The following is a 57,158-nucleotide window of genomic DNA, read 5'->3' on the forward strand; positions in this document are numbered from 1 at the left end:
CAGCGCCGTCACGCCAGCACGCCGCTGGCCAGCGCGCAACGCATCGCGCAGTGGGAATCCATGCCGCTGCCCCTGCGCCGGGCGGGACAGGAAACCCCGGCGCGCTATGCCTTCATCGGCGGACGCGCCACGCCATCGCACTTCCCGCAGGATGAATGGCGCGCCTGCGTGCTGCACGCGCTGCGCCAGGATGGCCAGGCGCGCGGCCGCTACAGCTCCGTGGAAGGCTTGCCCGCCCTGCGCACGGCGATCGCCGGCCACGCCGCCTTCAGCCGCGGCATCCATTGCACGCCAGAACAGGTGCTGGTGACGAGCGGCGCGCAACAGGCGTTGGGCCTGCTGGCGCATGCCCTGCTGGAAGCGGGCGATACGGTTGCCGTGGAAGAACCCGGCTATCCCGTGGCGCGCGCCGTGTTCGCCAGCCATGGCGCGCGCGTGACGGGCGTGGCCGTGGACGAGGACGGCCTCGTCGTCGAGCAGATACCCGATGGCACGCGCTTGATCTATGTCACGCCGGCACACCAGTTTCCACTCGGCATGCCGATGAGCATGGCGCGCCGCCATGCCCTGCTGGAGCGTGCCAGGCAACTGGGCGCCATCATCATCGAGGACGATTACGACAGCGCCTTCCGCTACGAGGGCCGGCCCGAGGATTCTCTGCAAAGCATGGACCGCTACGGCATCGTGGCCCATGTGGGCAGCTTTTCCAAGATCATGCTGCCGGAATTGCGGCTCGGCTATGTTGTGCTGCCGCAAGCCATCGTGGCCGCCGTGCAAACGGTGAAATACCTGGACGATTGCCATACGGCCAGCCTGGGCCAGCACGCGCTGGCCAAGTTCATCCAGGATGGCCATTTGCTGCGCCACATACGCCGCTGCCACGACATCTATGCGGGACGGCGCGAACGGCTGCAGCACTGGTTCAACGGCCCGCTGGCGCCCTGGTTCCGCCTGGTGCCGGCCAGCGCCGGCTTCCACGTGGCGGCTGTGGCGCAGGCGCCGCTCGACATCGCCGAACTGCTGCGCCGGGCGCGCCTGGCCGACGTCAGCCTGTATGCGCTGTCGAGCTTTTACCATGGTCCGGCGCGCCATGAAGGCTTGTTCCTCGGCTATGGCGCCATCGACCGGCTCGATATCGACACGGCGCTGGCCATCGTGCTGGCCATCCTGCAGGAAATCGCTCCCCTCAGCGCGCCTGCCAGCGGTAATGCCCCGTGACCGGATAGCTGAACAGGATATTTTCCTCGCGCACCCCTTCGCCGATGTTGTGGATGATGAGCGGCACGCCATTCCACGACTGCCTGTCGCTGACGATGCCGATATGCGTGAGATTGCGCGGCAGACGCCACGTGACGATGTCGCCGGCGCGGTAAGCGCCCGCCTTCTCGCTGGGCCGCAGGCTGGTGCCGTGGCGCGCAAAGAAGGTGCCCAGGTTCGGCACGCGGCGATGGTCGATATTGCGGTCCGGCCCCTTCATCTGCCAGCGCCCCTGCTGCTGGTACACCTGCCACGCCTTGCGCATGTCCTCGTGCACGAGCACCTGCAAGTCCTGCCCCAGCTGGCGGTAGGCGCGCACCACCACATCCGTGCACACGCCCCGCTCGAGGGGCACGTCGCCGCCCGGATAGGCGAGGCGCTCGTAGCGCGGGTCGTACCGCACGGTCACGCCCACCTGGCTGCGGGCCGCGGCGACGAGGGCTTGCGGCGTGGCAACCGGGGCGGCGTGCGGCGCCAGCGGCAAGAATGTAAACAGCAGGATGGGGAGCAGTCTGGACGGCATGACAGTCAGGTAATTATGGCAATACGGCAAACTTTACCCGATGCGGGCGCAAAGCGCTGTTTACCTAGAGCGCTGCCAGCTGCGCCAGGTGGGCGGGGAAATCCACGGCCGGGCCGGCGGCATTGATGGTGCCGAAATAGTCATGCCAACCCGTGGCGGCGATCCCCGCCAGCAAGGCGTCGAGCGCCGCCTCGTCCGGGAAGCGCCAGACGGCATAAAATTGCTGGGTAGCCCCATGCAACTTGCCGCCATCGACGGCGCCCATGGCCAGCGCCTCGGCGCCGCTGCCCGACAGGGCCGCCATGCCGGCGCCCACCACGGCGAAATACGCCTGGCGCGCGGCGCCATCGAGGGCCAGCCAGGCCGGTTTCGGGCTATACAATTCCAGCAGATAGTGCATGTTTTCTCCTTGAGTGATCCATCGTCAGGCCAGCGAACGCCGGGCCCGCTTGCAGATGCGCTGCGTGGCGGCGTTGCTGCCGTCCGCCAGCCATTGCCCGCACAGGTCGCGTACCCATTCCGGCTGGCTCTTGGCCGCATCGTTGAGCCAGTTCGCCACGGAATCCTGCACATAGACGGCCGGGTCGGCCCGCAACGGCTGCAGCAGCGGCAAGGCCAGCTGCGGCTGCTGTTTTAACCGGGCGATATGCGCGCACCACACGCCGCGCGGACGCAGCGCTTCGCAGGCAAAGCGGCGCAGGCGTTCCGATGGCTCCGCCGTCCACGGCGCCAGCAGCGCGATGGCCTCGTCCAGGCTCGCTGCCAGCCGGGGCCGCAGCGCCAGCCAGGCCCATTCGCGCACGCCGAAGTGCCCATCGTCGGCCAGCGGACGCATGGCGGCCAGCTGTTGCGGCAAATCCAGGTCAGGCCGGGCGGCGATGGCGAAACAAACCCAGCCCCGCACCGTGTCGGACGCATGCGCCAGCAACGGCGCCAAGTCCACCCGGGTATCGAGCAGCAATTGCGCCGCCAGCGCCATGCGCCTGGTGATGCCTGCCCCCGCCTGCACCCGCATCAGAGCCAGCCTGTCCTCGCCGATGGTGGGCACGGCCGCCGCCAGCAGCATGCTGAAATCGACGGCCAGCCCTTCCGTCAAGGTGGCGCAGGCCACCGCGCCCCCGTTCAACAGGACCAGGCGCGCGGGCGCGATGTCGGCGATGCCTTTGCTCATGCCGCGCCCCGGTCTGTTTTGCGCCAGGCTTTTTCCAGCAGGGAACTCAACACGTGCATTTCTTCAGGCGTGAAATCGGCAAACAGGCTGGCGATCCACTGCGCGTGTTCATCGACGAGCGTCGCGGCCGCCGTTGTCCCCTTGGCGCTCAGACGCACCAGCAGCTTGCGCCGGTCGGCCTGGTCCGCGTGGCGCGCCAGGAAGCCATCGCGCTCGAGGCCGTCGAGCAAACCCGTGATGGTGCCGCGCGTCACGCCGGCCCGCTCGGCCAGCTCATGCGGCGAGAGCCCCTGTGGCACGTCACGCAGCAGGAACAGCAAGACAAACTTGCCTTCCGACAGGCCGTGCCGGCCCAGGCGCATGGCACAATCGCCATCGATGGCGGACGCCAGGCCCAGCACTTCAAAGCACAGGCGCAGGTGTCCGATGGCTTCCGGCATGGCCGCGCCGAGCGCGCGACGTTGCACGTCGTCCAGCAGGGCCGTGTATTTCTGTTCGAGTTTTATCATATGGCGCAATATAATATGGCGCCATACTTATTGTCAAATAAAAAAGCACGACGGTTGCCCGGCGTGCCTGCCTGCGTGCTGCGTGCTTAGCCGCGCGCCTTGTCGCGCGCCCAGGCGATGATGGCATTGGCGTCGATGGCGCCAGGCTGGCGCGCCACTTCCACGCCATTGCGGAACAGGGCCAGGGTGGGAATGCTGCGGATATTGAAACGGGCGCCCAGGTCTTGCGACGCTTCCGTATTGACTTTGACCACGCGGAACGCCGGCTCCAGCACTTTGGCGGCCTGGACATAGAACGGCGCCATGCTGCGGCAGGGACCGCACCAGGGCGCCCAGAAGTCCACCAGCACGGGAATGTCGCTGCGTCCGATATGCTTGAGGAAACGGGCGCTGGCCAGGTCCACGGGCTGGCCCGTGAATAAATCCTTCTGACACTTGCCGCACGTGGGCTGCTCGCTGAGGCGGGCTGGCGGCAGGCGGTTGACGGCGTCGCAATGGGGGCAAACGATGTGCAGGGAGTCTGGCGTGGTCGAGCTCATGGCTTTCCTGAATACATGCCGTGGAATCGGCAAACCTGCATTTTACGGCCAATTGCGCGCAAGCCTCGTGCATGCGCACGATTGACGATAGACAATAATTGCTGGATCCGCAATACTGCAAAATGCGTATCGTTGCCGGATTGCAGTACCCTGCCATGTCAACGACGCCAGCCTACGCGAGGAAACCCATGCACATGACCGATCCCCCGGCGCACGCCGTGCTCGACGCTACCCTGGCGCGCCAGCGTGCCGCCTATCTGGCGCACCCGGTGCCGTCGCTGGCCGAGCGCAGGCGCGATTTACTGACATTGCAACGGTTTATCCGCGAGCACAAGGCGGCACTGTGCGCGGCCATCAGCGCCGACTATGGCAACCGTTCCGAACACGAAACCTTGCTGGCGGAGATCTTTCCTGCCATCGACGGCATCGACCACGTGCTCAAGCAGCTGAAGAAATGGATGCGGCCGCAGCGGCGCGCCGTGGACTGGCGCAATTTTCCCGGTGCCCGCAACCGCGTGATCCCGCAGCCGCTGGGCGTGGTCGGCGTCATCGTGCCGTGGAACTTCCCCGTGAACCTGAGCCTGGTGCCCTTGACCTACATCTTCGCCGCCGGCAACCGCGCCATGGTCAAGATGAGCGAGAATTCGCGCCACCTGGCCCGGCTGCTGATCGAGACCATGCCCGCCTACTTTCCAGCGGAAAAACTGCAGTTTTTTGAAGAGACGGGCGGCGTGGGCATTGCTTTTTCTCGATTGCCATTCGACCACCTGCTGTTTACGGGCTCCGGCCAGACGGGCCGCGCCGTCATGGCGGCCGCGGCACAGAATCTGTGTCCCGTGACACTGGAGCTGGGCGGCAAGGCGCCGGCCATCGTCTGCCCCGACTTTAATCTGCGCACGGCGGCCGAGCGCATCCTGTTCGTCAAGTACCTGAACGCGGGGCAGATCTGCACCAGCGTCGACCACGCCTGGCTGCCGCAGGACAGCATCGCCGCCTTCGTGCAACATGCGCGCGACATCGTGCCCGCGCGCTATGCGCGGCTCGATACGCCCGATTACACCTCCATCATCGATGCGCCATCGTTCGAGCGCCTGCTGCAGGCGCTCGACGAGGCGCGCGCGCGGGGGGCGCAAGTCATTTCATTGCTGCCGGGACCGGCCTACGACCGCGCCACGCGCAAGATCGCGCCCCACATCGTGCTCGATGCGCCCGCCGACAGCCTGCTGCTGACGCGTGAAATCTTCGGTCCCATCCTGCCCCTGCGCGGCTACACGACGCTGGAAAGCGTGATCGACAGCATCAATGGGGGACCGCGCCCGCTGGCCATCTATCCTTTCAGCAACCAGGGCAAGACCGTGCACATGCTGATCGAACGCGTGATGTCGGGCGGCGTTTCCGTCAACGACGCCCTGTTCCATGTGGGCCAGCACGACTTGCCGTTCGGCGGCGTGGGCGAGTCCGGCATGGGCCACTACCACGGCGTCGAAGGCTTCCAGACGTTCAGCAAGCTGCGGCCCGTGTTCTACCAGGTACGCTACAGCCCTTTGACACTGCTGCGGCCGCCGTATGGCAAGCTGGCCAGCCGCGTGCTGGGCTTCCTGACGCGCTGAGGCGCATCCGGAAGCGTCCTGCTTACAGGAACAGCGAGGCGGCGATGGCCCACATGACGAGGGCGATGATGCCGTCGAGCACGCGCCAGGCCATGGGCTTGGCAAACACGGGCGCCAGGTAGCGGGCGCCAAAGCCCAGCAGGAAGAACCACAGGGCCGAGGCCATGATGGCGCCGCCGGCAAAATAGAAGCGTCCCATGCCTTCATGCTGGCCGCCGATCGAGCCCAGCAGGATGACCGTGTCGAGGAAGGCGTGCGGATTCAGCAGGCTGAACGCCAGCGCCGCGCCAATCACGGCCCAGTAGCCTTCCGGCGACTTGGCGGCCGATACCGTCATGGCCGTGGGGCGCCACGCGGATTTGGCGGCGCGCAAGCCATAGGCGATCAGGAAGGTGGCGCCGCCGGCCTTGGCCCACAGCAGGAAATTGGGGTTGTCGGCAATAAACGTGCCCATGCCGGCCACGCCGGCCGTGATCAGGATGGCGTCGCACACGAGGCACACCAGGATGCAGGTGAGCACGTAATGGCGCTTCAAGCCCTGCTTGAGCAAGAATGCGTTTTGCGTGCCGATGGCCACGATCAGGCTCGCTCCGAGCCCCATGCCTTTCAAGAAAATTGCGCTATCCATATCGATTCCTTTCCATTGCTTTCCATCACGCGCACGGCCGCCCACGCTCTGCCGGTAATGGCAAAGTCATCAGAGGTAGGTGGAGGGTGTAGCGGTACCTGTCAGGCCGCGCTGCGGAGTGGAGTTGTTACCCTATTTCAACAGTGTAAAGAAAAAGTAAATATAAGTATAATGAATGATTCTAAACATATATAAGAGAAACTTATGCGCGTCGTCGACTACCGTGGATTGGCCGCCCTCGACGCCGTGATCGGCCTGGGCAGCTTTGAAAAGGCCGCGCATGCACTGGCGATCAGCCAGCCGGCCGTGTCGCAGCGCATCCGCACGCTGGAAAACCTGGAAGGCACCTTGCTGATCATCCGCAGCCACCCGCCCGCGCCGACGGAAGCGGGCCAGCGCCTGATCGCCCATTACCGCCAAGTCAAGCTGCTGGAAGCGGCGCTCGACGCCCAGCCCGGCCCCACCACGCAGCTGCCGGCGCTGGCCATCGCCGTCAATGCCGACAGCGCCGCCACCTGGATACCGGAAGCGCTGGGGCCGCTGCTGACGCCGCCATCGTGCCTGCTCGACATCCGCCTCGACGACCAGGACCACACGTTGAGCCAGTTGCGCGAAGGCCGCGTCTTTGCCTGCGTCACCAGCGCCACCGACCTCGTGGCCGGCACCACGGCCACGCCGCTGGGCGGCATGCGCTACCTGTGCGTGGCTTCGCCCGCGTTTGCGCAGCAATGGTTTCCCCATGGATTTACGGTCGACGCCGTCAGCCAGGCGCCCGCCATCACGTTCGGCAGCAAGGATGCGCTGCACGAACGTTACCTGCAGCACCGGCTTGGCTACACGGGCCGCTATCCGCACCATGTGCTCGGCTCGGCCCGCGACTTCGTGCGCTTCATCGAAGCGGGTTATGCCTATGGCATGGTGCCCCTGCTGCAGGCGGAAACGGCGCTGGCCGCCGGCAGGCTGATCGACGTGGCGGCAGGCCAGGCGCTCGACGTGCCGCTGATCTGGCATGCGTGGGATATCCAGACGCCGCTCACGCGCACGCTGTCGGACGCCGTCATCGCCACGGCCCGCAAGTGGCTGTTGCAGGATTAAATGTTGCCTCCTGATTAATTATCTATGCCACTTTGCAACAATTGCGTGCATGCCACGCCCTGCTTGGCCTACACTGCAAGCATAATGCATAAAAACAAGGGGCAAGCATGACGATCCTGCGCACTACCCTGCTCGGCTTGCTGGCTGCAATTCCGCTGGCTGCCGGCCTGATTGCCTGCTCACCCTTGACAGCCATCAATGCCCTGTCGTCCGGCAGCGCCTCGCAAGTCACGCGCGGCCTGGCATACGGCCCCCTGCCGCGGCAAAAACTCGACGTGTATGCGCCCAAAAACGCTGCCGGCCCCGTGCCCGTGGTGGTCTTTTTTTATGGCGGCAACTGGACTTCGGGCGAGCGCGCCGACTATGCCTTTGTCGGCCATGCGCTGGCCTCGCGCGGCTACCTGGCCGTGATCGCCGACTACCGCCTGTATCCAGACGTACACTACCCTGACATCCTGCAGGACGCGGCCCGCGCCGTGGCCTGGGCCGCGATGGAATCGAGCCGCCATGGCGGCGACCCGACGCGGCTGTTCGTCATGGGGCATAGCGCTGGCGCCTACAATGCGGCCATGGTGGCGCTCGACGCCAGCCTGCTGGCCCGTCACGGCATGCGCCCGCAAGACTTGCGCGGCTGGATAGGCCTGGCCGGTCCCTACGACTTCCTGCCGATCGAAAACCCCACCGCCCGCCCCGTGTTCTTTTACCCGGACACGCCCGTGTCTTCGCAACCGATCCACCATGTAACAAGGGCGGCACCACCGGCCCTGCTGATCGCGCCGGCACCGGGCCACGACAAACTGGTCAATCCGCAGCGCAACACGGGCGGCCTGGCCGGCGCCTTGCGCGCCCTGCACCGGCCCGTCACGGAACGCTATTTCGACAGGGTCAGCCACGCCTCGCTGGTGGCGACCCTGGCCGGCCCCTTGCGCGGCCTGGCGCCCACGCTCGACGACATCAGCGCCTTCATCGATGCCCACGGCAAGGCGGACACGGCGGATTCGACGGATACACCGCCAATCCCGGCCACGCGCGCTTCCACTCCGGTGCCGGCAAACGTCGTCACGCGGGCCGCCGCAACGCAACTGGCCCCCGACGACAAAACGCCCGCCCCCTGAGGGACGGGCGCTGCACCAGTCAAGCAAGCCCGACACTGCTGAACGGCTCTTGCCGGCGCCGCCAAGGCTCGGCCCTTGGCGGCACGGCCAGGCCGCCGCCAGCGGCCCGCTTACTCTTTACGGCTGGCGCTGCTGGTGCTTTTGCTTTGCGCGCTGCTGGCTTGCGCCGCGCCGCTTTCGCTGCCGGCCGACTGCTGGCTGCCCTGGTGGCTGGCGCTTTGCAGGCTCTGGCCGTCGCGGCTTTGCGCACCGCGCTGCTGGTCACGGTTGGCGCCGTTCTGGTGGTAAGCCTGGAACGGCTCGGCGATGCGCTGCATGGCTTCCTGCTGCTTGCGCACGTTTTTCTCCGTTTCTTCCGATGCCGTGCGGGCCACTTCCTCGGCCAGCGCCTTGGCCGTGCGGCTCGTTTCAGTCACATGCTGCTCGGCCACGTTGGCCAGTTCGACCTGCGTATCGGCGGCCAGGCGCGACACTTGCTGCTGGTATTTGCGCAGTTGCTCGGCGGCAGGCTGGCCCGATGCGGCGGCCACCTGAAACACATCTTCCACGCGCTCGACCGTCAGCAAGTTCTGGCTGGTGATCGTGCTCTCTTCCAGCAAGCCTTGTGCCAGTTGCATGTTCAAATCATTAAATTGCTGTGCCGACTGGAACAGCGACTTCGACAGGCCATTAAAGAACGCCAGTTGGGCTTCCAGGTGGTTTTTGGCGGCAGGAGTAACACTACGGGAATATGGATACATGGAGTTTCCTCATTAAATGACGGTTGGGATGAACTGCTTGTGTGACGGCCCGGCCATGCAAGCTGCAAGGAGAATGACCAAGCTGTGCCACGAGACGCGAAAAACATATCCGGTTGGCGGGAAGATGCTTTACAACGCGAGTCCCAAGGCTACGTGAGCACCGCCGGCGAGGGATGATCTGGATCAAAGGTGCGCTAGGCTGCGCAGAAAGTTTTGGCTGGACGGCTCACTCTTGCCGAGCGTCAGTGTCAGGATGGAAAATATATGCCAGTCAGTATCCATACCGCAGGCCGGCGCCCGGCACGACGGGCGCATAGCCATGGTTGCGCAGCGAGGCCTCGAGCCAGCGGTTGCCATACCAGCCGCGCGCCAGCAGATAACTGAGTTCCGCGCTCATCATCAGCAGCATCAGCGGCCCGATGCGCAACTGCGTGGCGTACTGGCTGCCGAACCACAGGCACAGCTCCATGGCCAGCATGGGCAGCAACAGCCACCAGCGGCGCTTGGCCACGGCCCACAGGGGACCGAAGAAAAACGCGGGCCAGGAAAAGCCGTCGCTCACGTACGCGTAGCGACCGCCAGCGTCGGCATACAGGGTGGCGCCCGGTTTCATGCGGTACTCTTCAGATGAGGGGCGATATCAATCCTCGGGGGCATGGCAGACGGCTTCGATATTGTGGCCGTCAGGGCCAAGCACGAAGGCGCCGTAGTAATTCGGGTGATAGATGGCGCGGATGCCGGGCGCGCCGTTATCCTTGCCGCCAGCGGCCAGCGCGGCCGCGTAAAAGGCGCGCACCTGGGCCCGGTTCTCCGCAGTAAAGGCGATATGCATGCCGGCATGCGGCGCGCCGCCCGCACCGAACCAGAAATCCGGCTTGCCGTCCTTGCCCAGGCCAACCCAGCCCTGCACTTCCAGCACCACCGAAACACCCAGGGGCGCCAGGGCCGCTGAAAAGAAGGCCTTGCTGGCCGCCGTATCGCTGACGTTTAAACCGATGTGATCAATAATCATGATGACCTGTCATGGATGTTAAAAAAACAGGATCGTAGTATGCGCCAGCGCCGCGTCCTTGCCAAGCCCCGCTACAAATCCGGCGCATAGCGGGCGGCCATCTGTTCCTGCGTTTCCACCGGGCCAGTGCCGCCCGTCTGCTCCTGGATCATCTGGCCCATCGTCGGCAGGACGCTGCGTTCGACCTGGGCCGCGCCATCCCACAGGCGCGAACGCATGAGGGCCTTGGCGCAATGCAAGTAGGCTTCCGCCACGCGCAGGCGCATGACCAGGCGCGGCGGGTTGCGCTCGCCGGCAAAGTGCGCCAGCAGCGCGGCATCGTCGCTGAGGCTGGCCTCGCCATTCACGCGCAGGGTTTCATCGACGCCGGGAATCAGGAACAGCAGCCCCGCCCTGCCCGACTCGGCGATGTTGCTGAAGCTGTCGAGCCGGTTATTGCCTTTGGCATCGGGCAGCAGCAGGGTATGGCGATCGAGCACCTGCACGAAACCGGGCGCGCCGCCGCGCGGCGAAGCGTCCAGCTGCCCCGTGGCCGCGCCCGTCGCCAGCACGACGAACGGCGACAGGCCGATGAACGCCATGCAATGCGGGTCGAGATGGTCGAGCTGCTTGCTCAGCGCCCGCCCCTGCGCGGGCGGATAATGCGCGCGCAGTTGCTCCACGGAATCGATGCGCATGCGGCAGCGACTAGCGCAGGTTGCCCGTATGACCGAGCGAATAGCGGCCCGGCTGCGGCCACACGGTCAGGCCGTGCGGCTCCTGCCCCACTTTCACTTTCGCCACGTCGCCATTGCCCGTATCGATGCGGTAAACCACGTCGTCGAAACGGCCCGACAGCCACAGATACTTGCCATCGGCGCTCACATTTCCCATGTCGGGGCTGCCGCCGCCGGGAATCGGCCAGTTCGACACGACTTTTTCCGTGGCGAAATCGATCACGCTGACGCTGCCCTTGCCCTTCGGCTTGCCATGGATGCGGTGCGTGCCGCGGTTGGCCACGTATAATTTTTTACCGTCACGGCTGGGGTACAGGCCATGCGCGCCCACGCCCGTCTGGATGAAGCCGATTTCCTTCAGGGTGGCGCCATCGACGATGTGCACGCCGTCGGCGTCCATGTCGGCGATATAGAATTTCTTGCCGTCCGGCGAGATGCGTATGTCTTGCGGCATGCCCTTCTTGACGCTGCAGATCTCGTTCGCCGGGCCGCCCACGGGGCCGGATTCGGCAAAGCGCTTGGCCGGCATCTGCAATTTCAGGTAGCCGTCGACCTTGCGCCCCACCAGGTCGATCTTGGCGATGGTGCCGTCGAACTCGCAGGTAAACATGGCGTAGCGGCCATCGTTCGAGAAATCGGCATGGTTGATGCCGCCGCACTGGGGCGTGTCGATCGAATACTGCACGGCCATGGTCTTCGGATCGCGGAAATCGAGGCGGTGGCGCGCCTCGGCCACGACGATGGCCGACTTGCCGTCCGGCGTGTAGTACATATTATACGGATCGTCCACGGGCACTTCCTTGCCCGGCTTGCCCGTCAGCGGGTCGATCGGCGTCAGGCTGCCCTTGTCCGTGCGCTCGGCGTTATTCGCCACCCACAGCGTGCGCAAGTCCCACGACGGCACGACGTGCTGCGGGCCGCTGCCGACCTTGAACTTGTCGACCACTTTCAGGGTCTCCTGGTCGATCACGTAGACATCGTTCGAGCGCAGGTTGGGCACGTAGACACGGCGCAAATGATCCTTGACGACGGGATTCATATTGCTGCTGGCAATGCTGCCATACACGTTTTTCGGGTCGACCAGCGGCGGCATGCCCGGCAGCGGCGAATACGCGGCGGCGGGGGCGACTGCCGCCGGGGCCTGCGTACTGGCGCCGGTAACCTGGCTGGCCACGCCCAGGCCTGCCAGTGCGGCAGCCAGGGCGGACAGGGTGACAATGGTGCGTCGTTGAGATTTTTTCATGTAAGTTCGCGTCTTTTCGTTGCAAAAGCCGGAAGTTCAACACTTCCAGCGGAAGATTATTTATTACGTTGCAGCAGTTGCCTGATGGCCGCCACCGAGGTGTCCACCTGCAGCTTGACGCCAATCTGGCCCAGCTCTGCCGTAGCACGCGTGGCATCGCCGCGCACGCCATCGGCCACGCCCGGCTTCGGCCCATGGGCCATGGCCTCGCTGCGCACGAGCGACGGATCCGTCGCCAGCATCAGCGCCGCATCCGCCAGGCCCGCATGCAAGCCGATCTCGGCACTGCTATGGCCGCGCTTTTGCAGCTCGGCAATGTAGGCCGTTTGCGTGATGTCATAGTAATCGAGCAAGGCGTAGGCGCGCGCCGCGTTGGCGCCGGCCGTCTTGCCCCAGGCACGGTTGAGCTTATTCGCCACGTTCTGCTCGTTCTTCTGGTAACCGCCGTGGTCGCCGAGGAAAATGATGTCGCGGAAACCATGCTGGCGCAGGCTGGCCGCCGCGCCTTCCAGCACGGCCTCGAAGGCGGCGGGCGGAATCGACAGCGTGCCGGCATGGCGCATGTGGCCGGCAGGCGGGGAAATCGCTCCTTCCGGCACGTAGGAAACGACGGGCGCGACGATGGTATTGCCCAGCTTTTGCGCGATCTGGCGCGCCAGCAGGCCGGCACGCACATTGTGCTTGCCCAGGGCGATGTAGGGGCCGCTCTGCTCGACGCCGCCTATCGGTATCAGCACGGTGGTGGCGCCATGGTCGATGCGGCTGCGCAATTCCGTGCTGGTCAGCTCTTCCAGCATGACCTTGTCGCCGGCAGGCGCGGCCGCCATGGCCGGCGCCGCGGCCAGCAAGCACGAAAACGTCAGGGCGAACAGGGAAACGAGGGGCTTGCGTGAAATGCGGAGCGTGGATGGCGCGCGGGGCGCAAGGGACACATTCGGCAAAGGGAACTGCAGAGTCATAAGCCAACATCTTTCCAGGATCAAAGCGTGACGCCGTGCCCGGCCTTGCCAGGCAAGCTGGCTGCCACGCAAGAATTGTATTCCATCATGACGGGAACGGCACGTTAATTTGACGCGCTGCTTTGCAAGGAATTGACGAAGAGCAGCTAACTATGACGTGCCGTCCCCCATCCACAGGGAAAAAGCCGCGCCTGAAAATGTGGCGGTGCAGCAGTGCACGGCCATGCAAGATCAGGCGTCATGACTGGGCGTCGCGTTTCTCGGCGTAGGCTTTCAGCGAGCGCATGGTCTTGGGAAGTCCTTCCCTAACCTGCCTGGCAACCCCTGGCCCGAACAGAAAGGCAAGGGCTCCAGTGAACCAAACGCGGTGAGCGACGAGCGATCCGCCATCCACCGTGGCCACCGTGTGCTCGAAGTGTATGCGGAACAGGGGGATGTAGCCTTCGACAGTGAACGAACGGCCTGCGGAGCGCTCCGTGACCACCATCGGAATGCCCATCCCCTTGCTGGGAACGATGCGGCCACGCGTACCGACGGCGAATGGCCCATTGAGCCGCGCTTGCCTTGTATCCGGATCCCACAGGTGCCATCGGTCGACCTCGCTCCAAACCTGATCGATGACCGTGGATGGCACGGCAACGTGAATGCTTTCTTCAATATGCGTCAATTGGGGAATCTCCCTATCATTTTAATCAACGTTACGGGCCGCCGGGCCGGCGCCGCGCAAGACCTGGCTGCCTGGCTCCGGCTGCAGGGCATGCATGCCTGCAGGCGATCCTTGACAATTGTCAGTCCAACGATGGCGTACCTGGCAATGCCGCTGCTTTTCCTTGCTCCGGCAGAAAATACGTGCCGCGATTACAGGATACACTGTTATTTTCTTGCCAGATCAATACAATTGCATTGTGCTGCCACGCTGGCCCTTATCGCGGACAAGACTGCAGCCGGCCCCTGTCGGTCCGCCCGCGTTTCCGGTATCATTCGGCATGAATAATATTCCTTTCCAACCATTTATCATTGGTGTCGCTGGCGGAAGCGGCAGTGGCAAATCTACAGTCTCCCAGCAGGTACTCGCGTCGTTTGGCGCCGACATGGTCTCGGTCGTGATGCAGGACGACTACTATTGCGACCAGACCCATCTCAGCCCGGAAGTTCGCCGCCAGCAGAATTACGATCATCCGCAGGCCTTCGAGTGGCCATTGCTGGTGCAGCACATCCAGGCCTTGCGCAACGGCGAAGCGATCGAGATGCCGGAGTACGACTTCACGCTGCACAACCGCTCCAGCAGGACCATTCCCGTCAAGCCCGCCCCCGTGATCGTGATCGAAGGCCTGTTTGCCTTGTATGACGAGGACTTGCGCGACATGATGTCGCTGAAGATCTTTGTCGACACCGCCTCCGACGTCCGCTTCATCCGCCGCATGCAAAGGGACATTACCGAACGCGGCCGCTCGGTGGAAAGCGTCATCGAGCAATATCTGGAAACAGTACGCCCGATGCACAAGCAATTCATCGAGCCGACCAAGCGCAATGCCGATGTCATCTTGCCGCATGGCGCCAATGGCCCCGCGGTCGACATGATTACCGCCAAGGTGGCCAGCGTTATCGGCCAGTTGAAGCGCTCCTGACCTCATTCAACAGATGCCTGCCGCATGCCCGGCTGCCCGCTATCCGGCGCCGGACTTGGGCATTTGCCTGAAGACTCACTGAAGGCAACACGGGCAGCGCGCCCACATTTGACAGCACCACGGCAAAAGAAAAACCCCGGCATGCCGGGTTTTTTGCCATGTTTAAGCGCGGGCGCTGCGGCCGGGCAACGCCAGCCGCCGGCTGGCGGCCGCCGCCGGAGCCGGCAAGCCGCCCGCCACTTTCAATGATTTCCCTTGGGCATCGCCGCGCAGGCGGAACACGGCCACCACGTCGACCAGTTCGACGGCGCGGTCTTGCAGCGAAGATGCGGCCGCGGCCGCCTCCTCCACCAGGGCCGCGTTTTGCTGGGTAACTTGATCCATCTGGGAAATGGCCTGGTTCACCTGCTCGATGCCGGCGCTCTGCTCATGGCTGGCATTGGCGATGTCGCCCATGATGTCCGTCACGCGGCGGATGCTGGCGACGATTTCTTCCATCGTGGCACCTGCCTGGTCGACCAGCACGCTGCCCGTATTGACTTTCTCGACCGAATCCTCGATCAAGCCCTTGATTTCCTTGGCCGCCGCCGCCGAACGCTGGGCCAGATTGCGCACCTCGGTAGCCACCACGGCGAAGCCACGGCCCTGCTCGCCCGCACGGGCCGCTTCCACTGCCGCATTCAACGCCAAAATATTGGTTTGGAAGGCAATGCCGTCGATCACGCCGATAATGTCGGCGATCTTCTTCGCCGATTCGTTGATCGAGCCCATCGTGCCCACCACTTGCGCCACCACGGCGCCACCCTTGCGCGCCACGTCCGAGGCGGACACGGCCAGCGAGTTGGCCTGGCGCGCATTGTCCGTATTCTGGCGCACGGCCGACGTCAGCTCTTCCAGGCTCGATGCCGTTTCTTCCAGGGACGATGCCTGCTGCTCGGTGCGCACGGACAAGTCCGCGTTGCCGGCGGAAATCTGCGCGGCCGCCACGCTGACCGTATCGGCCGAGGTGCGCACGGTGGCGATCACGCCGACGATGCGTTCGAGGAATTTGTTGAACGCGGTGGCCGTGCGGCCCACCTCATCCATGCGCTCGACGGGCATGGCGGCGGACAGGTCCAGCGAGGCGCTGACGCGCTCCAGGGTATGTTCGATATTGCCCAGGCCGCCGCTGATGGTGCGGTAGATATGCCAGGCCAGCGCGCCCGTCAGCAGCACGGCCACGCCCAGCACGGCCAGCATGGTGTTGAAAGCCGTGTCGTAGGCGGCCAGGCTTTCGGCCTTCACGTCGTCGACCAGCTTGTTGTTGTAGGCGATATGGTCATCCATGCTTTTCTTGGCGGCGGCAGCCGTGATGGCCAGTGGCGTGCCGGCGAGCAAGGTGGCGCGCACGCCATCCATGTCGCCCGCGTAGGCGGCGGCAAAGAATGGCGCCAGCGCGCGGCGGTACGCTTCCATGGCGGCCTGGTCGGCGTCGAGCATCTTGCTGTCCGTCGCGTCGTACAGGCGCTCGGCGCGGTAAGTGGCGATGACCTTGTCGAAATTGCTGTTGGCGTCGGCCACGGCCTTGTCCAGCGCCGTCTTGTCGGCCAGGTTCGAAAATACGGACAGGCGGTAGCCGGCCAGGCGCGAGTCGGCCAGGAAACCCTTGGCGGCATTCAAGCCCTGGATGCTGGGAATGATGCGGTTTTGCACGGTGTCGAAACGTTCCTGGGCGCGCTGCAGCTGCATGGCGCCGCCGGCGCCCAGCACCAGCAGGGCCAGCAAGGCGATGGCGAGGGTCAGGATTAATTGCTTGGTAATATTCATAATGGCTTCACAGTAAAAAGGCAACCTGGCGGCGCCAGGCGGGACAGGAAAGCTGCCGATCAGGTGGCCGGGAAAAATCGGGTGGAACCAGTCTTACGCCGCCAGCGGCGCGGCGTCTGGCGTACGGCGCAGCAAGTCGCCATGCTGGCGGCAAAACGCCAGGCCCGCCTTGTGGCCCACGTCGAACAGCAATTGCATGTTCGAACTGGACCAGTCCAGCGTGTCGGGCCAGTGCTGCTCGGGTATGCCGTCCATCAAATCGAGTTTCAGCAGGCGCCGCTTGGGCTGGCCCGTGCGCGCATCCGTGTTGTGCTCGAGTTCGAACAAGCGCAGTTCGCTCTTGGAAATCTTCACCAGCGGCGTGATGATGGAGCGCACCCAGGCGTCGTACAGGTTGCGCGGCTTGCGCAGCAGGCGCTCGTCGCCGAGGATGTCGAGGATCACCAGGGTGTCGGCGTCAGCATGTTCGCCCTTGCCTTCGATAAACGGGTCGAAATTGAGCGTATCGAGAGCCGCGCCTTCGATGTAGTCGTCGCCCGCGATGGTCGTGGGCGCATACAGGAAGGGAAACGACAGCGCCGCACGCACGTGGATAGGCTCGATCTCGTGCTTGCCCCAGATTTGCATGCGGTGCGCGCTGAGGTTGTAGGCATTGATGTAGAAATCGGGGCGCATCTGGGCCACGCCCGAGAAATCCACGGCCTTTTCCAGGAACGGCAGGTGCGCGCACAGGCCCAGGCTCTTCGCCGACAGGTCGGACGGCGACAGCGACGACACCATCAGCTTGCCCCAGTCCGACCACGCGGTCGGCACGCCCGCAAACGTTTGCTTGAACGCCTGAAAAAAAGGATTGTTGGCCGGCGCCTGGAAGGCGTCGCGGAAAGTGCTTGCGTGCATGCCCGGCTTCTGGAACACCTTGTAGTTGATCGGGATCATCTTGTAGATGCTGTCGGCCACGCCCGTGTCGGCCCAGCTCTGCAGCGCCTGGCGCGGCGTCGCGTCGTGCGGCGTCGTGTAGAGCAAGCCCATCAACACACCGGCGCCGGAGGCGGAGATGACGTCGAATTCGATGCCTTCGTCGAGAAACGCGGCCAGCGCGCCCGCGATCAGGGTTGAATTTGGTGCGCCGCCACCGAGCAGCAAGCCCGTCTTGCGGGCCGGTTTTTGCGTGGCGTCTGGCGCCGGATTTGGCGGCGTCGTCGTTACTGTCTTCATGCACACTCCCTGAGCGGAACAGGGCTCGCGCCCCTAATTGTTGGTTACTACACGCTTATTACGCCTATTCATGTCCATGTTCCCGCAACCATCGAACACATGCAATGTTGCAGAAACAGATATGAAATTAACATAAATAAATTCCACATGGCAATTTAGATAACGCATAACCGGTATTCAGGAAGGGCATAAGCTGATGCTGCGCGGCATAGCGTGGTGCGTCGCAGCAAATAAAAATTCTGCAACGTTAGGAAAAATCTCTTTTGAGTAGGAATATTCCTCAACCGGCCGCCACGGCGGCTGCCGAGCCCGTCAGCGTACGGGAGGGGGTGCGGAAAAATGCAGGTGGGTACACAGATGGTCAACAAACACGCGGATTTTCGGCGACAGGTGGCGGCTCGATGGCCACAGCACCCAGAACTTGCTGGAGTGCAGCAGGTACTCCGATAGCACGGCTTGCAGCTCGCCCCGCGCGACGGCGTCGCGCACGATGAAATCCGGCAGATAGGCCAGGCCCACGCCCTGCGTGGCGGCGCCGATCAGCGCTTCGATATTGTTGCAGGTCAAGGCGGTCGGCAGGCGCAGTTCCCCGCCGCTGTCGCCGTCGGCGCGCTGCACGGCCCACTCCTGCAATTTGCCCGTGGTGGGAAATTTATAGCGCACGCAGGCATGGTCTTCCAGCGCGCGCGGCGTGGCCGGCACGCCGTGGCGGGCGAAATACGCGGGCGCGCCGACGATGGCGAAGGCGAAGGGCCCCAGTTCGCGCGCCATCAGCCGCGAATCGGTGAGCGTGCCGCTGCGCACGGCCACGTCGACGCCTTCGGCCACCACGTCGACCAGGCGGTCATTGAAGTCGAGGTCGAGTTCGATTTCCGGATACAGCCGCGTAAACTCGGCCAGCAGGGGCAGGATGATGCGGTAGCCGATCACGGGCAGGCTGACCTTGAGCTTGCCGCGCGGGGCCTCGGCCAGGTGCGACAGTTCCGCTTCGGCATCACCGAGATCGGCCAGGATGCGCTGGCAGCGCTCATAGAACAGCGCGCCTTCGTTGCTCAGGCTGATGCGCCGCGTGCTGCGGTTGAGCAGTCGCACGCCCAGCTTTTCCTCGAGCCGCGCCACGCTCTTGCCCACGGCCGAGGCCGACACGCCGAGCAGCCTGCCCGCAGCCACGTAACTGCTGGTTTCGGCCGCGCGCACGAAGGCGGCAATGCCGTTCAGATTATCCATTCCGCCCCTATTCAGGATTTTTTGTCCGTTATGAGTGGATTTTCAGCCACTTTTTCATTGATTGCGTCCATATTATCATCAGATTCCCTCTTTCTGGAATCACTCCCATGGATACGAATCACCTTGCCGAAGCGGCTGCCCCGCGCCGGCGCGCCCTCGTGCTGGCCGCCGTCTGCCTGGCCGCGCTATGCATGCCGCTCAGTTTTACGGGACCGGCCATCGCCATTCCCGCCATCGCCGCCGAGCTGCACGCCAGCCCCCTGGCGCTGGCGTGGATCACGAATGCCTTCATGCTCAGCTTTGGCGGCTGCCTGATGGTGGCCGGCGCGCTGGCCGACCGCTACGGCCGCAAGCGCGTATTTGTGCTGGGCATGAGCGTGTTTTCCGCCGCCGCGCTGGCGCTGGCGGCTGCGCCCGGCATCCTGCTGCTGGACCTGCTGCGTGCCGCGCAGGGGCTGGGCTGCGCCATGGCCTTGTCCAGCGGCCTGGCGGCGCTGGCGCAGGAATTCGACGGCCCGGCCCGCGCGCGCGCCTTCAGCCTGATCGGCACGGCCTTCGGCGCGGGCCTCGCCTTCGGCCCCTTCCTCGCGGGCGTGCTCATCGCCCGCACGGGCTGGCGCGCCATCTTCCTCGTGGCGGCGGGAGCGGGCCTGATCGCCCTGCTGGCCGCCGCGCACGCCATGCGCGAGTCGCGCGACCCGCAGGCACAGGGCGTGGACTGGCCCGGCGCGCTGACGTTTACGGGCGCGCTGTCGCTGTTTACCTATGGCTTGCTGCAGGCGCCCGATAGCGGCTGGGGCAGCGCCGCCAGCCTGTGCTTGCTCGGCGGCGCGGCCGTGCTGCTGGCCGCCTTCATCCGCGTCGAGCGGCGCGCCGCGCGCCCCATGCTCGACCTGTCGCTGTTCCGCCTGCCCGCCTTTGCCGGCGTGCAATTGCTGGCCGCCGCGCCCGCTTTTTCCTTCGTCGTGCTGCTGGTGCTGCTGCCGGCCCGCTTCATCGGCATCGAAGGCTACAGCGCCTTTGACGCGGGCCGCATGATGATCGCCCTGTCGGCGCCCATGCTGGTGCTGCCTGTCCTGGCCGGCATGGCGGCGCAGCGCATTGCCCCCGCGCGCATCTGCGCCAGCGGCCTGCTGCTGGCGGCAGGCGGCCTGCTGTGGCTATCCGCGTGCGCGCCGGGCGTGCCCGCCGCCACCTTGCTGTACCCGCTGCTGCTGATCGGCTGCGGCATCAGCCTGCCCTGGGGCTTGATGGACGGCCTGGCCATCAGCGTCGTGCCCGTGGAACGGGCCGGCATGGCGGCCGGCATCTTCAATACGACGCGCGTGGCCGGCGAAGGCCTGGCGCTGGCCATCGTCAGCGCCCTGCTGGGCACGCTGACGGCGGCCGCGCTGGCCACTGTGCCCGGCATCGTCCCTGACCAGGCGGCACTGGCGGCGCCGTTCCTGGCGCTGGGCGAGCTGCGCCATGCGGGCCGGTTGTTGCCGCAAGCGGGCGCCGCCGACCTGGCGCAGGCGTACGGCACGGCCTTCCGCCACCTGCTGTATGTGCTGGCAAGCATTACGACAGCCTCGGCCCTGCTGATCCTGGCTTTCCTGCGCCATCCGGCCGATGCGGCGGCCAGCACGGCCGCCGCGCCCGCCTGCAAAGTGCCCAACTAGGCGCCGTCGCCCGGCACGACTCCCCTCCCGCAAGACCCGGCGGCGCCAATGCGCCGCCCCCCCTCCCTGATGCTTCCCCGCAACACCAAGCAGGTTTCAAAGGCATGCCGAGGATTTCAAGGATAAAACGAGTTTACTTATCAAAGCGCTTTGAACTATACTCAAAGCGCTTTGAAACAAAATTAAAGCGCTTTGGTTGTGCAAATTACTGCGCACCGATCCTGCAGTCATAAACCTATAAAAACACTGGAGACACGATGAACAAATTTTTCTTGAAGGCTTTGCCCGCCGCAGTCGTCATGACCTTGAGCGCGTCGGCCGCGCAGGCCGCCCTGCCGATCGACTTCGGCGGCTACATCCGCTCGGGCTTCGGCACCAGCAGCGAAGGCGGCAAGGAAGCCTGTTTCGGCCTGGCCGGCGCCTCGTCCAAGTATCGCCTGGGCAATGAGTGCGAAACCTACGGCGAGCTGAAATTCGGCGGCGAAGCTTTCAAGGCGGCCAACGGCACCACCTTCCGCATCAATACCCTGGTGGCGTTTTCCGTCAACCAGAACCAGGACTGGGAACAAGCGGACCCGGCCTGGCGCGAAATGAACGTGGTAGCCGACAAGATCGGCACGGGCGCCTTCGCCGAGGCGCGCGCCTGGGTCGGCAAGCGCTATTACGACCGCCAGGACGTGCACATCACCGATTACTACTTCTGGAACAACAGCGGTCCGGGCGCCGGCCTGGAAAACATCGACCTGGGCATGGCCAAGCTGGCCTACGCCGTCGTGCGCACGGCCGATGACGGCGACAGCAAGCGCATGGGCCTGTCCCACGACCTGCGCTTCTCCGGCATCAAGGTCAACCCCGATGGCGAACTGACGCTGGGCGTGCAATACAACCAGAAACGCAACGCGGACGGTGCCGCGCCGATTGCCAGCGGCCATTTGCTGACCATCATGCATACGCAAGGCAATCTGCTGGGCGGCTACAACAAGGTGGCTTTGCAGTTCGGCAAGGGCAGCGGCGCCAACACGGGCGGCCTCAGCCTGGGCGCCGGCAAGGATGACAAGGTCGTGCGCCTGACGGAACAGCTGATGATCCAGCCGAAAGGCGCCTGGTCGGGCATGGCGACGTTTGTCTATGAAGACAAGGAAACGGCGGGCGTCAGCAGCAAATGGACGTCGATCGGCGCGCGTCCCGTCTACCACTTCACGGACAACTACAGCCTGGCCGTGGAACTGGGCCACGACATCGTCAAGCCGGAAGGTGACAAGACGCGCAACCTGACCAAGCTGACCATCGCGCCGCAACTGTCGGCCGGCAACAGCTTCTGGTCGCGCCCCGTGCTGCGCGCCTTCTACACCTACGCCAAATGGAACAAGGCGGCCCAGTCCGCGGCCGCGGCGGAAACGGCGCTGTCGTCGACGGGCGTGTTTGGCGGCAAGACCAATGGCAGCACGGTCGGCGTCCAGGTCGAAAGCTGGTGGTAAGAGCATCTGAAAAACGTCCATGGCGGCGTAGCAAGGGTTTGCCGTACTAGCGTACTGTCTGCACCCTTGCGCCTGGCCCTGAACGTTTTGTCAGACGCTCTTTGTTCAGAGGCCTCAAACACAGGCTGGCGCCTGCGGGCGCCTGCCAGTGGCAGCAACACCGCCCGCTTTCAAAGGGGCAGGCAGGAACCGGATGCACCAGCGCGCCGCTGCACGCGATGGCCGGCAGCTTCAATGTAGTGATTCAGCAGTATCCTCTTTTAGCGCGGGCGCCCCTGGGTTTGCCCGCGTATTTTTTTGGGCGCTGCCGCCGGCCGTCACGACCCTGATCATTCCGGCATTTATCAGATAAACTACCCGTCATCGCACCGCACCGCCTCCGCCCACCGGCAGGATGCCGGCAGCGGCAAGACTCACCCAGGATAGACCCCGACTGCAGCATCCATGAACCTCAAAAATCTCGCCAAAACGCTAGGAATTTCCGAAACCACCGTCAGCCGCGCCTTGAATGGCTATCCGGAAGTGAGCGAACGCACGCGCGAACGGGTGCTGGCCGCCGCGCAGGCGGCCGGCTACCGCCCCAATCCCATGGCCCGCAGCCTGGCCGTGGGACGCACCAACATCGTCGGCATCATCTACCCGCTGATGCCGAACGACCTGGCCGACCCCATGTTCATCGAGATCGTGGGCGGCATGTCGGAAGCGCTGGAAGCGCAGCAGATGGACATGATGATCGCGCCGGCGTCGGCCAACAACGAATTCCACACCTATGAACGCATGGTCAAGGGGCGCCGCATCGACGGCCTGGTGGTCGGACGGACAAAGCCGTTCGACGAGCGCATCGCCTACCTGGCGCAGCAGGGCATGCCCTTCGTCGCCCATGGCCGCACGCAGCTGAACCAGCCGCACGCCTGGTTCGACTACGACAATGAAGCCGGCATGCGCCTGGCCGTCGAGCGCCTGGCGTCGCTGGGCCACCAGCGCATCGGCCTGATCAGCGCCACGCCGGACCTGAACTTCGTGCGCCAGCGCGTCGACAGTTTCCAGGCAGCGATGCAGGCGGGCGGCCTGGCCGTCGATCCCGACAACCTGGTCGACAACGCGCACGACCGCCGCGCCGGCTACCAGGCCATGCAGCGCCTGCTGGCCCGCTCGCCCCGCCCTACCGCCGTCATCGTCGACAACCACATGTCGGGCGTGGGCGCCGTGCGCGCGCTGCTCGACGCGGGCATCGCCATCGGCCGCGACATGTCGCTGATCGTCTGGGGCGTGATGGAGGATTCGCTGGCCGGCCACAACGTCACCACCGTCGTCCAGCCCGACCCGCGCGGCGCCGGCGCGAAGATGATCCACATGCTGCTGGCCCTGATGGACGGCACGCCCGCCACCGAGCTGCAGGAACTGTGGCCGTGCGAACTGCTGCCGGGCGAGTCGGCCGGGCCCGTGCCGAACTAGGCGTTTTCCGCCCTCCCACACCGCCGGCCGCCTGGCCGGCGGCGCCGCCATCGCTTCCTGAATTACCCCCATAAAAAAATCGTATGTCTGTATCGTGTATCGCTTTACTTTTCAAAGCGCTTTGGACTATACTCATTTCACACCCAAAGCGCTTTGAATTCTAAAATAAGACGATCACCGACCAACCAGCAGCGCGCGCCCTGATAGCTGACGCTACAGGCACTTTTAAGAAATCATTCATGCCTACCATCCAGAACAATCTCGCCCACCTGCCAGCCGACTGGTGGCGCAGCGCCGTCATCTACCAGGTCTATCCACGCAGCTTCCTCGACAGCAATGGCGACGGCATCGGCGACTTGCCTGGCATCACCTCGAAACTCGACTACATCGCCGCCCTGGGCGCCGACATCGTCTGGATCTCGCCCTTCTTCACGTCGCCGATGAAGGACTTCGGCTACGACGTGGCCGATTTCTGCGACGTCGACCCCATGTTTGGCACCCTGGCCGATTTCGACCGCCTGGTGGCGCGCGCCCATGAACTGGGCCTGAAAGTGATGATCGACCAGGTGCTGTCGCACTCGTCCGACAACCACCCGTGGTTCGTGGAAAGCCGCTCCAGCCGCGACAACCCGAAAGCCGACTGGTATGTGTGGGCCGACCAGAAACCCGATGGCACGGTGCCCAACAACTGGCTGTCCGTGTTTGGCGGCTCGGCCTGGCAATGGGAGCCGCGCCGCGGCCAGTACTATCTGCACGACTTCCTCGCCAGCCAGCCCGACCTGAACTTCCACAACCAGGCCGTGCAGCAGGCGCAGCTGGACAACCTGCGTTTCTGGCTGGAGCGCGGCGTCGACGGTTTCCGCTTCGACTCCTGCAACTTCCCGTATCACGACCAGCAGCTGCGCAATAATCCGCCCGCCGCGCAGCGCGACGCCAGCAGCGTATCGGCCATCAACCCGTACGGCATGCAGTCGCATGTGTACGACAAGACGCAGCCGGAAAACATCGCCTACCTGCAGCGCGTGCGCGCCATACTGGACGAATATCAAGCCATTTCCATCGGCGAAGTCGGCGACGACAATGCGCTGGCGACCATGGCCGCCTACACCACGGGCGGCGACAAGCTGCACATGGCCTACAGCTTCAACTTGCTGACGGCGGAGTTTTCGGCCGCGCATATCCGCACGCAGGTCGAAGAGTTCGAGGCGAAAGTGGCCGACGGCTGGGCATCCTGGTCCGTGGGCAACCACGACAGCGTGCGCGTCATGACGCGCTGGGGCGGCGAGCAGCCGTCGCCATCCTTGGCCAAGATGGTGCTGGCCGTGCAGGCCGCGCTGAAAGGCACGCCGTGCCTGTACCAGGGCGACGAGCTGGCCCTGACGGAAGCGGACCTGCCCTTCGAAGCCCTGCAAGACCCGTACGGCATCCCGTTCTGGCCCCAGTTCAAGGGCCGCGATGGCTGCCGCACGCCGATGCCATGGGTGGCCGATGCGCCGCACGGCGGCTTCAGCGAAGCGAAACCCTGGCTGCCCGTGCCGCCCGAGCACCTGCAGCGCGCCGTCGACGTGGAAGAACGCGACGCCGCCTCGCCGCTGCGTTTCGCGCAAGCCATCCTCGCCTGGCGCCGCACGCAGCCGCAATTGCTGCGCGGCGAGATCGCCTTCTTCGACGCGCCGGAACCCGTGCTGGCTTTCCGCCGCGACCTGGCAGGTCACCCATCCGTGCTGGCCGCCTTCAACCTGGGTACGGACGCCGTCACGTTCACCTGGCCAGATGCCGCGCAAGCGGCCGGCCTGGCGGGCCACGGCTTGCCCGGCAACAAGCAAGGCAGCCAGATCGCCCTGCCCGCGCATGGCGGCTGGTTCGGCACGCTGGCGTAAATCGCAGGCTTTGGCGGCCATGCCGCCAATTACAATAACGAGCCCCGCGCATCAGCGGGGACGAACAACAGAGTATCAGTGCTTGGCAAGATCGTCGCGGGCGGATGAAAGTTGTGGCTGAGAAGCGCAGCTGTGCGAATGCACAGCGAGCATCGCCAGCCGCAGATGTCGACGCGCAATAGATTGGGCCAGGCACATTCAGTGAGAATGAGGACGACATGGCTGGACTGAAATTGGCAGGACTGAAGAAAGCGTATGGCGACGTGCAAACCCTGCACGGCATCGACCTGGAGATCGCCGACGGCGAATTCATGGTCTTCGTGGGGCCATCGGGTTGCGGCAAGTCCACCTTACTGCGCAGTATCTGTGGCCTCGAGGAAATCAGCGGCGGCGATTTATTCATCGGCAAGACCCGCATGAACGACGTCCCCCCTGCCAAGCGCGGCATCGCCATGGTATTCCAGAGCTATGCGCTGTACCCGCACATGAGCGTGGCGCAAAACATGGCCTTCGGCCTGAAACTGGCCGGCATGAACAAGGTGCAGATCGCCGACGCCGTGCAGCGCGCCGCGCAGATCCTGCGCATCGAGCCTTTGCTGGAACGCAAGCCCAAGGATCTGTCGGGCGGCCAGCGCCAGCGCGTGGCCATCGGCCGCGCCATCGTGCGCAAGCCCGACGTCTTCCTGTTCGACGAACCGCTGTCCAACCTCGACGCCTCGCTGCGCGTGCAGATGCGCATCGAACTGGCGAACCTGCACCGCGAATTGCGCTCGACCATGATCTACGTCACGCATGACCAGGTCGAGGCGATGACCCTGGCCGACCGCATCGTCGTGCTCAACGCGGGCCGCATCGAACAGGTGGGCGCACCGCTCGAGCTGTACCACCACCCCGCCAACCTGTTCGTCGCCGGCTTCCTCGGTTCGCCGCGCATGAATTTCCTCAAAGGCAAGATCCACAGCTATGCGGACGGCGTGGCCATGATCGCCACGACGGCCGGCGGCATGCTGCAGGCGGCGCTCAGGCAGCCGCTGGCCAGCGGCACCCCCGTCACCATCGGCGCGCGGCCCGAGCACGTGCAGGCATGCGCGCCCGGCGCCGCGTCCGCCATCACGGCCAGCGTGCAGGCGGTGGAAAAACTGGGCGACATCAGCTACCTGTATGTGCAGGTGCCTGGCGGCGACGAGCCTCTGGTGGTGCGCGCCGACGCGGAAACGGACTGGGCCATCGGCCAGCAGGTGGCGCTGCAAGTGGCCCCGGCCCGCGTCCACGTGTTCGACGAGCACGGCCAGACCCGTACCTGACGCCTTGAATTTTGCGGGCCAGGCGCTACAGGCGCCGCCTGGCCTGGTTACATGGGTTCAGCCTTGATACACACCTCATAAAAATACAACTGGAGATCGACATGTCCATCACCCACCCGAAACGCAGCTTTATCAAAACCACCCTGATCGCCGCCGCCCTGGCCGGCATCGGCAACCTGGCCGCCGTCGGCATGGCCAATGCAGCCGAAGCGGGCACCCTCCTGATCTGGATCAATGGCGACAAGGGCTACAAGGGCCTGGCCAAGGTTGGCGAGGAATTCACCAAGAAGACGGGCGTCAAGGTCGTCGTCGAGCACCCGGAAGATGCGCCGAACAAATTCCAGCAGGCGGCCGCCGCCGGCAAGGGTCCGGACATCTGGATCTGGCCGCATGACCGCATCGGCACCTGGATCGACGCCGGCCTGCTGCAGCCATTGACGCCAAGCAAGGAAGCGCGCGCCGCCATCCTGCCGCTGGCGTGGAACGCGTTTACGGTCGGCGGCAAGACCTGGGGCTACCCGATGTCGATCGAGGCCGTCGCCCTCGTCTACAACAAGGACCTGGTGCCGAATCCGCCGAAAACCTTCGAGGAAATCGCCGCGCTGGACAAGAAACTGACGGGCCAGGGCAAGAAAGCCATCCTGTGGGACTACACCAACACCTATTTCACGTGGCCGCTGCTGGGCGCGGGCGGCGGCTTCCCGTTTGAAGTCAAGGGCGACGGCCGCTACGATGCGGCCAAGACGGGCGTCAACAACGCCGGTTCGCAGGCGGGCGTGAATGCGCTGATGGCCCTGATCAACAGCGGCGCCATGCCGAAGGGCGCCGGCTACGCCGAGATGGAAGCCGGCTTCAACCAGGGCAAGATCGCCATGATGATCAACGGTCCATGGTCGTGGGACAATGCGCGCAAGTCGAAGATCAACTTCGGCGTGGCAACGATTCCTACCGTGGCAGGCAAGACGGCCACGCCGTTCGTGGGCGTGCTGGGCGCGATGATTTCGAAAGCCAGCCCGAACAAGGACCTGGCGACGGAATTCCTGGAAAACCAGATGCTGCAGATCAATGGCCTGAAAACCATCAATGCCGACGTCCCGCTGGGCACGCCAGCGAACAAGGTGCTGTTCGCGGAGTTGAAATCGAACCCGAACATCCAGGCCACGATGGAAAGCGCGCAGGCGGGCCGCCCGATGCCGAACAACCCGGAAATGGGCCGCTTCTGGTCATCGATGCAATCGGCGCTGGAAAACATCACGCAGGGCCGCCAGAGCACCAAGGAAGGCCTGGACGCGGCGGCGAAGCGGATCACGACCGCCAATTAAGCAGGTCAAGGCGTAGGTCGGATTAGGCCCGAAGGGCCGTAATCCGACACCAGCAGCCAACAATGTTGTCGGATTACGCAGCATAGCCGCCAATCCGACCTACGCCATCTCGTATCACTCCATCTTCACAGGTATCCCATCGTGCGCAAGTTTATCGGCCCTACGGTATTGACCATCAGCATGGCGCTGGGTCTGTATCTGCTCTTCATGTTGTACATCTCCGGCCAGACCATGCTGGCCGCCGTCTTCCTCGGCTTGCTGACCCTGACGACATTCGTCTTCACGTCGCCGCGCGCCTACGCCTACCGCTACCTGTTTCCCGGCATCACGGCGGTGATCGTCTTCGTGCTGCTGCCGCTCGTGTACACGGTGTCGATCGGCTTTACCAATTTCAGCTCGCGCAACCTGCTCACCTATGAACGGGCCACGCAATACCTGCTCGACGAGACGCAGCGCGTGGAAAGCACCGGCTATGCGCTGACCGTGCATCGCGAAGACAAGGAATACCGGCTGCGCCTGGAAAGCCCGGACACGGGCGAAGTGCTGCTGACGCCGCCGCTGGCCCTGAAGAGCGCCGTGCCCCTGAAAGTGGAAGTGGCGCCGCTCGATCCCGTGCAGGCGCCCGTGCTGGCTGCGCCGCTGCCCATCAAGGACATCATCGCCCTGCAAAAGGACTTGAAGCTGCTGACCCTGGTCATGCCGAACAGGATAGAGCTGCGCATGGTGGGCTTGCGCGAATTCGGCCCCGTCGCGCACGTCTACAAGCAATTGCCGGACAAGACCCTGAAGAAGATCGCCACGGGCGAACTGGTCAAGCCGAACTTCAAGACGGGGTTCTATGAAATGCCGGACGGCACGAAACTGGAGCCGGGCTTCAAGGTCAACGTCGGTTTCGCCAATTTCGTGAAAATCTTCTCCGATGAAGCCTTCCGCGGCCCCTTCCTGCGCATTTTCGTCTGGACCATCGTCTTCGCCCTGATCAGCGTGGCCACCACGACGGGCCTGGGCATGGTCTTGGCCGTCCTGCTGAACTGGGATGCGCTGCGCTTCCGCGGCCTGTACCGCACCCTGCTGTTCCTGCCGTACGCCGTGCCCGGCTTCATTTCCATCCTCGTCTTCAAGGGCTTGTTCAACAACAACTTTGGCGAGATCAACCTCGTGCTCGACGCCCTGTTCGGCATCAAGCCCGCCTGGTTTTCGGACACCACGCTGGCCAAGGCGATGATCCTGATCGTCAACACCTGGCTCGGCTACCCCTACATGATGGTGGTGTGCATGGGCCTGATCAAGGCGATCCCGTCGGACCTGTACGAAGCCTCGGCCCTGGCCGGCGCGGGACCGCTGACGAATTTCTTCAAGATCACCCTGCCGCTGATCATCAAGCCGCTGACGCCGCTGATGGTGGCCAGCCTGGGCTTCAATTTCAACAATTTTGTACTGATCAGCTTGCTGACGGGCGGACGTCCCGATTTCCTCGACACGACCCTGCCGGCCGGCACGACGGACTTGCTGGTGTCGTATACCTACCGCATCGCGTTCGAGGATTCGGGCCAGAACTTCGGCCTGGCCGCCGCCATCTCGACCCTGATCTTCTTCCTCGTGGCCGCGATTTCGCTGGTCAACATGCGCCTGACGCGCATGAACAAAGCATAAAGGACAGACCATGGCTATCGTTGTCGACCGTTCCAACCGCTGGCGCATCCTGGCGGCCCATGCCGCCGTGATCGCGCTGATCGCGCTGGTGATGTTCCCCTTCCTGATGATACTGTCGATCTCGCTGCGGCCCGGCAATTTCGCCTCTGGCAGCCTGATCCCGCCCGAAATCAGCTTCGAACACTGGCGCCTGGCGCTGGGCATGTCTTACCAGGCCGCCAACGGCGCCCTGGTCGAGCCGGACTTCCCCGTCCTGCTGTGGCTATGGAATTCCATCAAGGTGGCCACCATGAGCGCCACCGTCACCGTGCTGCTGTCGACCACCTGCGCGTATGCGTTCGCGCGCATGCAGTTCCGCTTCAAGTCGCAGACCCTGTCCGCGCTGATGCTGCTGCAGATGTTCCCCGCCGTGCTGGCCCTGGTGGCCATCTACGCCATCTTCGACTTGCTGGGCAGCTATGTGCCGTGGCTGGGCATCGACCACCACGGCAGCCTGGTGCTGGCCTACACGGGCGGCATCGCCATGCATATCTGGACCATCAAGGGCTATTACCAGACCATCCCCATCGAAATCGAGGAAGCGGCCAAGGTCGACGGCGCCACGCAGTGGCAAGCCTTCGTCTACGTGCTGCTGCCGATGACGGTGCCCATTCTGATGGTGGTGTTCCTGCTGTCGTTCATCGGCGCCATCATCGAATACCCGATCGCTTCCGTGCTGCTGCACGAGCAGAACAACCTGACCCTGGCCGTCGGCTCGAAACTGTTCCTGTACGAGCAAAAATACCTGTGGGGCGACTTCGCGGCGGCGGCCATCCTGTCCGGCTTGCCGATCACGGCCGTCTTCCTGCTGGCGCAAAAATGGATGATCTCCGGCCTGACGGCTGGCGGCGTGAAAGGCTGACCATGCGGCGCACCCTGACTACGCTGGCCGCTCTGCTTGTGTGCGCTTCGGCGCAGGCAGGGAAGCAGGTTTCAGCAACACTCTCCGACAACCCCATCGTCTATTTTGCCGTGACGGACCGTTTCGCCAACGGCAATCCCGGCAACGACCACAGCTATGGCCGCGCCGCCGATCCCGAGGGCGGCAATATCGGCAGCTTTCACGGCGGCGACATCGCCGGCCTGACGCAGCAGCTGAAGGCCGGCTACTTCAAGGAGCTGGGCGTCAACGCCCTGTGGATCACGGCGCCCTACGAACAGATCCACGGCTGGGTGGTGGGCGGCAAGCAGCAATTCCGGCACTATGCCTACCATGGCTACTGGGCCCTCGACTACACCACCATGGACGCCAACATGGGCACGCGCGAGGAATTGCGCGAGATGATAGCCACGGCGCACGCGCAAGGCATCCGCGTGCTGTTCGACGTCGTGCTCAATCATCCAGGCTACGCGGACCTGCGCACCCTGGCGCAGTACAAGGTGCCCGTGCTGTGGCCCGGCCACGAAACAGCCACCTTGCGCGATTATCACAGCTACATCGACTATAACAACTTCGAATTCACACAATGGTGGGGCCCGGACTGGGTGCGCGCCGGCCTGCCCGGCTACCCCGACGGCGGCCAGGACGATTTCACCATGCAGCTGGCCTACCTGCCCGACTTCCGCACGGAGAGCGGCAAGGCCGTGGGCCTGCCGCCGATTTTGCAACGCAAGGCGGATACGCGCGCCGTGGCCCTGCCCGGCGCCAGCGTGCGCGACTACCTCGTCCACTGGCTGGCCGACTGGGTGCGCGAATTCGGCGTCGATGGCTTTCGCGCCGACACCGTCAAGCACGTGGAGCCGGCCAGCTGGCTGGCCCTGCGCGCGGCCGCCACCGATGCGCTGGCCGACTGGAAGGCGCGCCACCCTGAACAGAAGATCGACGACGCGCCGTTCTGGATGACGGGCGAAGCGTGGGGCCATGGTCCCGAGCGCAGCGGCTGGCACGACGCGGGTTTCGACTCGATGATCAATTTCGACTTTCAACACCGCGCCGGCGGCGACTGGAAAACGCTCGATGGCGTCTACCGCCAGTACGCGGGCTTGCTGGGCAAGCGCATAGGCAATGAACCCCGCCACGACATCCTGTCGTACATCTCGTCGCACGACACCAGCCTGTTCCCGCGCGAGCAGTTGAAACACGGCTTGTCCGCCCTGCTGCTGGCGCCCGGCGGCGTGCAGCTGTTCTACGGCGATGAAAGCGGCCGCCAGCCTGGCGCGGCGCCCATCGGCGACGAACAGCAGGCGACGCGGTCAAGCATGAACTGGACTTCGCCCGATGCGGCCACCCTGGCGCATGCGCGCAAGCTGGGCCAGTTCCGTTTGCGCCATCCGGCGCTGGCGCGCGGCGAACACCGCTTCATCAACGACAAGCCATACGCGTTCGCCCGCGTGACGCAGGACGATGCCGTCATCGCCGTGCCGGAGGCGCAAGGCGCCATCGACCTGAAGGTGCACGGCGTGTTCGCCGACGGCGCCCTGCTGCGCGACGCTTACACCAATCAAACCTACATCGTCAAAGATGGCGCCGTCGCGGTGAACGCGGGCGGCACCGTCCTGCTGGAGAAAACTGCACCATGAGTACCTACGATATCTTAGTGGTCGGCGGTGCCGGCATCGACACCATCGTGCGCGTCCCCGACCTGCAACTGCCGGTGGCCGATTCCGTGCACGTGCCGCCCATTCTCGACTACGTGGCGCACACGGGCAATGGCGTGGCGCTCGGCTGCCATGCCCTGGGCTTGCGCTGCAAGTTCATCGATTTCATCGGCACCGATGCGCAGGGCGCGGCGATTGTGCAGCGTTACAAGGAAGCCAAGCTCGATTTCTCGCACATCGTCGAGCCGTCCGGCACGCGGCGCAGCGTCAACCTGGTCGACCCGCAAGGGCGCCGGATGTCGCTGTACGACGGCCGCCATCCGGCAGACCTGCGCATGCCCGCCGCGTTTTACCTGCCCTACCTGGGTCCCGCGCGCCACGCGCACTTTTCCATCATGGAGTGGGTGGCCGATCTGTTTGACGACGCGCGCGTGTGCGGCACCACCGTGTCGACCGATTTGCACGACTGGGATGGCGTCAATCCGCACCACAGGACTTTCGCGCTGCGCGCCGACCTGGTCTTCCTCAGCACGGCCGCGCTGGGCGCGCGCACGGAGTCCGTCATGCGCGCAATAGTCTTGGCCGGCCGCGCGCAGGCCGTGATCGCCATGGCGGGCGCCGACGGCGCCTACCTGCTGGAGCGCGGCAGCGACGAGGTCCGCCACTTCCCGTGCGCGCAACTGGACTTGCCCGTGGTCGACACGAATGGCGCCGGCGACTCGTTCGTCGCCGCCTTCCTGCAGGCGTGGCTCGATGGTGCGGGCATGGACGCCGCCATGCGCCGTGGCGCCATCGCCGGCGCGTTTGCCTGCGCCCAGCATGGCACGCATGAACGTTTCATCGGACTGGCGGAGCTGCATGACTTATATCAAGACCGCACTAGCTTATGACTTAATATTCTATCAAGCGTGATAGCTTGGCAAGTGGCTCATGGCACAATGGCTGCGGATTTCACCACCGCATACCATAGCAACCGGAGACACCATGAGAATCGAAACCCTGGCCGTGCATGCCGGCTACACCCCAGACCCCACCACCAAGGCGGCCGCCGTTCCCATCTACCAGACGGTGGCCTACGCCTTCGACAACGCCCAGCATGGCGCCGACCTGTTCGACCTGAAGGTGGCCGGCAATATCTACACGCGCATCATGAACCCGACGCAGGACGTGCTGGAAAAGCGGGTCGCGGCGCTCGAAGGCGGCGTCGCCGCGCTGGCCGTCGCTTCGGGCATGGCGGCCATTACCTACGCGATCCAGACCATCGCCGAAGCGGGCGACAATTTCATCTCCGCCAGCCAGCTGTATGGCGGCACCTACAACCTGTTTGCCCACACCCTGCCGCAGATCGGCATCGAGGTGCGCTTCGCCGATGCGCGCCAGCCCGAGACCTTCGCCGCGCTGATCGACGCGCGCACCAAGGCCATCTTCTGCGAATCGATCGGCAACCCGCTGGGCAACGTCACCGATGTGGCCAAGCTGGCCGAGATCGCGCACGCGCACGGCATCCCGCTGATCGTCGATAACACGGTGCCCAGCCCCTACCTGTTCCGTCCCATCGAGCATGGCGCCGACATCGTCGTCCACTCGCTGACCAAATACCTGGGCGGCCACGGCACCACCGTGGGCGGCGCCATCGTCGACAGCGGCAAGTTCCCGTGGGCCGAGCACAAGGAGCGCTACAAGCGCCTGAACGAGCCGGACGTGTCCTACCACGGCGTGGTCTACACGGAAGCGTTCGGCCCCGCCGCCTTCATCGGCCGCGCGCGCGTCGTCCCGCTGCGCAATATGGGCGCCGCCATCTCGCCGCTGAGCGCCTTCCAGCTGATCCAGGGCATCGAGACGCTGGCCCTGCGCATGGATCGCATCTGCGACAACACCCTGGCTCTGGCCAGGCACCTGAAAAACCATCCGAAAGTCGCGTGGGTCAATTACGCGGGCCTGGAAGACCACCCTGACCACGCCCTGGTGCGCAAATACATGAACGGCCGCGCCTCGGGCATCCTGTCCTTCGGCCTGAAGCTGGCGGCTGGTGAAGACCCACGCGCGGCCGGCGCCCGCGTGCTCGACGCCCTGCAGCTGTTCACGCGCCTGGTCAACATCGGCGACGCCAAGTCGCTGGCCACGCACCCGGCCTCCACCACGCACCGCCAGCTCAATCCCGAAGAACTGGCCAAGGCGGGCGTGTCGGAAGACATGCTGCGCCTGTCCGTCGGCATCGAGCATATCGACGATTTGCGCGAAGACCTGGAGCAGGCCTTGAACGCGGCCTGAGGCCTTTTTCAAGCCGCAGCGAGGGGAGTTCATGCCATAATCGGCCGCATGTCCTCCCCTCCTACTCCCCCTGTGCAGCCGGCGTCCGGCCAGTTCCGCGCCGAGTACGCGCGGCGCATGAACGCCGTGCTCGACCATATCGACCGCCACCTGGACACGCCGCTGGACCTGGCGCAGCTGGCCGACGTCGCGCATTTTTCCCGCTTCCATTTCCACCGCGTGTTTGCCGCCTGGATGGGCGAAACGCTGGGCGACTATGCGCGCCGCCGGCGCCTGGAAACTGCCGCCTTGCGGCTCGCCTGCCGCCCCGGCGAAGCGATACTGGACATCGCGCTGGCGACGGGCTTCGGCTCCGGCGAAGCGTTCGCGCGCGCCTTCAAGCTGAAGTTCGGCTGCACGCCGACGGCCTGGCGCGCCGGCGTCGCCGCGAAAAACGCTGCCATGCTCGCGGCCATGCGCCAGCGCCGGCAAGATAGCAATCCTGATCAGGCCTTGCGCAATGCCGGTCAGGAAAACGGGCCGGACTTCCAGCACCATGGGCACTCCAATTCACTTTACAGAGAGAGTCCCATGCAAGTCACCATCCTCGACCTGCCGCCCGCCACCGTGGCATGCCAGCGCCATATCGGCCCTTACGGTCCCGCCATCGGCGCCTTCTGGCGCGACACCGTCGCGCCATGGATGCAATCGCACGGCCTGGGCGACGCGACCTGCTACGGCATCGGCCATGACGATCCCAGCCTCACGCCGCCGGACAAATGCCGCTACGACGCCTGCGTCGCCGTGCCCGACTCTTTCCAGTCAGGCGGCAGGGCCAGCATCACCACCCTGCCGGGCGGACGCTATGCGGTGGCGCAATTCAAGGGACCGTCCAGCGCCATCGCCGAAGCGTGGACGCGCATGGCCCGCGAATGGATGCCGGCCAGCGGCCTGCAATGGGATGAGCGCCCCTGCTTCGAGCGCTTTTCCGCCGCCACGGCGCTGGACCCGGCCACCGGCGAATTCTCTTGCGAGATCTGCATCCCCGTGCGGCCGCTGTAGCTTCCGCTGCCGCAGGTATCAGCCCGCGATGGCATAGCGCGATGCCGGCTTGCCGCGCATCGCGCCCGCGAACAGGGCCAGGCGGGCCGCGTCAAACTGCTCCCACAGTTCCTTGTCTTCCACGGAGGGCAAGGTCACCAGCTCGCCCTGGTCGAGGCCCGCCAGCGCCGCGTCGACGCAGTCTTCCGCGCGCATGATGGTGGCCTGGTCCAGCTGCGCCAGCGGCACGCCGCTCAATTCCCAGATTTCCGTCGCCGTCGAGGCAGGCAGCACCAGCTGCACCACGATGCCCGTGCCGGCCAGTTCCTGCTGCAGGCCGCGCGTGAAATTCATCACATAGCCCTTGGTGGCGCTGTAGATCGTGCTGACAGGCAAAATATGGAAAGACAGCACGGAGCCGATATTGATGATGGTGCCGCTGTTGCGCAGCTTGAATTGCGGTAGCACGGCATAGCTCAGCTCCGCCACGGCCGTCACGTTGACCTTGTCCATGGCGGCGATCCCCGCTTTCGGGGTATCGAGTACCGGCGCCAGGGTCGAGGCGCCCGCATTATTCACCAGCATGGTGATGGCTGGATTGGTGGCCAGTTCATCGGCCACGCGCTGCAGGTCGGCCGGCGCGGACAAATCGGCCGCCATGGCGCGCACGGCCACGCCGTATTTTTCCGCCAGCGATTTGGCCAGCACGCCCAGGCGCTCGACCCGGCGCGCCACGAGGATCAAATCAAAGCCGCGGCTGGCCAGGCGGTCCGCATACACGGCGCCCAGGCCCGACGAGGCGCCGGTGACGAGGGCCGTGCCTTGTGTATTGACTGTACTCATGATGATTCCTTTGCATTGTAAGTTTCGGTGGATGGTTTTTCGACATGATGCGTCAAACATGACAGCTATCATGCTTTGTTGCGGCATCAAACATGACGATCATCATGCTCAATGTCGCAATCATGACGAGCATCATGTATGATGTCAACAGAAATTATCTTTACCGGAGCACACCATGCGATATCCAGCGGCCGAGACGGCGGAAAAACACCAGCGCATCCTGACGGAAGCGGCACGCCTGTTCCGCGAACAGGGCTTTGACGGCGTCAGCGTGGGACAGATCATGAAGGCGACGGGACTCACGCATGGTCCCTTCTACAACCATTTCGCCTCGAAGGAAGCGCTGATGGCGGAAAGCACCCTGCACGGCTCGGCCCATTCGCGCGCCGCGCTCGATGCGGCCACGGCCAGCCCGGATGCGATGCGCCAGTATGTGCGCGATTATGTGAGCGCGGCCCACCGCGATGCGCCCGGCAATGGCTGCCTGCTGGCCGCGCTGGCCGGCGACGTGCGCAAGCAGCCGGCCGTGCGCCCCGCCTTCACCTTCCACCTGAAAACCATCATCGGCAAGCTGGCCACGCATTTCCCGTGGCAGAAAAGGCGCAATCCGCGCCAGGACGCCATCGTCATGCTGTCGGCCATGGTGGGCGCCGTGGCGCTGGCGCGCGCCGTCGATGATGAAGCGTTTTCAGATGAGATCCTGGCTGCGGTAAGCGCTGCGTGCGCAGAGGCGTAGGGCGGATTAGCGGAGCGTAATCCGACATCACCACATACGCTCACAATGTCGCCGGATTACGCGGCGTACGCCGCAAATCCGCCCTACGGCGCCACCAGCAATTGCGCCACCTGCCTGACCCTGTCGGCCACCGTGCCGGACACAGTGACAAAGGCGATGCCGCGCCGCGCCAGCTCGGCCTGGTACCACGCATGCTGGCGCGCGCGAAAATCCCCGTCGCGGCGCGTGCCATCCTGGATGAACGGGAAATCGGGCGCGCACAGCACGACCAGGTCGTAACGATGTTCGGCCAGCTGCGCCAGTTCCGCCTCGGCCTTGCCAAACATCTCGACGCAGTAAAAATACGTGGTCAGGGGCGAGGTATCGCAAAACAGCCAGCGCCGCGCCTGCCCGGCGGCCGCAGCTTCGCGCTTGAGCTGCTCCCTGCCTATCGTCAGCAGATCGTCGTAGGCCAGGATGCCGTCCTGGCTTTCCCACAGCTCGCGGCCATATTCGGCCACCCAGCCCGTGTCGCAATGCGCCGCCAGCGCTGCGGCCAGGGTCGTCTTGCCGCTCGACTCGCCACCGAGCACGCACACGCGCCGCACAAAACTGGCGCGGACGACCGGCGACAGGAAGGCGCCGTGCGCATGCGGGTCTTGCCGCACCTGCGTGCCGGACACGGGCATCAGACTGCGTGCCTGGTCCACGCTCACATGCGCCACCGCGCCCATCGCGTAACGCCGCTGCAGCACCTGCGCAAAGCCGGGGCCATACTCTTCGCTGCTGAAGACGGCATCGACGGGCAGCTCCAGCACCGTCCAGCATAGCCAGCCCATGAAGTGGCGATGGAGATCGCCATCATCATCGTTATGCGGCAAGGTCCGTGCCGGCACGCCGCGCGCCGCGCACAGGGCGGCCAGGCGCGCATCGTCCAGCACCACGACCGCCGCCTGAGGAAATTGCGCGCGCAGCCAGCCTTCCCTGCGCGCCGGTTCCAGTCCTGGAAATTCGGGCCTGGTGTAGCTGACCACCAGCAGCTCTTCGCTGGCATCCAGCGCGCGCCGTATCAGCAGTTCATGACCCAGGTGCAGCGGGCAGAATTTACCCACGACGAGACCGCGCTTGTATTTGTTCACTGCAAATCCTATCATGCCACCGCTTCCCGCAAATCCGACGTGTATTGAATGATCTTGTCTTCCGCCAGCAAGACTTCCACGCCGATGGCGCCAAAGAAAGGCGCCAGCAAGGCGCGCGCCTGATCCTCATGCGGCATGGCGTTCGGCGCCAGGCGCAGCACGACGGAGGCGTCGCCCTGCTGGTGCACGCCAAACACGGCGATGGCCAGCGGCTTCAGGGCGTGCGTGATGTCGATATTATTGATCCACCCGCCGTGGATCGTTTTGTAGCGCAGGGGACTGCGGCCCGCCAGTCCCACCAGCACGGGGCCGTGCGGACCATGCGCCAGCGAAGCGTAGTCGCCCGTGCGGTAGCGCACGAGGGGCAGGCAGAAATTGAAGCCGCCCGTCAGCGTGATCTCCCCGCGCGTGCCCTCGGGCACGGGCCGGCCAGCCGCATCGAGGATTTCCACGTACAGCCCGTGCTGCAGCAGCACGTGGCCGCCCGCCTGCTCGTCGTAGACGGCCACGGGTCCCACCTCGTTGAGCGAATAGATATCGAGCACGGGACAGCCGAAAGCCGCTTCGAGCCGCGCGCGCATGCCCGGCAACAGCATCATCGACACGGACAGCAGCGCGGCCGGCCGGTGCGCCATGGGCAGGGTCAACAGCTCGGCAAACGAGATGGGGTCGCCCGCGATCAGCTCGGGCGCCATGGCGTCCAGGTAGCGCGCGCGGTCGTCAGGGTCGCGCCAGTCGTCCACGTGCAGGTTGATCTTCGCCAGCCCCGACTCCCCCATCGTGGGCGTGACGGAGACATAGGTGAAGCAGCGGCGCTGGTGCCCCAGCAGCATGACGCCCACCTGTCCCGCGCCATGCCGCAAGGTCACGCCGAACCGCTGCAGCGCGCGCTTGTGGAAAGCCAGGTAGCGCCCGGCCACCAACGGGTGCGAGGCGATCAGCAGCGGGTGGCCCGTGGTGCCCGTGGTCTGGAAATTGATCATGCGCGCCAGGTCCGCATCGTCGGGCACGAAGGCGGCGATGTCGTGCGCCAGCTCGGCGCGGCTGATGGGCGCCACGTCGACAAGGCGCGCGGGCGGCGAACCGCAGGCGCGGTAATAGGGGACGGCGGCATAGGTCTTTCTGAGGAAATCCGCCAGCCAGGGCGGCGGCGCATCGGCGCTCCAGCCGATGCCGGCCTCCATCACCTCGCGCTCATAGGCGCGCAGCGCGTCGACTTCTTCTGCCAGCAGCTTGTTGCCGCTGCGGTTGCGGTAGCGGGGCGCAGAAGGGTGACTGCGCAAACGCTCCAGCATGTCCCTGCCCGCCTGCGTCAGCGTGGGACAATATTCGCGGTCGGATGCCCAGGCGCCGCCAGGCAGATTCGCATCCACGCTCATTCGCGCGACCACTTGTCGGCCGATTCCTCGGCCGCCTTCTTGGCCAGCGCTTCGCGTATCTCGCGCGCGCGCTGCTCGGCCAGGCGGCTCGCTTCGAGCAGCCTGCGGCGCTCCGTGCCGCTGATGGCCGACAGCCTGTCCGTGGCCTGTGCCACGCTTTCATCGGCGGGACGGAAACCCAGGCGCGCCAGCACGATGCGCGCCAGTTCCTCGCGCCGCTCGGGATCGTGCGTAAACTGGTGGGCCGGCGTGGCCGCGGCCAGCTCGCGCGCCGCCTCGCCCAGCACCTGCAGCAAGTCCTGCTGCGCCAGCCGCTGCGCGATGAACCAGTCGTCGGCCAGCAGCCAGCACAGGATCATGGCCAGCGCGAGCCGGTTGCGGTCCGCCTTCACTTGCGCGCCCTGGAAACCCTGCAAGGACGCGGCCGGCGCGCGGGCGCCATGCAGCAGCAAAATATCATTGACCAGCGCAGGCACCGCCACGGCCTGCGCGTTGGCGACGCCGGCGATGCGCGGTTCACCCAGGAATTCGACGGGGGTGTCGGCCAGGCGGTGGGTCAGGATTTCAAGGTGGGGACCGGGAGTATGCATGTCATGATTTTATATAGTGGCGCCGGCTGAACGCCCGCGCAAAGTCCAGCAAATCCTCGTAGCGCTCGACGGCGTGGATATCCCAGCCCTGTTCGCGGCGCGCGCGTTTCAGGTCCTCATAGGTTTGCTGCAGCCACGTGTGGGTTGCCGCGCCATCCCAGCCGCGTTCCAGGTTCAGGGCCATGGTGCCGCCGGCGCCGCCCTGGGCCAGCGCCTTGGCGGCAATGTCCCAGCCGCTGTTGCCCTGCTCATCGCCGTCGAACATGGTGGTGATGCCGTCGTCGGAAATCATCAGGATGTGCGCGGGCCGTTCGCGCCTGGCCGCATAGGTCTTGCGCAGACAGTGAATGGGGAAGCAGGTGCCGCCGCCAAAAAATCCCGTCAGCACGCCGAGGATCATGTCTTCGTCGCGCACGAAACCGGGCGTCTGCATCACTTCGTTCTTGCCGCTCCACAGGGTCACCTGTACTTTCGAGCCGGCACGCAAGGCCGACAGCGCGATGACGGCGCCGGCCAGGGTCAGAAAAGAGGTGTGCGCCTGCGGATTCGGCATGGAACCGGAGCTGTCGACATACATGTCCAGGTCGACGGGCATGGCGTCCACGGCGCGCGCCGGCTCGCGGCCGTACACGCGGCGCACCGTGGTCACGCCCGGCACGGGCCGGGGCGACTGCAGCACCGACTGCAGCCAGTCGATGTCTTCCAGCGGATCGCCGGTTTCCCACGCTTCCAGCCCCTCCATCTGCGGCTCCTGCGATTCGGGCGCTGGACGCGATGGAAATGTCACCAGGTGCGGCAAGGCCCGCTCGCGATAGTAGCGGATGGCGATTTCATGGTCGCTCAGGTCCACGCCAGACGCCTTCAAGATGTCGCCCAGTTCGAACGGCTCGCGCAGCTGGCCGCCAGCCGCCCTGGCCGGCGCATCGGCGGCGGCTTCTTCGCCATCGAGGCCCGAGATGCGCTGGTCGTGCACGGGATGGATGGCGCCGTCCTCCTCGTCATCCTCGATCTGCTGCGCGCCATACGTCTGGCAGCCGCGCGCCGCGTCGCGCGTGTCGTGCAGATAGCGGCTGGGACTCAAGGCATCCGTGTCTTCCACCAGGTAAGGCAGCAGCAAGGTGGCGAAGCGGCCCGCCGCCAGCATCCAGTCGTTCGCGTAGACGCGGATCAGGCGCGCGCCCAGCCAGGCATCCGTATCCAGGCGCTCGTCCGCATCACTACCGGTCGCTGCGCCTCCCAGCTCGCCCTTTTTCAGCTGCCACAGGTTTTCATAGATGCGCATGTACAAGGTCCATACGCCGCCGCTGGCCCTGGCATTGCCATCCGCTGCCGGCTCCCTGCCCTGCTGCAGCTTGCGGTAAATGTCGGCCATGCGCAGGTTCGCCTGGCGCTGCAGGCGGTCGTTGATGAACAGGTCCGTGTACAGGTTGGCCACCATGGGCGCGTGCTGCTCCAGCGTGGGCAAGGCGCGGCGCATGCGGGCCAGCAGGCGAAACTGGTCGCCGGCGCTGCCCGGCGCAAGGATGTGGTGGCCCACTTCATGCGCGAGGATTTCCAGCGCATAGTCGTCCAGGCCCAGCTCCGTCACCAGCGGCAGATCGACCACCACGCTCTGGTCCAGCAAACGGATCATGGCGAAACTGCCGGACAAGCCTTCCTTGCTGGCCTGGACACGGCTGGCGCACAGGCTCGGGTCGCGCAGGCGCGTGAATTTGCTCCACACGGCCAGCGCCTCGGGCCAGGCGGCGCGCCAGGTGTCGATCAACGCAGTGTCGGCGCCCGGTTTCATGCGAGCGGCAGCAGGCGGATCGCATGCGTGTAAGGCGACGTGATGGCCACGGTATGCGCATTGGCGGCGATGGCGATCTCGCCCGCCGGCAGGTCAAGTTCAATGCGGCGCGCGCCGATCTGCACGGCCGCGCCCTCAAGGCGCACGGACGCCGGCACGTCGGTTGACGCCAGCGCGTATTCTTCCGCCGTGGCGCCATGCAGCACGGCGCCGCAGGCATCGGCCACCAGCAGATAATGGCGCTCGCCGCTGCACACGACAAAGCCCTCGGCCGTGGCGCGCACCTGCGGCGGCGTGCCGAAGGCGCCACCGTAGCCACTGAAGCTGCCGAACTCCCTGCCTTCGGCATTGCCGCGCCACGGATTGGCCAGCAATTGCGCGTGCACCTGCGGCCAGTGCGCACCCGGTTCGCCAAAGGCGGCCAGCGCCAGCGCGGGCGGCAAGGTATCGGCGGCGGCCAGCGCGCCCAGGCGGAAATGCGCGACGCCGGCGCGCCAGGCCAGCACCTGGCCCACGGCGCGCAAGTCAGCCACAGCACTGATCTGCGGCGCCAGCGCCGCCAGTTCGCGCTGCCATTGCGCGGGGCGCGCGCCCGCCACGCCCGCAAGGTGGATGGCAGCGTTGCTGAGCAAGCCCAGCACGTCCACGGCAGCCGTCGCCAGCAGCGGCGCAAACTGCGGCGCCAGCGCGCGCCACACGCCATTCAGGAAAGGATTTTTCGCGGCCGGGCCGGCCAGGCCATGGCCCACCAGTTCCAGTGCCATGTCGTAGGCGGCCAGGGTGACGCTGCCGGCCCGCTCGGGCGCGGCAGCGGCCACCGCCGCCACCAGCGGGTCGACGCCATCGTGCAAAAAGGCGCCGAAGGCGGCCATGTCGAGCGCGGGAAAACGCCGGCGCGCTTCCGCTGCGCGGCCGTTGAACTGGGCGCGGCCGCTGGCAAGGATGGCCGCAAAGGCAGGAGAAATCATCGCCGTCCCTCAATCGCTGTGCGAAAAGTGCAGCAGATAGCGCTCGTTCCCGGATTCGAACGCGATCTCGTCCCAGTGGATCGCATACCAGACACCAGGCGGCTGCGTCATCTTCACGCTGTGCACCGTAAATCCGCTCAGCGACATGTCCAGCACTTCGAGGAAGGCGTTGACGAGGCAGGCGCGAAAACGGCCGGGCGGCGCCGTCTGCATGTGGTCCGACGAGAAGAACCAGCGCTGGCATACCTGCTCCAGCTGCGCGCGCCCGCACGGCGCCACCGTGATGTGCCACAGGGGCGCCGGCAGGTCGCGCGCCGGGGCGATCACATTCAAGGCGTAATCCTCGACGCGCAAGCCCAGCGCCGTGACCAGGTCCGGCGCGTCGGGCAGGCGCTGCAGCTCGTAGCTTGCGCACAGGTCGCTGGCCTCGCCGTTCAACACGGCCAGCGCATCGAGAAAGCCGCGGCAATGGTCGACGTTCAGCGCGTCATTCATTGCGAACGCAGCCAGCTGCGGTAATTCGTATAGCGCTGATGCAGATACTTCAATTTCAGCAGGTCGTCGTACAGGGGACCATACAGCTTGCGCCCTTTTGTACGTTCGCCGATCAGCTTTTCGATGCGGTTCAGGCGCGCCAGGGTCTCGCGCTCGCTGACGCCGTCGAGGCCCAGGTCGAATTCGGCCGACAGCACGCCGACGGGATCGTCGCGGTCCAGGTCCAGGCGGTTGAATTCATCGTTCGACAAATCGAACAGGCGGCGCAGCCAGCCCAGCCTGTCGCTGCGGTAGGCGGCATTTTCCGGCAGCGCGAAAAAGGGCGCGTCCGGGTCCGGCTGCAGCTTGTTATGCAGCACAAACGGCAGCACCTGGCGCAAGTCTTCCAGCGCCACCTCGCTGGTGCCGCGAAAATACGCCATGGCCTTGGCGTAGATCAGCAGCGCCATCAGTGTGCGCACGGAGATGCCGTTCAAGGTCTGGCAGCCGAGGTCCTTCAGGCGGTCGCGCCCATTGTCGGCCGCCTGCGCGGCGCCCCGGTCGGCGCCGGACAGGCGCGCCGTATCCTTGGTCATGTATTCGAACTGGCCGCCAGCCGTCTCGAACAGCTCGAACTGGCTGGCGAAAAACTCCAGGCGGCGGCGCACGGCGTCGGGCACGGCCACCTGGCGGATCGATGCGCCGATCTGGTCGACCTCCGCTTCCGTGAAGATGATCTCGGGCGGCACCAGTTCCTCGGGGCGCACGTTTTCTTCCACGCGCAGCAGCAATTCACTTAAAAAGCGCGGATTGAAGGCCAGCGCCTGCACCGTCACGTCGACCCGGTCGCGCAGCGCTTCGATCACCTGATAGGTGCCGCCGCCCTGGTCGTCGTTGGCCGTCAGATACCAGGCCGCTTCCGGACACTCATAGATATGGTTCAGCACTTCCGCGTAATTGTCGCCCATGACGGTGAGCAGCGCGCTTTGCGTGCGCGTGGGGATGCGGTTGTATTCATCGACGATTTTCACGCGCATGCCCAGCCAGGCGCGCCAGGCGATGCGGATATCGTCCATGCTTTGCGCGTTGACCAGGTCGGCCGGCAGCGGATTGCCGAGCAAGTCGGCCACCGTCATCTGCGGATGGCCGTGCTGCATGGCGCGCTTGACTTCCTTGACGGTGGAGCCGGCCAGCACGCCCATCAGCAGGGCGCTGGCCGTCTTGCCCCGCCCCGGACCGCCGACGAACAGGCATTTGCGGCGCGTGGCGAACGTCAGCAGCGGCAGCAGAATAAAACTGGAATAGCTTTGCGCCGACGGCAAGTTGAGCGTGCGCCGGCTGTCGCCCACGGCATACGTCTGCGACGGGCCATCGTTGTACTCGATATCGTAATGGGGGCTGATGATGGCGTGGTTGACGATCCAGAAATAGGCCTGGCGCAGTTTTTCATCGAAAGGCCGCGCTTGCGCCTCGCCATCGCCGCCCAGCGCGATGGGTCCCTGGTACAGGTCCGCCACGTCGAACTGCCGCGCGGCAGGCGCCGCCTTCGGCTTGGTGGGGGCTTGGGACAGGCGCTGGAACAGGTTGAAGGCGGACATGGCTGGTTGACGCCGATCAAAACCTGCTGCGCGTCGGTTTTGTCTGGCGTTGTTATTTAATGTGAAAACGAAATTATTGCATATCGTTCCCGTTACGCCTTGTTCAAATCGACAACCGTCTCTTCCATCCTGCGCCAGCGCCACCAGCCCAGCGCCACGCAGGCCAGCAGCAAGCACAGCAACCCTGCCACTTCATGGCGGATTTCATGCAGCGAGGCGCCCATTTGATTGAGCGCAACAAAGCCCTGGATGCCGGCCGTGGACGGCAACAGCCAGCGCAGCCATTGCAGCACGACGGGCATGGACGACACGGGCCAGGTCAGGCCGGCCAGGAACAGCACCGGCATCGAGGTGGCGATCATCAGCTGCGTGCCCCGCTCGCGCGTGCGGAACAGCATGCCCAGCAGCATGCCGAAGGCCGCTTCCGTCAGCGAAAACAGGAGCAGCAGCAAGAGCATGCCGCCAAAGTTGCCGCCGCGCGGATAATCCTGGAACCAGAAGACGAAGCCAAAGAAATAGCAGCAGTTGAGGAAAGCCACCGAGGCAAACGCCAGCAGCATGCCGAAGTAGCCGCCCGCCGTGCGCCGTTGCGCCAGCGGGAACGCCTTGCGCTGGTACCAGGTGCCGAACAGCATGGTCATGCCGATCAGCAAAGTCTGCTGCACGATCAAGGTCGCCACGCCGGGCACGACATAGGCGCCATAGCCTTCCTTGATGTTAAACAGGGGCACGGCATCGAAGGCGATGGGCGAGCGCTGCTGGTTGGCCTGGATGGCCGATGGCGTGCCCGCGCCCAGGCGTTTCAATTCGATGCCGGCCGACACCGTACCCACCACTTCGGCCAGGCCATTCAGGGCCACCTTGTTCAACATCAGATACAAGCCATTGCCCGCCACTTGCGCATGGGCGGCGCGGCCGGCCAGCACGTCCGTCTGCAAGCCGTCGGGAATGATCAGCACGCCCATGACCTGCTCGCGCCACAGCAAATCTTGCGCCACGGGCAAGTCTGGCGTCACGGCAATCACTTCCAGCGATGGATGGGCCATGGCAAAGCGCGTCATCTGGCGCGACATGGCGCTGCGGTCCTGGTCGACGACCGCCACAGGCACGCGCTGGACGATTTCCGTCGAATACGGCAAGGGATAAAAAAACGAGTAAATGATGCCGCCGACAAACAGCAAGGTCAGCGCACCCTTGTCCGTCAGCATGGCGCGCCAGGTGGCGAGAAAGGCGGACCAGATCATGTGCGCCCCCATGCATCGGGCCCATTCGCGCGGCGCGCCAGCAGCAACAGGCCCACGGCGCCGCAGCCGATGGCGATACCGGCCAGTATCAGCATTTCCTGGACGCCATAGCGCCATGGCGCGCCGGCCAGCCAGTATTTCGTTTGCAGCTGCAGATAATGCGTGAGCGGCAAGGCTTCGGCCCAGGCGCGCGCCAGCGGCGGCATCGACAGCAGTGGGAACGCCTGTCCCGCGAATGCGAAGGCCGGCGCCGTGATGAAGGCCGCGCCCGACAGCGCCAGGCGCAGGGACAAGGTGGCGCCGATCAGCAAGGTGGCCAGGCCGCAGTAGGCAAGCACGAGCAGCAACATGCTCAGCAGCAAGGCCGGCAAGCTGCCCGCCACGGCCCAGCCCCGCGCCAGGCTGAAGAACAGCAGATACAGCAGCGCCAGCGCAACATAGGCAAGCAAGGGAAACAGCAGCTTGGCGCCGACGGCGCGCAGCCAGCTGCCGTTGGCCGAGGCTAGCCACTGCGGCACGGTGCCGTCGCGCAACTCGCGTCCGATGGAGGTGACGACGGCGACGACGATGAAAATCTGCAGCATGGCCGGCATCAGCGCCAGGGTAAGGAATGCTTCATAGCTGATGTTGTCGTTGTACAGGCTGTTCAGGGTGGTGCGGACAGGCTCGAACTGGGCCGCCGCCTGCACGGGCGACATGCCCTTCTTGCCCCGGGCCGTCATCTCGATGCCGGCCGACAAGGTGGTGCTGACCGTGCGCACGTCGCGCAGCAAGGCGCCCGCGTGCGAGGAAAATTGCGCGTTGTACAGCCATTGCACGGTGGCTTGCCGGCCGCCCAGCAACTGTTTTTCAAAATCACCGGGGATCACGAGGTAGCCGAAGGCCGTGCGTTCGCGGATGTGATGCAAGGCATCGTCGCTGGACGCCACTTTCGCCGCCACGCTCATCCCCGGCGAGGCGTCGAGCCAGCGCGTCAGTTGCCGCGACAGGGCGGAATTGTCATTGTCGATGACGACGATGGGCAAGTCGCGCGCGATGCCGGCGGAAAAAATCAGCCACAGCATGCCGCACAGCACGACGGGAATCCAGCTGAGCATGCCAAGATCCCAGAAATCGCCGAGCAGCCGCGCCCACTCGCGCGCCAGCGCCGCCGGCTGTTCTTTGTCCATCTCGCTCATCGGCGATCAGAGCGGCGGAAACACGACCGACATGCCGGGACGCAAGCCATCGACCTTGATGGCCGGGCGCAGGCGTATCTCGAACGTGCGCAAGTCCGTGCCGCCCGGACGGGCCGCGCGCCACGTGGCGAAGTCCGGCAGCACGGCCACGGAACTGACCTTGAAGCTCAGCTGCTGTTTCAGGGCCGGCACATTGGCCGTGTGCGTGCTGCCCATGGAAAACGCCCCCATCTCATCTTCGCGCACCTGCAGCACGGCCCAGGCGTCGTCGAGGTTCACGAGGGTAATCACGGGGAAGCCTTGCGGCGCCAGTTCGCCGGGCTGTATCTGGATCTTGCTGACCTGGCCCGCCACCGGCGCGCCGATCTTCGTTTCGGCCAGGGCGATCTGCGCTTCCGTCAGCACGGCGCCCACCTGGCGCGCCTGGGCGGCGGCGGCCGTCTTGTCTTCCGGACGGGCGCCCTTTTGCGCCATGTCATATTGCGCGCGCGCAGCCTGCGCCAGCTGGTCGGCGGCGCGCCACTGCGCTTCCGCCTCGTCGCGTTTCTGGCGCGCGATCACGCCTTGCTCGAACATATTGTTGACGCGGGTAAATGTCGTTTTGGCGATGGCGGCGCCCGTTTGCGCCCGTTCCCAGTTGGCTTTCGCGGCCGCGATTTCCTCGGGGCGCGCGCCCGCTTCCGCTTTTTTCGCCACGGCATCGGCCGCCTGCGTGGCCGCCGTGGCCTGCGCAATCTTCGCGTCCACTTCCGGGCTCGTCAGCTGGAACAGCAACTGGTTTTTCTGCACATTCTGGCCCAGCTTGACGTACAGCTCGCCCACCCGGCCCGGCACTTTCGACGAAACGTTGACTTCCTGCGCATCCATCTGCCCCTGCAAGGGCAGGCGCTGCGGCTGGAACGCCTGGTACAGGCCCCAGCCCACGAAGGCCAGCACGATGATGGCGGCGCCGATGGCCACTGGTTTTTTGGAATTGCTCATTATTTGGTGTCCAGAGGTAATTGGATGTCGGCCGCGGCGGCCAGGCTGCCCAGACGCTGCGTCTCGCCCGTCGCTTCCAGCAATTGCGCCAGGCCCATCACATAGTTATAGGCCGTCTGCGCGCGCTGGGTCTCGACCTTGGCCAGGTTCAGGCGCGCGTCGACCACTTCCAGCGACGTCACCTGCCCTTGCTGAAAAGCTACCGTCTGCAGGCGGATATTTTCGCGCGCCAGCTCGACCGACGAAGCCGTGGACAGGTACTGGATGCGGGCGTTTTCCAGCGCGCGCCAGTTTTTCTCGATCAGGGTGGGAATGTCGCGCTCGGCCTGGCGCGCCACCACTTCCACCCGTTCCTGGTCCAGCTTGGCGGCGGCGATCATCTTGCCCGTATTGATGCGGTGCACCAGCGGCACGGCCACCACCAGGCCGATGGCCCAGTTCGAGCGCACGAGCTTTTCATTGCCGCGATTCAAATTGTAGTTTCCGATGGCAAACACGGTGGGCGCGTATTCCTTGCCGTGCAACTTCAAGGCTTGCTCGGCCTGCACGCGCTTGCTGTCGATCTTTTTCCAGTTCGCATTTTCGCGCATGCCCGTGCTGATGAACGATTGCAAGGTGCCGACCGGCAAACTGTTGACGAACAGCGGCGTGCTGGGGCGCACCTGCGTATGGACGGCGAGCAAACGGTCGAGCGCCACCTGGGCGATTTCCTCGTCGCTGCGCGCCTGCGCCTCGTCGCTGCGGGCGCTGTCCAGGGCCACGTCGGCGCGCAGCCGCTCGGCGCGCGAAATCAGGCCGCCCTTTTCCAGCTTGGCCGCGTCGCGCTGGTGCTCGATGACGCCGGCCGTCACTTCGGCGCGCACGGCCACCACCCGTTTCGCCAGCAATAACTGGAAATAGCGCTGCGCCACCAGCGTGGCCAGCTGTTCTTCCGCCTCCGCGCGCTCCGCTTGCGCGGCCAGGGTCAGGCTGGAGGCCAGGCCCTTGACGGCGTCCAGGCGCCCGCCCGTGTAGATGGGCCACATGCCCAGCAAGCCGAACGAGGTCAGGTCAGTGACCACTTCACGGTTCAGGGAATTGGGAATATGGGGCGTAGGCAAGCCCGGTATCGGCGGCAGCACCGACTCGATGCCGCCCACCACGCCGGACAGGCCGCTGGTATCGATATTCAAGTCCGTCGACAGGCGGCCGCGAAACGCCGTCAAGTCCACCGACGGGCCGTCGATATTCGACAAGGCCTCGGCCTTCAACGTTTTCGCGCGCACGTCGAGCGCCGCGCCCTGCACCGCCCCCGAGGCCGAGGCGGCTTGCTGCAGCGCTTCGCCAAAGGTCAGCGGCGCGCCCGCCGGCGTTTGCGCCTGGACCGGCAAGGCCGCGCCCATGGCGCTGGCCAGTAATAATGAGATGTGTGCTTGCAATCTGCCCATGTAGCGTCCAGTCAATGAATGAGGGGAAAGCACGGGATTGCCATGTTTATACTTTCACAATAGCAATTATATGCAAGGAAGTCCATTCCAGCCTGCACTGGAGGAAACTGTCGCTTCCACGCAAAAACGGGCGCCTCCTGCGAAGCGCCCGTTGCGGTCAGCTGGCCAGCAAGCCCTTACTTTTTAGCTTTCTTGGCGCCCTTGCCCGCCTTTTCCTTCTCAAATACGGCGAAGAACTCGGACGCCATGCCACGGATGGCGCGGCCGATATTGGCGTAGTCGTACTCGTTCAGGTTGGCCAGCGAGACGCGGCCCGACGGATGCGTGGTGCCGAAGCCGCGGCCCGGCAGCAGGATCACGCCCGTTTCCTCGGCCAGGCGGAACAGCGCTTCGTTCGGTTTCAGCTTTTTCAGCAGCCACTGCGAGAATTCCTCGCCATGCATCTGCGCGGCCAGCGATTCCATGTCCAGCAAGTGATAGTAGCGCACGGAGTTGGCGTCGTGCACCATCGGCAAGCCCAGTTCGCGGTACAGCGCTTCCTTGCGGCGCAGCACGATGCGCTTCATCGACTGCTTGTACTTTTGCTCCTCATCCATCAGCGAGAACAGGGAGAACAGGGTCATCTGCGCCTGTACGGGCGTCGACAGGCCGGCCGTGTGGTTCAGCGCCACCGTGCGGCTGTCGGCCACCAGCCGGTCGATGAATTTCAGCTTGCGCGGCTCCGTGGTAATCGAGTGGTAGCGCGCGTCGAGCTGCTTCTTGACGGTTTCCGGCAGTTTGGAAATTTTTTCGTCGAGGATATTGTTCTCGTGCGTGGCCACCACGCCCATGCGCCAGCCCGTTGCGCCGAAGTACTTCGAGAACGAGTAGACGAGGATGGTGTTGTACGGGCACATGGCAAACAGCGAGACGAAATTGTCGGCAAACGTGCCATACACGTCATCGGTAAGGATGATCAGGTCCGGGCGCTTCTTGATGATCTTGGCGATGTATTCGAGCGTCTCGTCGTCGATCTTGACGGATGGCGGATTGCTCGGATTGACGAGGAAGAAGGCCTTGACTTTCGGGTCCAGCAGCTTGTCCAGCTCCTTCTTGGTGAATTGCCAGTTATTCGATTGCGGCGCGTCAATATGCACGGTGTTCAGCTTGTAGTCGTTCAGCTGGGGAATCTCGATATACGGCGTGAAGATCGGCATGCCCAGGGCGATGGTGTCGCCTTCCTGGATGATGTGGTTCGATTTCAGGCTGGCGAACAGATAGGTCATGGCCGCCGTGCCGCCTTCGACGGCGTACATGTCGAAGTTGCCCACAAAAGGATGGTCGCCCACCATTTCGCGGTGGATATATTGGCCGACGATCTTTTCCGACAGGCGCAGCATGCGGTCCGGCACCGGATAGTTGCAACCGAGAATCGCTTCGCACATCTCGTAGATGAAGTCGCCAGCGCTCAGGCCCAGCTGGTCGCGCACGTACGACACGGCCGCCTCGATGAAATGCACGCCCGGCGTATCGGCATGCTTGCGCACGAAGATTTCAAAGCGCGCCTCGATGCCGTCGCGCGTGGGGAAGCCGCCCACGTCTTCCATGTAAACATAGGAACGCTCCGCTTCCGTCATGGCGAACTGGCCGAACTGGAAGAAACCGTGGCGCGGCGTGGTGGCCAGGAAGTTCGGGTTGCCGCGGCCCGCGTTCAGCATCAAACGGTTGCTTTGCTTGGCCGTCTGGATCAGCGCATCCTTCAATTCGAATGGGCTCAACAGGGCGAGTTTGCTTGGGTTACTGAAATCCATTTCTGCTACTCCTTATCAACTTACAGTGAGGAAGCCCCGTACCGGCGGCTGGGGTAGTACAAACACTCGCTGACTAAACAAAGGCCACGACAAGCGGGCCCAGCAAGGTCAGGAAGACATTGGCCAAGGCATACGTGATGGCAAATGGCACGGTGGGAATCGAGTTCTGCGCCGCGTTCAGCACTTCGCCGAAGGCGGGGTTGGCGCTGCGCGAGCCGGACAAGGCGCCGGCAAACACGGCAACGTTGTCGTAGCGCAAGATATAGCGGCCGATCAACATGGTCAGTATCATCGGCAGGATGGTCACGACGACGCCCACGCCGAACAGGGTCAGGCCGTGCTGGCGCACGGTTTCCACCGCTTGCAGGCCCGACGTGAGGCCGACGACGGCGACGAAGCCGGCCAGGCCCAGGTCTTTCAGGATTTGCACGGCGCCGCTCGGCATGTAGCCAAAGGTCTGGCGCTTGGCGCGGAACCAGCCGAATACCAGGCCCGACAGCAGCACGCCGCCGCCGCTGCCCAGGGTCAGCGGAATCGAACCGATGCGCGCCACCAGCAAGCCCACCAGCAGGCCGACGACGAGGCCGGCGCCCATGTAGACAAAGTCCGTCTTGGCGCTCGGCACGATCATGTAGCCCACTTCGGCCGCCACGCGCTTGACGTCCTGCTCGGCGCCATAGATGGTCACCACGTCGCCCGTCTGCACGACGGTTTCCGACTGCATGGGCAGGATCTTGCCCATGCGGCTCAGCTGCACGACAAAGATGCCGTGGCGCACGCCCGGCGCCGTCGCGTTGCGGATCTCGCCCACCGTCTTGTTGTGGTACACCTTGTTGGTCAGCACCATGTCGCGGCGCTGCATGACCAGTTCCATGCCTTCGACGGCATGCAATTCCTTGCCCAGCTGGGAAGACACGCTGAGCATGGCTTCGCGGCGCCCCACCAGCAGCACGATATCGTCGGCCGCCAGCACGAGGTCGGGGCTGACATCGACGATCTGGCCATTGCGCTTGACGCGCTCGATGGTGATGGCCGTGTTCGGATTGGCGCTTTCGATCTCCGCCACCGAACGGCCGGCGCCCGGGCCCACTTCATAGATGCGGCCGATGAGATCGGGCGCGGCCGGCGTCTGGCCGGGTCCCAACACCTGCACGCCCGCCTGCAGCGCCGTTTCCGCCTTGATCGCGTCTTCGCGGATGGTGCGGCCCATGAGCTTCGGCAGGATATTGACGCAGACGATGATGGCGCCGAACGAACCGAACACATAGGTCACGGCATAGCCGACAGCCACATTGCCTTGCAGGCGCGCCACTTCGTCGGCCGCCAGGCCCAGCTTGGTGATGGCGTCGCCGGCCGTGCCGATGATGGCCGACTGCGTCAAGCCGCCCGCCGCCACGCCGGCCGCCAGGCCCTTGTCGAGGCCGAAGATCTTGGCCATGATGACCACCGTCAACAGCGCCGTCACGGCCAGCACCACGGCCAGGATGATTTCGCGCACCGACTGGCGGCCCAGGGAATTGAAGAATTGCGGGCCGCTTTCATAGCCGACCGCATAAATGAACAGGGCAAACAGCACCGACTTGACGCCCGGGTCGATGGCGACGCCCACCTGGCTGACGAGCACCGCCACCAGGAGTGAACCGGCGACCCCGCCCAGCTGAAACGAGCCGAACTTGATCTTGCCGATGTAGTAGCCCACTGCCAGGGAGAGGAACAAGGCAATTTCAGGCGACTTCTTGAATAACTCATGCAACCATTCCATGCTAACCGCCTTTCGTTTTGAAGGAATTCATTGAAACCGGCCCGCGGCCGCGCTCACGCGTGCACCGAGCCGGCCAGGGCCACGATCAGGGGCCCCATCAGGGGCAACACCACATTCGAGATGGCATAGGTAATCGTATAGCCCAGCAAGGGCGTCGAATTGCCTGCCGCGTTCTGCACGGCGGACAGGGCCGGCGTGCTGCACTGCTGGCCGGCAATGGCGCCCAGCAGCACGGGCGCTTCCAGCTTCAGGAAAAAGTGCCCTACGCACAAGGAGATCGAGGCGGGGATGACGGCGATCAGGACGCCCATCAGGGGCAGCGACAGGCCGTACTGGCGGATCAGGTCGATCGCCTGCGGCCCCGACGCCAGGCCCACGCAGGCGATGAAGGTGGCCAGGCCGATATCCTTCATCATGTCGAGCGCGCTGGGGTGGATGCCCGGCATGCCGGGCTTGCGCGCCTGGTACCAGCCAAACACGAGGCCCGTCAGCAAGGCGCCGCCCCCCGTGCCCAGCGAAAAGGGAATGCCGCCCAGCCTGGCGGAAAAACCGCCGATATACACGCCCAGCACGATGCCGATGCTGGCATACACGATATTGCTGCGGTCGCCCGTGGGCACACGCTTGCCGATGGCGGCCAGGGCCGTGTTCAAGTCGCGCCCTTCCGTCGTGCCATACAGGCGCAGCACGTCGTCGCGCTGCAGGGTCAGGTCCGGCAGCGGGGGCATGCTGTGTTCGCCGCGCACGACGGCCGCCACATGCACGCCGGCCGGCAGCGCCACCTGGCGCAGCGACTGGCCCACCAGCGACGCCTGCTGCAGCACCACTTCGACGGCGGAGACGGCCATGTTCAAGCCCGTCGTATCGGCGAATTCCTCGCCCAGGATGGCTTCGGCCGCCACCAGCGCGGGCCGGTGGCCGATCACCAGCACTTCATCGTTGGTGCGCAGGCGCAGTTCCGGCACCAAAGCCAGCACCTTGCCATGCCGGCGCACGCGCGTGATGCTGGCGCGGCCCGCAAAAATATGTTGCAAGGCATCGAGACGGCGCCCCGCGCCACGGCTGATGCGGTAGGCGCGGCCCACCATTTCCGGCGTCGCCTGCAAGGCATCGGCATCCGCCTGCGCGCCGCCCATCTGCGCCCACAATTTGTCCGCTTCCTCGCGCAGGTTGACGCGCAACAAGATGGGGAAAATCTGGCTGGTGGCGATGACGATGGTGATCAGGCCGAAGATATAGGTAATCGAATAGGCGGTGACGACGTTCGCCTGCAGCTCGGCGATGCGGGCCGCCGGCAAGGCCAGCTTGGAAATGGCGTCCGTGGCCGTGCCGACGACGGCCGATTCCGTCGCCGCGCCCGCCATCATGCCGGCCGCCGTGCCCTGGTCCAGGCCCATGATGCGCGTGGCCAGCAGCACCAGGGCCAGCACCGCCACCACTTCGATCAGGCACAGTATGCCGAGGCGCAAGCCCTTGGCATTCAGGTTGGCAAAGAACTGCGGGCCGCCCGCATACCCGAGGGCAAAGATGAACAGCATGAAGAAGACATTCTTCACGCTGGCGTCCAGGGTGATGCCCACCTGGCCGATCAGCAGCGCGGCGATCAGGGTGCCGCACACGCCGCCCAGCTGGATCGGACCGAAGCGTATCTGTCCCACCGCGTAGCCCAGGGCCAGGGCCAGGAACAAGGCCAATTCGGGAACCTGGTGCAATACCGACGCGATCGAATCGAGCATGAGCAAACCTTCGAAAAGATACGGATGGCTGCGCGTTCTTGGGCTGGCAGGCGCTGGCTGTCGAACGGGCGTATGGGGTCCCGCGCAACACCTGCCATAGAGGGGGAAGCACTGGGAAAATGTTGTAACGTGGAATCATGTTCGGCGAAAATTTTCTAAGTGTCAACAGGTGTTCTGTTGAACTCGTCTTGATATTTCTCAAACAGGCTGCGCACGATTGAAGTGCCTATTTGACACCGATCAACAATACCACTAGTAATATTTTGGACGGTACCAGAGCGCCTTGCGCGCCAATGGCGTCTCTTCGGGCAGGTCCGGATTGGCCAGGTCCAGTACATGACGCTGGGCCAGCTTCAGCTGGTCCGCCAGGCGGCCGAAATGGCGCTGGAACAGCTGGGCGAAACTGCCATCGGCGAGCATTTTTTCCAGTCCCGCCTCGATGTGGCGGGCCAGTTCGGGCCGGTGCTTGCCGACAAAAAAATACAGGGCCGCCGGATAGCGGATCACCAGGTGCGTATCGAGCGCCAGCGGCAGCCGCGCATGGCTGGCCAGCTCGCTTTGCGCCTCGATCACGGAACGGGGAAAGTAATCGATGCGGCCCGCCGCCAGTTGCTGGAACAAGCCCTCATAAGTGCTCGACGTATCGATGCGCAAGCCGTTCGCCTGCAGGATGGCCGCGTCGGGCCAGTCGCGCATCTGCCCGGCGGACAGGCGCGCCAGGTCGGCCAGGCTGCGCACCTGGCGCAGCAGCTGAGCCTGGCGCGCCTGCACCAGGGCCACGCGCCAGCCGATCAGGCCACGGTCGATGGGTATGCGCACCGGCAACAACTGCGCTTCGCTGGCGCGGCTGGTCATGGCCCAGACGACATCCACGCTGCCCGTCGCCGTGGCGATTTCCTGCATGGCGCGCGTCTGCACCATGCGCAGCGCGGAACGGCGCAGCACGTAGGCATGGCCCGAACGGGCGAGCGCCAGCCGCAGCAAGGCCGTCACATAGGCTTGCTGCGGATCGTCTTGCGCCTGGTGGCGCGGGTATAGCAGTGCTTGCGGCAGCGACGGCGCGCCGATGGCCGCATCCAGCGGCCACAGGCAGGTGAGCATGAGCAGGGGGCGGCGCTGCATGGCCCCTCCTTTCCAGCATATTCTTATCAGAATAACATTCTCGCGCAGCAGAGCACGCTTGTCGACTGGAATATGGAAACTGTGTATAAAACAACAGTAGTTTCAGGCAGTCCTGGATGAGCTGGAATTAATCCAGATCAATAAAAGCACAAATATAAAAAAATTTGTGCGTGCTGCTCTGGACGGCATGCACGCCCCTCGCCTACGCTCTTTTTTTATCTGAAAAACAAGAGGAATCCATGCAGACAGCGCGTTTGAATATTATCGGAATGGATCACGAAGGCTGCGCCGACAGGCTGACGGGCGCGCTCGAAGCCGTCAGCGGCGTGGCCACGGTGTGCGTCTCGCTGGCCCGCCACGGCGCCACGGTGCAATTCGACGAGCGGCTGGCCAGCCAGGAGCGCCTGCTGGCCGCCGTCAACGATGCCGGTTTCATGGGCGAGGCATCCGATGGGGAACAACTGCCGTCGTGCAGCGGCGCCTGCGGCCACTGCCGCCACTGACCCTCTTCCCGGCCGGTCAGCCGCCGCGCGCGCCGCGGTCGCGCAGATGGGCCAGCACGCGGCGCGGCCCCAGCGCCTGCAGGTCGAACGGCGGCAGCTCGATGGCGTCGAGCGTGTTCTTGAACAGCAGCCCCAGCTCCGTATCGCCTTCCAGGCTCAGGCGGCGGCTGAAAAACAGGGTGTCGGGATCTTCCTGGCGCCGCGCCAGCAGCATCAGGTCGTGCACGCTGGCGGCGATGCACAGCTCGGGCACGTCGGCATAGCGCTCGGCCACGAAGACCGTGCCCTGCCACTCGAAATCGAAGG

52 protein-coding genes (2 of these 52 cut by a window edge) are annotated in these 57,158 nt (G+C 64.8%); 19 read left to right on the top strand and 33 right to left on the bottom strand.

Going from position 1 to position 57,158, the window contains the following annotated elements; genetic code table 11:
- On the top strand, positions 1–1,218 hold the 3' portion of the coding sequence (locus O0880_RS22585; protein ID WP_289888885.1) for a PLP-dependent aminotransferase family protein. It extends 249 nt beyond the left edge of the window; 1,218 of the gene's 1,467 nt are visible here — the last part of the coding sequence; its start codon lies off the left edge, out of view; its stop codon occupies positions 1,216–1,218.
- Here O0880_RS22585 and O0880_RS22590 read toward each other — a convergent pair.
- The 5 genes from O0880_RS22590 to trxC all read right to left on the bottom strand — a co-directional run bounded on the left by O0880_RS22590 (position 1,187) and on the right by trxC (position 3,999).
- The gene (locus tag O0880_RS22590; RefSeq protein ID WP_289888887.1) at positions 1,187–1,780 is read right to left on the bottom strand and encodes a DUF1287 domain-containing protein; all 594 of its coding nucleotides are present in this window, start codon (positions 1,778–1,780) and stop codon (positions 1,187–1,189) included. The genes O0880_RS22585 and O0880_RS22590 overlap by 32 nt on opposite strands.
- A gap of 64 nt (positions 1,781–1,844) precedes the next feature.
- A complete protein-coding gene (locus tag O0880_RS22595; RefSeq protein WP_289888888.1) occupies positions 1,845–2,180 on the bottom strand; it encodes a DUF6616 family protein in 336 nt (111 codons plus the stop codon).
- Between the two features lie 24 nt (positions 2,181–2,204).
- Positions 2,205–2,951: a HEAT repeat domain-containing protein gene (locus tag O0880_RS22600; protein WP_289888889.1), complete on the bottom strand. Its 747-nt coding sequence runs from the start codon at positions 2,949–2,951 to the stop codon at positions 2,205–2,207.
- Positions 2,948–3,457 (bottom strand): MarR family transcriptional regulator, encoded by a 510-nt coding sequence (locus O0880_RS22605; protein ID WP_289889132.1) that lies wholly within the window; start codon positions 3,455–3,457, stop codon positions 2,948–2,950. The genes O0880_RS22600 and O0880_RS22605 overlap by 4 nt, the downstream gene beginning before the upstream one ends.
- 89 nt (positions 3,458–3,546) lie before the next feature.
- The gene (gene trxC / locus O0880_RS22610; RefSeq protein WP_289888890.1) at positions 3,547–3,999 is read right to left on the bottom strand and encodes a thioredoxin TrxC; all 453 of its coding nucleotides are present in this window, start codon (positions 3,997–3,999) and stop codon (positions 3,547–3,549) included.
- Between the two features lie 194 nt (positions 4,000–4,193).
- Between trxC and O0880_RS22615 the strand changes: the two genes are divergently transcribed.
- Positions 4,194–5,609, top strand: coding sequence for a coniferyl aldehyde dehydrogenase (locus O0880_RS22615; protein WP_289888891.1), 1,416 nt, complete (start codon positions 4,194–4,196; stop codon positions 5,607–5,609).
- Between the two features lie 22 nt (positions 5,610–5,631).
- On the opposite strand, the gene O0880_RS22620 is transcribed toward O0880_RS22615, so the two are convergent.
- A complete protein-coding gene (locus O0880_RS22620) occupies positions 5,632–6,237 on the bottom strand; it encodes a LysE/ArgO family amino acid transporter (RefSeq protein WP_071324298.1) in 606 nt (201 codons plus the stop codon).
- 204 nt (positions 6,238–6,441) lie between these two features.
- On the opposite strand from O0880_RS22620, the gene O0880_RS22625 reads away from it, so the two are divergent.
- Entirely contained in the window at positions 6,442–7,332 is an 891-nt protein-coding gene (locus O0880_RS22625) for a LysR family transcriptional regulator ArgP (RefSeq protein WP_071324299.1), read from the top strand.
- 107 nt (positions 7,333–7,439) lie between these two features.
- Positions 7,440–8,447, top strand: coding sequence for an alpha/beta hydrolase (locus tag O0880_RS22630; RefSeq protein WP_289888894.1), 1,008 nt, complete (start codon positions 7,440–7,442; stop codon positions 8,445–8,447).
- Positions 8,448–8,557: 110 nt separating this feature from the next.
- Here O0880_RS22630 and O0880_RS22635 read toward each other — a convergent pair whose 3' ends face one another.
- From O0880_RS22635 to O0880_RS22665, 7 genes are all read right to left on the bottom strand, one after another.
- Complete coding sequence (locus O0880_RS22635) at positions 8,558–9,187, bottom strand: phasin family protein (protein WP_071324301.1); 630 nt, start codon at positions 9,185–9,187, stop codon at positions 8,558–8,560.
- 271 nt (positions 9,188–9,458) lie between these two features.
- On the bottom strand, positions 9,459–9,800 hold the full coding sequence (locus O0880_RS22640; protein WP_071324302.1) for a DUF2628 domain-containing protein: 342 nt from the start codon (positions 9,798–9,800) through the stop codon (positions 9,459–9,461).
- 27 nt (positions 9,801–9,827) lie between these two features.
- Positions 9,828–10,199 carry a VOC family protein gene (locus O0880_RS22645; RefSeq protein ID WP_156894883.1) on the bottom strand — a complete coding sequence of 124 codons (372 nt, stop codon included), beginning with the start codon at positions 10,197–10,199 and terminating at the stop codon, positions 9,828–9,830.
- A 71-nt stretch (positions 10,200–10,270) separates the two neighbouring features.
- The gene (locus O0880_RS22650; protein WP_289888899.1) at positions 10,271–10,876 is read right to left on the bottom strand and encodes a pyridoxamine 5'-phosphate oxidase family protein; all 606 of its coding nucleotides are present in this window, start codon (positions 10,874–10,876) and stop codon (positions 10,271–10,273) included.
- Positions 10,877–10,886: 10 nt separating this feature from the next.
- Positions 10,887–12,158 (bottom strand): YncE family protein, encoded by a 1,272-nt coding sequence (locus O0880_RS22655; protein WP_289888900.1) that lies wholly within the window; start codon positions 12,156–12,158, stop codon positions 10,887–10,889.
- Between the two features lie 56 nt (positions 12,159–12,214).
- Positions 12,215–13,117 carry a creatininase family protein gene (locus O0880_RS22660; protein ID WP_289888901.1) on the bottom strand — a complete coding sequence of 301 codons (903 nt, stop codon included), beginning with the start codon at positions 13,115–13,117 and terminating at the stop codon, positions 12,215–12,217.
- A gap of 238 nt (positions 13,118–13,355) precedes the next feature.
- Positions 13,356–13,784: an SRPBCC family protein gene (locus O0880_RS22665; RefSeq protein ID WP_289888902.1), complete on the bottom strand. Its 429-nt coding sequence runs from the start codon at positions 13,782–13,784 to the stop codon at positions 13,356–13,358.
- A 319-nt stretch (positions 13,785–14,103) separates the two neighbouring features.
- Between O0880_RS22665 and udk the strand changes: the two genes are divergently transcribed.
- Positions 14,104–14,745, top strand: coding sequence for a uridine kinase (gene udk / locus O0880_RS22670; protein ID WP_071324306.1), 642 nt, complete (start codon positions 14,104–14,106; stop codon positions 14,743–14,745).
- Positions 14,746–14,907: 162 nt separating this feature from the next.
- Here the strand turns inward: udk and O0880_RS22675 are convergent, their stop codons facing one another.
- The 3 genes from O0880_RS22675 to O0880_RS22685 all read right to left on the bottom strand — a co-directional run bounded on the left by O0880_RS22675 (position 14,908) and on the right by O0880_RS22685 (position 18,993).
- Complete coding sequence (locus tag O0880_RS22675; RefSeq protein ID WP_289888903.1) at positions 14,908–16,551, bottom strand: methyl-accepting chemotaxis protein; 1,644 nt, start codon at positions 16,549–16,551, stop codon at positions 14,908–14,910.
- 93 nt (positions 16,552–16,644) lie between these two features.
- The gene (locus O0880_RS22680; protein WP_289888904.1) at positions 16,645–17,766 is read right to left on the bottom strand and encodes a patatin-like phospholipase family protein; all 1,122 of its coding nucleotides are present in this window, start codon (positions 17,764–17,766) and stop codon (positions 16,645–16,647) included.
- Between the two features lie 312 nt (positions 17,767–18,078).
- Entirely contained in the window at positions 18,079–18,993 is a 915-nt protein-coding gene (locus O0880_RS22685; protein WP_289888905.1) for a LysR family transcriptional regulator, read from the bottom strand.
- Positions 18,994–19,100: 107 nt separating this feature from the next.
- Between O0880_RS22685 and O0880_RS22690 the strand changes: the two genes are divergently transcribed.
- The 12 genes from O0880_RS22690 to O0880_RS22745 all read left to right on the top strand — a co-directional run bounded on the left by O0880_RS22690 (position 19,101) and on the right by O0880_RS22745 (position 35,635).
- Positions 19,101–20,654, top strand: coding sequence for an MFS transporter (locus O0880_RS22690; RefSeq protein ID WP_289888906.1), 1,554 nt, complete (start codon positions 19,101–19,103; stop codon positions 20,652–20,654).
- Between the two features lie 257 nt (positions 20,655–20,911).
- The gene (locus tag O0880_RS22695) at positions 20,912–22,132 is read left to right on the top strand and encodes a carbohydrate porin (protein ID WP_289888907.1); all 1,221 of its coding nucleotides are present in this window, start codon (positions 20,912–20,914) and stop codon (positions 22,130–22,132) included.
- A gap of 444 nt (positions 22,133–22,576) precedes the next feature.
- Positions 22,577–23,587, top strand: a complete 1,011-nt coding sequence (locus O0880_RS22700) for a substrate-binding domain-containing protein (protein WP_071324312.1) — start codon at positions 22,577–22,579, stop codon at positions 23,585–23,587.
- Positions 23,588–23,826: 239 nt separating this feature from the next.
- On the top strand, positions 23,827–25,467 hold the full coding sequence (locus tag O0880_RS22705) for an alpha-amylase family glycosyl hydrolase (RefSeq protein ID WP_289888909.1): 1,641 nt from the start codon (positions 23,827–23,829) through the stop codon (positions 25,465–25,467).
- A 218-nt stretch (positions 25,468–25,685) separates the two neighbouring features.
- Entirely contained in the window at positions 25,686–26,771 is a 1,086-nt protein-coding gene (gene ugpC, locus O0880_RS22710) for a sn-glycerol-3-phosphate ABC transporter ATP-binding protein UgpC (RefSeq protein WP_071324314.1), read from the top strand.
- 101 nt (positions 26,772–26,872) lie between these two features.
- The gene (gene malE / locus O0880_RS22715) at positions 26,873–28,093 is read left to right on the top strand and encodes a maltose/maltodextrin ABC transporter substrate-binding protein MalE (protein WP_083411898.1); all 1,221 of its coding nucleotides are present in this window, start codon (positions 26,873–26,875) and stop codon (positions 28,091–28,093) included.
- Positions 28,094–28,234: 141 nt separating this feature from the next.
- Complete coding sequence (gene malF, locus O0880_RS22720) at positions 28,235–29,746, top strand: maltose ABC transporter permease MalF (RefSeq protein WP_083411899.1); 1,512 nt, start codon at positions 28,235–28,237, stop codon at positions 29,744–29,746.
- Positions 29,747–29,756: 10 nt separating this feature from the next.
- The gene (gene malG / locus O0880_RS22725; RefSeq protein ID WP_071324315.1) at positions 29,757–30,647 is read left to right on the top strand and encodes a maltose ABC transporter permease MalG; all 891 of its coding nucleotides are present in this window, start codon (positions 29,757–29,759) and stop codon (positions 30,645–30,647) included.
- Complete coding sequence (locus O0880_RS22730; RefSeq protein ID WP_289888912.1) at positions 30,605–32,305, top strand: alpha-amylase family glycosyl hydrolase; 1,701 nt, start codon at positions 30,605–30,607, stop codon at positions 32,303–32,305. The genes malG and O0880_RS22730 overlap by 43 nt, the downstream gene beginning before the upstream one ends.
- Positions 32,302–33,213 carry a carbohydrate kinase family protein gene (locus O0880_RS22735; protein ID WP_289888913.1) on the top strand — a complete coding sequence of 304 codons (912 nt, stop codon included), beginning with the start codon at positions 32,302–32,304 and terminating at the stop codon, positions 33,211–33,213. Before O0880_RS22730 ends, O0880_RS22735 begins: the two co-directional genes overlap by 4 nt.
- A gap of 94 nt (positions 33,214–33,307) precedes the next feature.
- Positions 33,308–34,594 carry an aminotransferase class I/II-fold pyridoxal phosphate-dependent enzyme gene (locus O0880_RS22740; protein WP_289888914.1) on the top strand — a complete coding sequence of 429 codons (1,287 nt, stop codon included), beginning with the start codon at positions 33,308–33,310 and terminating at the stop codon, positions 34,592–34,594.
- A gap of 48 nt (positions 34,595–34,642) precedes the next feature.
- Positions 34,643–35,635, top strand: a complete 993-nt coding sequence (locus O0880_RS22745) for a GyrI-like domain-containing protein (protein ID WP_289888916.1) — start codon at positions 34,643–34,645, stop codon at positions 35,633–35,635.
- Positions 35,636–35,653: 18 nt separating this feature from the next.
- Here O0880_RS22745 and O0880_RS22750 read toward each other — a convergent pair whose 3' ends face one another.
- A complete protein-coding gene (locus O0880_RS22750; RefSeq protein WP_289888917.1) occupies positions 35,654–36,457 on the bottom strand; it encodes an SDR family oxidoreductase in 804 nt (267 codons plus the stop codon).
- Positions 36,458–36,632: 175 nt separating this feature from the next.
- Here O0880_RS22750 and O0880_RS22755 point away from each other — a divergent pair, with 175 nt between their 5' ends.
- Entirely contained in the window at positions 36,633–37,193 is a 561-nt protein-coding gene (locus O0880_RS22755; RefSeq protein WP_289888918.1) for a TetR/AcrR family transcriptional regulator, read from the top strand.
- A gap of 83 nt (positions 37,194–37,276) precedes the next feature.
- Here the strand turns inward: O0880_RS22755 and O0880_RS22760 are convergent, their stop codons facing one another.
- From O0880_RS22760 to O0880_RS22830, 15 genes are all read right to left on the bottom strand, one after another.
- A complete protein-coding gene (locus tag O0880_RS22760; RefSeq protein ID WP_289888919.1) occupies positions 37,277–38,326 on the bottom strand; it encodes an AAA family ATPase in 1,050 nt (349 codons plus the stop codon).
- A complete protein-coding gene (locus O0880_RS22765) occupies positions 38,323–39,684 on the bottom strand; it encodes a capsule biosynthesis protein CapK (protein ID WP_289888920.1) in 1,362 nt (453 codons plus the stop codon). Before O0880_RS22765 ends, O0880_RS22760 begins: the two co-directional genes overlap by 4 nt.
- Positions 39,685–39,686: 2 nt before the next feature.
- Positions 39,687–40,280, bottom strand: coding sequence for a hypothetical protein (locus O0880_RS22770; protein ID WP_289888921.1), 594 nt, complete (start codon positions 40,278–40,280; stop codon positions 39,687–39,689).
- A 1-nt stretch (position 40,281) separates the two neighbouring features.
- Positions 40,282–42,069 carry a VWA domain-containing protein gene (locus tag O0880_RS22775; RefSeq protein WP_289888922.1) on the bottom strand — a complete coding sequence of 596 codons (1,788 nt, stop codon included), beginning with the start codon at positions 42,067–42,069 and terminating at the stop codon, positions 40,282–40,284.
- Positions 42,066–43,037 (bottom strand): hypothetical protein, encoded by a 972-nt coding sequence (locus O0880_RS22780; RefSeq protein ID WP_289888923.1) that lies wholly within the window; start codon positions 43,035–43,037, stop codon positions 42,066–42,068. The genes O0880_RS22775 and O0880_RS22780 overlap by 4 nt, the downstream gene beginning before the upstream one ends.
- 9 nt (positions 43,038–43,046) lie before the next feature.
- Positions 43,047–43,532 (bottom strand): hypothetical protein, encoded by a 486-nt coding sequence (locus tag O0880_RS22785; RefSeq protein ID WP_289888924.1) that lies wholly within the window; start codon positions 43,530–43,532, stop codon positions 43,047–43,049.
- Positions 43,529–45,109 (bottom strand): AAA family ATPase, encoded by a 1,581-nt coding sequence (locus O0880_RS22790; protein ID WP_071324328.1) that lies wholly within the window; start codon positions 45,107–45,109, stop codon positions 43,529–43,531. Before O0880_RS22790 ends, O0880_RS22785 begins: the two co-directional genes overlap by 4 nt.
- Positions 45,110–45,201: 92 nt before the next feature.
- Positions 45,202–46,353, bottom strand: a complete 1,152-nt coding sequence (locus O0880_RS22795) for an ABC transporter permease (protein WP_289888926.1) — start codon at positions 46,351–46,353, stop codon at positions 45,202–45,204.
- Positions 46,350–47,522, bottom strand: a complete 1,173-nt coding sequence (locus O0880_RS22800) for an ABC transporter permease (protein WP_289888927.1) — start codon at positions 47,520–47,522, stop codon at positions 46,350–46,352. The genes O0880_RS22795 and O0880_RS22800 overlap by 4 nt, the downstream gene beginning before the upstream one ends.
- Positions 47,523–47,537: 15 nt before the next feature.
- The gene (locus O0880_RS22805) at positions 47,538–48,512 is read right to left on the bottom strand and encodes an HlyD family secretion protein (RefSeq protein ID WP_289888928.1); all 975 of its coding nucleotides are present in this window, start codon (positions 48,510–48,512) and stop codon (positions 47,538–47,540) included.
- Entirely contained in the window at positions 48,512–49,939 is a 1,428-nt protein-coding gene (locus O0880_RS22810) for a TolC family protein (protein WP_289888929.1), read from the bottom strand. The genes O0880_RS22805 and O0880_RS22810 overlap by 1 nt, the downstream gene beginning before the upstream one ends.
- 176 nt (positions 49,940–50,115) lie before the next feature.
- Entirely contained in the window at positions 50,116–51,729 is a 1,614-nt protein-coding gene (locus O0880_RS22815) for a bifunctional aspartate transaminase/aspartate 4-decarboxylase (protein WP_071324333.1), read from the bottom strand.
- A 73-nt stretch (positions 51,730–51,802) separates the two neighbouring features.
- Positions 51,803–53,491 carry an aspartate-alanine antiporter gene (gene aspT / locus O0880_RS22820; protein ID WP_071324334.1) on the bottom strand — a complete coding sequence of 563 codons (1,689 nt, stop codon included), beginning with the start codon at positions 53,489–53,491 and terminating at the stop codon, positions 51,803–51,805.
- A 53-nt stretch (positions 53,492–53,544) separates the two neighbouring features.
- Positions 53,545–55,227 (bottom strand): aspartate-alanine antiporter, encoded by a 1,683-nt coding sequence (gene aspT / locus O0880_RS22825; RefSeq protein ID WP_289888931.1) that lies wholly within the window; start codon positions 55,225–55,227, stop codon positions 53,545–53,547.
- A 252-nt stretch (positions 55,228–55,479) separates the two neighbouring features.
- Positions 55,480–56,349: a transporter substrate-binding domain-containing protein gene (locus O0880_RS22830; protein ID WP_289888932.1), complete on the bottom strand. Its 870-nt coding sequence runs from the start codon at positions 56,347–56,349 to the stop codon at positions 55,480–55,482.
- Positions 56,350–56,603: 254 nt separating this feature from the next.
- Here O0880_RS22830 and O0880_RS22835 point away from each other — a divergent pair, with 254 nt between their 5' ends.
- The gene (locus tag O0880_RS22835; protein ID WP_289888934.1) at positions 56,604–56,852 is read left to right on the top strand and encodes a heavy-metal-associated domain-containing protein; all 249 of its coding nucleotides are present in this window, start codon (positions 56,604–56,606) and stop codon (positions 56,850–56,852) included.
- 16 nt (positions 56,853–56,868) lie between these two features.
- Here the strand turns inward: O0880_RS22835 and O0880_RS22840 are convergent, their stop codons facing one another.
- A protein-coding gene (locus tag O0880_RS22840; RefSeq protein ID WP_289888937.1) for an SCP2 sterol-binding domain-containing protein crosses the window boundary here: on the bottom strand, positions 56,869–57,158 show its 3' portion. 256 nt of this gene lie beyond the right edge of the window; only the last 290 of its 546 coding nucleotides appear in the window; its start codon lies beyond the right edge, outside the window — the gene reads right to left on this strand; its stop codon occupies positions 56,869–56,871.

It is taken from the genome of Janthinobacterium sp. SUN118, assembly GCF_030397695.1.
Classification (GTDB): Bacteria; Pseudomonadota; Gammaproteobacteria; order Burkholderiales; family Burkholderiaceae_D; genus Janthinobacterium.

Coding starts and splice junctions, on each gene's coding strand:
- ugpC (WP_071324314.1), top strand. CDS start 25,686: ATGGCTGGACTGAAATTGGCAGGACTGAAGAAAGCGTATGGCGACGTG.
- udk (WP_071324306.1), top strand. CDS start 14,104: ATGAATAATATTCCTTTCCAACCATTTATCATTGGTGTCGCTGGCGGA.
- O0880_RS22750 (WP_289888917.1), bottom strand. CDS start 36,457: ATGAGTACAGTCAATACACAAGGCACGGCCCTCGTCACCGGCGCCTCG.
- O0880_RS22590 (WP_289888887.1), bottom strand. CDS start 1,780: ATGCCGTCCAGACTGCTCCCCATCCTGCTGTTTACATTCTTGCCGCTG.
- O0880_RS22700 (WP_071324312.1), top strand. CDS start 22,577: ATGAACCTCAAAAATCTCGCCAAAACGCTAGGAATTTCCGAAACCACC.
- trxC (WP_289888890.1), bottom strand. CDS start 3,999: ATGAGCTCGACCACGCCAGACTCCCTGCACATCGTTTGCCCCCATTGC.
- O0880_RS22740 (WP_289888914.1), top strand. CDS start 33,308: ATGAGAATCGAAACCCTGGCCGTGCATGCCGGCTACACCCCAGACCCC.
- O0880_RS22775 (WP_289888922.1), bottom strand. CDS start 42,069: ATGAAACCGGGCGCCGACACTGCGTTGATCGACACCTGGCGCGCCGCC.
- malE (WP_083411898.1), top strand. CDS start 26,873: ATGTCCATCACCCACCCGAAACGCAGCTTTATCAAAACCACCCTGATC.
- O0880_RS22660 (WP_289888901.1), bottom strand. CDS start 13,117: ATGACTCTGCAGTTCCCTTTGCCGAATGTGTCCCTTGCGCCCCGCGCG.
- O0880_RS22760 (WP_289888919.1), bottom strand. CDS start 38,326: ATGATAGGATTTGCAGTGAACAAATACAAGCGCGGTCTCGTCGTGGGT.
- O0880_RS22595 (WP_289888888.1), bottom strand. CDS start 2,180: ATGCACTATCTGCTGGAATTGTATAGCCCGAAACCGGCCTGGCTGGCC.
- O0880_RS22685 (WP_289888905.1), bottom strand. CDS start 18,993: ATGGATAATCTGAACGGCATTGCCGCCTTCGTGCGCGCGGCCGAAACC.
- O0880_RS22645 (WP_156894883.1), bottom strand. CDS start 10,199: ATGATTATTGATCACATCGGTTTAAACGTCAGCGATACGGCGGCCAGC.
- O0880_RS22815 (WP_071324333.1), bottom strand. CDS start 51,729: ATGGATTTCAGTAACCCAAGCAAACTCGCCCTGTTGAGCCCATTCGAA.
- O0880_RS22795 (WP_289888926.1), bottom strand. CDS start 46,353: ATGATCTGGTCCGCCTTTCTCGCCACCTGGCGCGCCATGCTGACGGAC.
- O0880_RS22705 (WP_289888909.1), top strand. CDS start 23,827: ATGCCTACCATCCAGAACAATCTCGCCCACCTGCCAGCCGACTGGTGG.
- O0880_RS22790 (WP_071324328.1), bottom strand. CDS start 45,109: ATGTCCGCCTTCAACCTGTTCCAGCGCCTGTCCCAAGCCCCCACCAAG.
- O0880_RS22675 (WP_289888903.1), bottom strand. CDS start 16,551: ATGAATATTACCAAGCAATTAATCCTGACCCTCGCCATCGCCTTGCTG.
- O0880_RS22635 (WP_071324301.1), bottom strand. CDS start 9,187: ATGTATCCATATTCCCGTAGTGTTACTCCTGCCGCCAAAAACCACCTG.
- O0880_RS22690 (WP_289888906.1), top strand. CDS start 19,101: ATGGATACGAATCACCTTGCCGAAGCGGCTGCCCCGCGCCGGCGCGCC.
- O0880_RS22615 (WP_289888891.1), top strand. CDS start 4,194: ATGACCGATCCCCCGGCGCACGCCGTGCTCGACGCTACCCTGGCGCGC.
- O0880_RS22620 (WP_071324298.1), bottom strand. CDS start 6,237: ATGGATAGCGCAATTTTCTTGAAAGGCATGGGGCTCGGAGCGAGCCTG.
- aspT (WP_289888931.1), bottom strand. CDS start 55,227: ATGCTCGATTCGATCGCGTCGGTATTGCACCAGGTTCCCGAATTGGCC.
- O0880_RS22755 (WP_289888918.1), top strand. CDS start 36,633: ATGCGATATCCAGCGGCCGAGACGGCGGAAAAACACCAGCGCATCCTG.
- O0880_RS22640 (WP_071324302.1), bottom strand. CDS start 9,800: ATGAAACCGGGCGCCACCCTGTATGCCGACGCTGGCGGTCGCTACGCG.
- O0880_RS22600 (WP_289888889.1), bottom strand. CDS start 2,951: ATGAGCAAAGGCATCGCCGACATCGCGCCCGCGCGCCTGGTCCTGTTG.
- O0880_RS22770 (WP_289888921.1), bottom strand. CDS start 40,280: ATGCATACTCCCGGTCCCCACCTTGAAATCCTGACCCACCGCCTGGCC.
- O0880_RS22625 (WP_071324299.1), top strand. CDS start 6,442: ATGCGCGTCGTCGACTACCGTGGATTGGCCGCCCTCGACGCCGTGATC.
- O0880_RS22800 (WP_289888927.1), bottom strand. CDS start 47,522: ATGGACAAAGAACAGCCGGCGGCGCTGGCGCGCGAGTGGGCGCGGCTG.
- O0880_RS22785 (WP_289888924.1), bottom strand. CDS start 43,532: ATGAATGACGCGCTGAACGTCGACCATTGCCGCGGCTTTCTCGATGCG.
- O0880_RS22730 (WP_289888912.1), top strand. CDS start 30,605: ATGGATGATCTCCGGCCTGACGGCTGGCGGCGTGAAAGGCTGACCATG.
- O0880_RS22805 (WP_289888928.1), bottom strand. CDS start 48,512: ATGAGCAATTCCAAAAAACCAGTGGCCATCGGCGCCGCCATCATCGTG.
- O0880_RS22655 (WP_289888900.1), bottom strand. CDS start 12,158: ATGAAAAAATCTCAACGACGCACCATTGTCACCCTGTCCGCCCTGGCT.
- O0880_RS22735 (WP_289888913.1), top strand. CDS start 32,302: ATGAGTACCTACGATATCTTAGTGGTCGGCGGTGCCGGCATCGACACC.
- O0880_RS22810 (WP_289888929.1), bottom strand. CDS start 49,939: ATGGGCAGATTGCAAGCACACATCTCATTATTACTGGCCAGCGCCATG.
- O0880_RS22745 (WP_289888916.1), top strand. CDS start 34,643: ATGTCCTCCCCTCCTACTCCCCCTGTGCAGCCGGCGTCCGGCCAGTTC.
- O0880_RS22780 (WP_289888923.1), bottom strand. CDS start 43,037: ATGATTTCTCCTGCCTTTGCGGCCATCCTTGCCAGCGGCCGCGCCCAG.
- O0880_RS22680 (WP_289888904.1), bottom strand. CDS start 17,766: ATGAAGACAGTAACGACGACGCCGCCAAATCCGGCGCCAGACGCCACG.
- O0880_RS22630 (WP_289888894.1), top strand. CDS start 7,440: ATGACGATCCTGCGCACTACCCTGCTCGGCTTGCTGGCTGCAATTCCG.
- aspT (WP_071324334.1), bottom strand. CDS start 53,491: ATGGAATGGTTGCATGAGTTATTCAAGAAGTCGCCTGAAATTGCCTTG.
- O0880_RS22695 (WP_289888907.1), top strand. CDS start 20,912: ATGAACAAATTTTTCTTGAAGGCTTTGCCCGCCGCAGTCGTCATGACC.
- O0880_RS22830 (WP_289888932.1), bottom strand. CDS start 56,349: ATGCAGCGCCGCCCCCTGCTCATGCTCACCTGCCTGTGGCCGCTGGAT.
- malG (WP_071324315.1), top strand. CDS start 29,757: ATGGCTATCGTTGTCGACCGTTCCAACCGCTGGCGCATCCTGGCGGCC.
- O0880_RS22650 (WP_289888899.1), bottom strand. CDS start 10,876: ATGCGCATCGATTCCGTGGAGCAACTGCGCGCGCATTATCCGCCCGCG.